The following is a 57,671-nucleotide window of genomic DNA, read 5'->3' on the forward strand; positions in this document are numbered from 1 at the left end:
ACTACTTCAACTACAACAACAACTGAAGAGCCTAAGACTACTTCAACTACAACAACAACTGAAGAGTCTACAACTACTTCAACTACAACAACGACAGAAGCGCCTACGACAACCACAACTACAACAGAAGCTCCTACTACAACCACAACAACAACGTCTACTACTACAGAAGCACCGACTACTACAACGACAACGGAAGCTCCTGCAACAACTACAACGACAACGGAAGCTCCTACAGAAGCACCTACTACTACAACAATTACAACTGAAGTTACAACTCCTCCATCATCAACTGAAAATACAACAACGGATGATAAACCAGGACTTCCAGATACTGGTGAAGGTAAAGGAACTTTGGTTACAATTATTGGTTTTGTGATTTTAATTGCTTCAATTGTACTATTAGTGATTTTACATAAATCAAAAAAAGATTAAAGCAAAATAATGTATAAAAAGGATTTACTTTAAGAGAGTAAATCCTTTTTTAAAGCTATTCTTTTAACATTTCTAATTAAAAAAATCGATAACTATAAAAAGTTATCGATTTTAAAGTACTTTAGTCTTTTTCACCAAGTTTACTGTTGATAGTCATCATAATACTTGCTATCTTTTCACCCCAGTATGGATCTGAAGCGTAAAGAACGTTCATACCAGATGATTTATTCCCAAGATAGGTTCTTCCATAGCCAATATAATTATCTCGAATCCACTTAGCTGCCCCTAAAATTCCCTTATCGACATCGTCGAAACTCTTTGCTGAATCATATGGGGTTGTATCATAGGCAGCAATACCAAAGAAATTATTTTTATCCTTGGCTATCTGACTACGTCCCCATGCACTTTCTAGAGCACTATGAGCCATTAGGTAGAGTGCATTTATCTGATAGAGATCTTCTGCTTCTTTAAAAATAGCACCCTTACCAGCTAGACGACTTCCTTGAATATTCATTAACGAATATACTTTATCTAATTCCTCAGCTGAATAATTAGTGGGTTTTCTTAAGTCTCTAAATAGAAAAGGATTTTCAAGTGTAAAGTCTTCAAAGTTAATACCATCAGCTGAATAATATTTTTTACCGATTTCCATTGATGAATTATACGGAGCAACACGAATACTTGTAGATGGTGACAACTCGTGATAGAGATATTTACCATCTGTCACATAATGAGGAATAAAGTCGCTATCAGAGCTGACGGCAACTAAATCACTTTTGTTCATATAACCTGAAAGACCTGAAATTTTAACTGGTAGGCGACCATCGATTTCTTCGGATCCGTCAATTGATACTATACTTCCTTGAGAAATATAACTGAGTTTTTCACCAGAAGCATTATATACATTGGCTGTTATTGGTTTTACTTTATAGTAGGCTGATGAATCGGAAATCCATTTTCCATTACTTAGGAAAGAATATTCTTTTCCGTTAATGGTATAGGTACCTGTTACATAAACCCCATCTTCTTTGAGGTAATACCAAGCATTATAGTGCGGATCGAAAATCCATTCATTCTTAGCCATGTATCCATATGATTTAAGATAATAGGAGCCTTGCCACTGATTTTCAGCATAAGAGCCATCAGATTTCAAATAGAACCAACTATTATACTTTTTATCAAAGAACCATTCGCTTTGAGCCATGGCGCCACTATCTTTTAAGTAGTATTTATCCTTCCATTGACTACTCAACATGACCCCATCTTTGTCAAATACATACCAAGAGCCGTTGATTTTTTCCCATTTATTACGGGTGACTTTCCCAGAATCAGAAGCATAATACCATTTCTCGTTTATTTTAGCCCAATCCTTCTCAGCCATGGCCCCGCTAGTTTTAAGAAGGTAGTCATTATAAATAGTCTCATTTAACATGCTCCCATTTTCATCAAAACGATACCAGGAACCGTTAATCTTTTCCCATTTATTACGAATAATTTTCCCAGAATCAGAAGCATAATACCACTTCTCATCCATTTTAACCCATCCTTTTTCATGCATAGCACCGCTACTTTGAAGCAGGTAGTCATTATGAATGGCTTTACTTAACATAGCACCAGTATCGTCGAAATAATACCAGGAACCGTTAATTCTTTCCCATTGATTGCGGATCATTTTTCCGGAATCAGAAGCATAATACCACTTCTCACCAATCTTTAACCATGAATCCTCAACCACAGCTCCACTTTTATTTAAGAGGTAGCCATCATAGATAGTATCACTGAACATCACACCGTTCTTGTTAAAATAGTACCAGTGGCCAGCTATTTTTTTCCAATTTGTGATTGCCTTGTTATTTTCATAATAGCGCCATTGGTCGTTTTCTTTTTGCCAACCTTCTTTGTTAACTTCTTCAACATTTGCTTTAGTTGAAGCTTTTTCTTTGTTCTCAGACGACTCTTTCTTTGATCCGTCTTGAGAAGATTCTTTTTCTGTTTTATTTAAACCTTCGTTAGCACTTTGGTTAGGATCTTTATCGCGACTGCTTGATTGCTTTTGTTCTTCTTTTCCAACGCTATTAGATACAGTTTGTTCTGAAGTTTGAGTTCTATTTGTAGCCTTGTTTTCCTCAGCAAATGCCGGTGATTTTGCTATCCCAGCCATAGAGAGAGCAATTGTACTTGCCAGCAATATTTTTTTCATGACCAATTCCTTTCAAATCCTAAACTTTTATTTAATTTTTCCCTAAATTATGTCTAAATAGGTATTTATCTTTTATATTATACAATATAATTTTAAATATAAAAGCACTATCTCAAGAAGAAAGAAAGATGTAATATTTTTAAAACATTTCAGAAATAAAAGTTCAAAAAAGTAGTCAAACAGAGACTGAATGACTACTTTTTATACCATGTTGCTAATTTAAACTAAGTTAACTTCTTGTTGACGGTCTTAGGAAAATGGAAAGAATAGCGAGTATCGTAAATCCTATTCCCACATACCAGTAAGGCTGATTCAAAGTTGTAGAACGGCCGGATAAATTGACAATTCCTCGGAATAGTGTCCCTGTTGTAATAATAGCTACTGCCGAATTCCATAAATTAAGGCTTAATCTTGAAAAATACGCAAAGGCTTTGAGCAAGATTGCTAGTATTATCCCACCTACCAAAGGTACGGCGAACAAGTAATGCATATGAACTGATGTCTCTCCAAAACTAAATGCTTCATAAATTCTGGAAAAAGCAAAGAAGAAAATCGTAATTAGTGTATAAGAGATGACAGTTTTTTTAAAACGTTTTTTGTTAGGATTAATAACCGATGTATACAATATCACTCACCGCCCTTTCTGAAATTTTATTTCCTCCAGTCGTTGGTTTATTGATAACCTGACTGTTAAAGTAAAGCGTAGATGATCCACCACCATCAAGGTTATAGGCGGTTTTTACACCGTATGATTTCATGACTTCAGCCATTTGGTACAGGGATAGGCCTTTGCTTTCAGATGTCCGTCCGTCAGAAACTACGATAATATAGTGGTTTGCATCAATAATTCCAATAGCAGTACGAGGATTCGAAGCCATAGCTTGGCCAACTTCTTCATTTGTTCCTACTGCAATCTCACCATTTTCAACCAAGGCTGGTCCAAAAGCTAAGAGATTGACAACACCATCTTTAACTAGTTGGTCAGCTGAAATTTGATCTTCGTAGATAATCTTGAAGCTACCATCTTTATAGATAGCTAAATCACCATTGCTTGAATCTTCTCGTACAGTATCACGATAGACGACACCATTACGGATAACATAACCAGTTGAGTTTGCACCGTAGTAATCTCCGTTAACCGCTAAAATAGCATTGTTGTTTTTAGCTGTTTCAGAAGTTTTTGCAGTTACGTTGGTCCCAAACGCATTTTGAGCGAAGGCTGTTTTTAGATAATATGATGAGCTTACTGTAACATCTGCAACGTAGACTTGCGTACTATTAACTGTCGATTCAGACAAATTGATGGAGATATTATCATCCTTATAACTTGAGTCTGTTACTGTTGCTGTTTTTGCTGCTTGATTTGCCGTCGCAGTATTTGGACTAGTGCTAGTTGTTGCTACTGTCGAAATAGTCTCAGCAAGAACAAAAGTCTTCAACATGGAATAAGTAAAAGAACCTGTTAGTAATAGGCCAAAAACTGAGGCGTAAGCATAGTATTTTTTCAGAAATTTCATCATACGATTTCAGCCCTTTCCTTAAAAATAAATTTCTTCTGTACCAACCATGAAACTGCAAAGAGAAGAATTCCTACGATAATCTTAGAAATTAGGAGACTAATTCCAAATACAGTAAAGAATAGACGAATAAGCAGAGTATCTAAAACAAAGAGTCCGACTGCTAGACCAAAGTATTCCATTCCTGTCTTAGCAAGACTATCTTCATTTTTAAAGACAAGTTTCTTATTTGTAGAGTAGTTAAAAACGGAGCTTGTCACACGAGCTAGTCCGTTAGATAGGAAAATCCGGAAATTTGTTGGCACTGTTGGTAAAAACAAGATTGCTAGGGCGTAAACGACATAGTCTACAACAAAGCTACTGAGAGATGATAAGGCAAATTTGAAAATATTTTTATAAATCATAAGCCCATCTTGAATAGGACGGAAGTGTGAAGCCTCATTATCATTAATATAGACAGTTTCAATGGGAACTTCTAAAATTTGATATTCTTTAGTAGCTTCAAGTAGCATATTCATTTCATATTCATAACGTTGTCCTTCGATTTCTAGCATAAAAGGAATAAGATTTGTTGTAAAGGATCGAAGTCCTGTCTGAGTATCTGCTACTTCTATCCCAGTTTGAATCTTAAAAAGTTCTTTTGTTAAGCTATTTCCGAAACGGCTACGAAGGGGAACTTTACCTGTGAATGCACGCACACCCAAGATTAGCTTGTTAGGATTTTCAGAAGCTTTGTTAGCCGCACGGAAAATATCCCAGATTTTGTGTTGCCCATCCGCATCTGCTGTTACGACAGTTCCATAAATGTTTTGCTCTCGGATATAAGAAAAGGCTGTTTTAAGTGCTTGCCCTTTACCTCGATTCACTTGGTGACGGAGCACCGTAGCATATTGTTCTGCTTTATCAAAGATATTTTGACACTTTGATGAACTACCGTCGTCGATAACTAGAATACGAAAATCACTCTTTTCGTGAATTTTTTCGATGAGTGTGATCAGTTTATTATCAGGTTGATAAGCTGGAATTACTATATAGTTCATACCGGCACTCCTTTCTTAGTGATAGTATAACTATACAGAACATCGCTTAAAGATACCTTATATCAGTTTTCTTTAAGAAAAAGTTTAAGAAACTTTAAGCTTATTATTTGATTTCTTTGATATGAGATTTCAAAAGAAATTTTAAAATTAATTATAAATATACAAAAAAGAAATAGAGAAAATTATTTTTTCGTAAAAAAGCCATCCCATCTGGGATGACTACATCAATATTCGTTAGCATTTAAACATTATTTTTCACTTTTTCTTTTTTTAAGAAGAGAAAATCCAAAAATACCCACTAAAGATCCTAAGAAACTAAAGAATGGAGTGTTTGAATTCCCTGTATTAGGTAATTGTCCTTGTTCTGGAGACACTTCTGATTGATTCGCTAAATCCTGATCCAGTTGAGGTTTTGAAATTTCTTTATGATTGGAAGATTGTTCTTCAATCGAATTTACTTTTATATCTTCCTTTTGACTTGATTGAACTGGTTTTTGAGCTGGAATAACTGGTGGGATAAACGTTGGGGCTGGAGTTACTGTGCTAGGTTCTTCCTTCACATATTCATAAACAACTTGAGTTGTTCCTTCTTTCATCAAACCGTGTTCAGGTGCAGATGTTGTTGAAACACCAACTAGATGATATGTTTGACCATTAAAAATAATAAACTCTGGACGTTCCTTATTATTTTTTGAAATATCATATGTTTTAAGAGCTCCATCCATTCCATAAATAGATGTTAGAGGAGTATCTGTATAAGTAGATTTTATCGATTGACTAGAATCTTTGATAACATAATCAACAAGAACATTTCCTTGATAAAACGCAGATACATCTTGGTCAGCCATATCTTCAAACTCTGAAGCATAATAAGAAACAACTGGATTATATTTTAAATTAAATGTTTTTACATAATTGAAGAAAGTTTCTGGATTGATATTGATATCATGTGGTATCCTGGTCCAATCACCATTATTCGGTGTGATATAAGTACTAGGGTTTGAGACTGACTTAATCAAATGACCGTTTTGTACATAACTATCGTCTATTAAGGAAGGATTTTCTAAACCACCATATGAGAATTCTCCGTTTTCATTATTAACACCTACTTGGTGATTCTTATAGTCTTGGAGGTTTTGAGAGCCTTCTTCGTAGGAACCACCACCTTCTTGACTAGATTTCCAATCCATGCGAGTGTCAATAGGTAAGTATTTAATTTTCTTTGCTTCTTCTAAAGGGAGAGTGACATTTACCCGAACTGCTTGAGTTTTAGAAAAAACTGTAAAAATGGAATAAGAAGTGATTTTTGATTCGTCAACTCCACCATAGGCACCATAACCCTTAAATCCTACGATAAAAGGTATTTTCCCTGCTTCCAGTTCCTCGTCTCTCGGAATCACAGTGGGAAATAGCCTATTCTCATCGTCAAAATTGATTAATTTCATTGGAACATTTACAGAGATAGGACTTTCTTTGGCATCCCTCGTTCCTACCAATGTAAAATCTACTTTTGCATTTGGTAAATTTGGAATTCGGATTGCAAGATCACTTACTGACTGCCCATGGTCACTCGAATGCATTGCTTGGTAAGCAACTGTATATGAGTAAGTTACATTTTTACCGTCTTCACTTGAAAATGCTGGTTGTCCTTCCACATTAACATAACCACCTTCATCAATGATGTTTCCATTTTTTTGAGTAACTGCTCTTGTACCACTTTCACTACCATTTTCAGAAACTGAAGTATTTGCAGTATTGCTAGTAGACGTCGCCTCCTCAGTAGTAGGAGTAACATTACTAGCAACTATAGAATTTCCATCCTGTTGTGCGTTCACTGACGAGGTACTACTACTAGATGAGTTTGCTTGAACTGCTGATGATGCTAGTGCTACAGGAGTACTTGTATTTACATTTTCATCAGCCTTCACAATAGTCTGTGAGTAAACATTTAACACAAAAATAGAAAAGGATGCAACACCTAATTTCGTTAACTTTTTCATTTAATAAAATCTCCTAAAATAAATACTGTATTTGTTTGGTTTAAAACAGATATTTTATCTAAAGTTTTGATTCTTGTATAAACTAAAATCAATTTTGTTACCAACTTTTACATAACTCTTTTATTTACAAACCATCTACGAAAATAAATAATAGTTATCTATCAATTTTCTCTCTTAATCTTTCAACAAAGAGATAGGCAGCTGGACAAGTTAAGGTATTTTTGATTGTGAGATTGTTGATTTGATAAATTTTCTTACGATCAGTATGTGGGAATTCTCTACAGGCTTTGGGTCGGACCTCGTAAATGGAGCAGAGGTTATCGCCACCTAAGAAAGGACAAGGCATAGATTTAAAAACCTTATCACCATCTTCATCGACTTGTAAAAATTCAGCTTCAAAGGCAGGAAGTTTCATCTTAAAATATTTGGCAATCCTTGTGATATCAGCTTCTTTAAAGTCAGGACCAAGGGTTTTACAACAATTAGCACAGGCTGTACAATCAATCTCTTCAAAAACCTCTTGGTGAATCTCAAGAGCAATTTTATCTAAATTTTTTGGTGCTTTTTTCTTCAAATTTCCTAAGAACTTACGGTGTTCCTTTTGCTTTTGCAATGCTAATTGGTGATAATATTCGATATCGATTTCTTTTGACATAGATTCTGTTTCATCCTTTTCTGAAACTAGTATACCACAACTGAACATAAATAAAAACTACCGCCAATAAGGCAATAGTTTTATAAGATTAGTTAACTTCTACTACTTCTACAGCATCTTTACCAAGTAAAATCAGATATTTTTCAATCTTATCTATCTCATAAGAACGGGATAAGGCTTCGGCGTATAACTCTAATTGGCCACGATAGCGTTCAACAAGTTGACTTGCAATCTCGTATCTGTCGGTCTTATAGTCAAAGAGAACAATTTTATCCTTATAAACTAGATAACCATCTAAAATTCCACGGACAACAAAGTCTTCCTGACTCTTAGCATCCCGTTTTAACATAGAGAAGGGTTGTTCTCGATAAAGTTTATCTTGGTTTGCAAGAATCTCTTGACCAAGAGCTGTATCAAAGAAGGATAAGATTTTGTCTAGATTAACTTTATCTTTAACAACTGAAGTTGCCTGAACTTGCTCCAAGGCTTCTGTCAAGGTTTCCAAAGTAGGTTTCTTAGAGAGATTGATTCGTTGCATGAGTTCATGGGTGGCACTACCAATCTCAGCTCCAGTGACTTTTTCTGTCTTGGAGAAGTCTGGAAGTTCAAACTGAATAATAGTTTCTTTTGGTTTAGATTGACCAGCTACTACTACACCTTCCATATCCATGACTGGTTCATAAAACTTCTTAATCTGGCTTGGGGTCTGAACACTCGGAAGATTAATCGCAGCTCTGTGGATTTCATTGTACACTTCCACTTCTTTCAGCATTTCTAAAGCTTCCTTAATGGTATCAGACTGACGGTTATCTGCCTGAGAAAGGTCTTGGAGGTGACTTTTATTTTCCAATTCTCCAATAGCTTCTTTGGTTAGGTCATCTTCACCTTCAAAGCGCACACTAAAATGCAAATCCTCTTTAGAAAAGGTTTGATAAATCGCCCAAATCCAGTCCTGGAAATTTTGAGCATCTAACCTGGTTTGACGGGTTAGGAGACCTTGCCCATTTGTCGGGTATTCTTTAGACTCCAACTTTTCTCTTGTTCCCTTTCCAACTAGATAGATTTTTTTCTCAGCACGAGTCATGGCTACATAAAGTAAACGGATTAACTCAGAATAACTTGCTAATTGGAGCTCTTCTTCGTTTTGGGTATATGTCAAGCTAGGAATGGAAAGCTTAATGGTAGATGGAACATAATCTTCTTTCGCTTCTGTAGCAACTCTAGCAACATACTTGAGACCAAGGCCATTTTTACGACTTAGGATAACCTCAGACATGGAATCTTGCTTGTTGAATTGCTGATCAATGTTGAGGATAAAGACATAAGGAAACTCAAGTCCCTTACTTTTATGAATACTCATAAGCTCTACAGCCTCCTTAGGTGGTGCTACAGCAACACTAGCAAGATCGTGCTTAGCTTCCAAAACCTGGTCAATCATAGTTATGAAACGTGATAAGCCTTTAAAATTACTCTTTTCAAACTGGTCAGCTCGTAAAGCTAAGGCGTAGAGGTTAGCCTGTCTAGATTGACCATTTGGCAAAGCACCAACATAGTCATAGTAAAAGCGGTCACTATAAATTTTCCAAATGAGATCATAAAGTGAATGCGTTTTGGAATACAAACGCCATGAATGGACGGTTTCCATGAAACATTCTAATTTTTTATGAAGTTCAGACTTAATTAAATCCTTATGAAGACTAGTTTTCGCTTGAGCATTGACTAGTTTCTCATAAAAGTTTTCTTGAACCTTATCCTCAGAATTTTGAAGAGATAGACGAGCTAATTCATCCTCATCAAAGCTAAACATTGGAGACTTCATTAAAGCAACTAAAGCGAAATCTTGAAGAGGATTATGGATGACACGAAGAGTATCCAACATCACCTGCACTTCTAAAGATTGCAAATAACTTTTTTCTGCATCGTCGGTCTTAACCGGAATACCATACTCGGATAGAGCAAGCAGAACTTGATTATTTCGACTTCTAGCAGCAGTCAAGAGAGCAATGTCCTTGAAAGGTACACCCTTATCATTATGAAGGTGTAAAATCTCCTTAATGACCATTCGCATTTCACCAGTCAGTTTCTTGGTTGCAAGTTCCTCCTCATCAGAATCTCCCTCATCATCCTTATCATATAATAGAACTTCTGCCTTGTTTTCAGGATTTGCTTGAAGATCAGTGTTTCCAAAAATAAGTTGATGCATACCGTCATAAGATATCTCTCCAACTTCCTCATCCATGAGATGCTTAAAGACGTCATTGGTAGCATTTAGTACTTCTGAACTGCTCCGGAAGTTTTCTTTGAGGAGAATTAGCTGACCTTCTTCATTATTTTTATCAAATCTATGAAATTTTTCATTGAAAATCTGTGGGTCGGCCTGTCTAAAACGATAAATGGACTGCTTAATATCTCCCACCATAAAACGGTTATTGCCGTTCGAGAGGAGTTCCAACATTCTTTCCTGGATATGGTTGGTATCTTGGTACTCATCGACCATGACTTCGTGGAAACGTTCCTGATACTCTTGACGTACCTGAGGGAAGTTTTCCAGAATCTCAATGGTATAGTGACTAATGTCCGCAAATTCAAAGGCATTCTCTTCACGCTTCCGTTGTCGATAAGCTTCAACAAAATCACTCATAAAGACTTGGAAAGTCTTTGCCAAGTCCCAAGACTCTTGATGATAATCTTCTTGGAATTTTATTAAAGTGATTTGGTCATTTAGTGCAATCAGCCTTTCAAATTTCGCTTTTCTCTCTTGATTATAAGCTTCTTTTAGAGCTTGGAGTTCAGCCTTTTTACTTAAATTTGTAAGAGCTTTACCACCCTTAGCTTTAGAAATATTTACAACTCCTTCTAAAGCTTCTTGGTATTGTTCAAAAGTAGATTCGTGAGTTAAAGAACCGATTTCATCAAGTACTTGTTGAACAGACTCTAAGTAAGCTGCTTTACCGAATTCCTTAGCTTCATTATCCAAATGATGACGGAAAAAGTTTTCTATGTCCCAGAGATTTTCCTTTATAGCTTCTGCAAGTTTTTCTTTAGCAACTGTAAAATCAGCCTTTTCGAAGCCCTTTAAGAACGATTCTTCTAGCCAAGACTGAGGATTACTAGTGGACTGTAAGAACTCATAAACCGCATAGACCTGTTTTCGCAATCCACGTGCATCCTTGCTCTTACCTGCAAAGTTCTTGACCAGCTGACTAAACTGTTCTTGTTCCTTACTTTGGTAGTGCTTTTCGAAAACTTGTCGAAAGACTTCGTTTTTCAAGATAAGTTGCTCACTTTCATTCTCAAGAATGCGGAAGTTTGGGGCGAGGTCAATCAAATAACCATGTTTAGCCAGGAACTTCTGAGTAAAAGAGTCCATAGTTCCGATAGCAGCGTTTGGTAAATCAGCTAATTGTCTTCCAAGATGCTTTTTTAGCTCCAAATCTTGTGTCTCTTGGATTTGTTGGCTGATTTTCTTTTCCAAGCGTTCTTTTAACTCGGTTGCTGCCTTAACGGTAAAGGTTGAAATAAAGAGTTGGCGAATCTCAACACCACGCGCAAGTTGGTCAAGGATTCGTTCAGCCATAACAAAGGTTTTCCCTGAGCCAGCTGATGCTGAGACCAGAATGTTTTGACCAGAACTGTAGATAGCTTGAATCTGTTCAGGGGTTCTCTTAGTTTTCTTATTAGACTGAGCTTCTGCTATTTGCAAGGCTGCAATCTCTTCTTGGGTTAAAAATTTCATCGCTCCAACTCCTCTCTAATTTTATTCATCCACGCATGCTTAACTTTCTCGCCTCTTGGTTGTTTACCATCTTCCGACTCAATCTTTTCTAAGAAACGAGCTTGCCCTAAATGGTAATTGGCTTCAAATCCTGTAATGGCTTGATATTGTTGGACATAAGGAGCAATACTTCTGCCATCTTCTGTGTAAGGATTGATAGCAAATCTACCAGATAAAATCTTCTCTGCTGCTTTCTTATAAATAAGGGCGTTATAGTCCAGCAGTAACTGGAATTCCTGATCAGACAACTGATAGGTCTTGTTTTTATTATAGAATTCACCAAGGTTTTTCATTTCTTTTTCAAGAAATAGGCCTTGGTATTTCATACTCTTAGAAGTTTCCGCTAAAGCCTTTGAAAGAGTTTTAAACTTTTGTAAGGACTGGACTGGCTCAGCCATCTCTAAATACATAGCACCGAAGAAGTCTGAATTTCCTTCTTTTTTAAGCGCTGCTAGGTAGGTCGGTAATTGCGAGTTCAGGCCGTTATAAAAGAGAGGGAAGTTAAACTGAGTCACAGAAGATTTGTAATCTACAACACCAATAGCTTCACTGCTCTTTAAGCGATCGATACGGTCCACTTTACCACGGACATAGACATTTCTGCCATTATCTAACTGTACAAAAGCTTGTTCCTTGCCACCAAAGACTGCCTCTTCTTGAATAGTTTCAATTTCAGAATTGTGACGCAAAATGTGTCCTGTAGCGCGTGCAACATCCAAGAGGACTTCCTTGGTGAATTGAGCTTCTAAACTTTCTTGATAAATAGCTTGAAACTCTCGTTCCTGACTAGTTTCAGAAATGGCTTGTTCTAAACGTCGGTCAAAAGATGTATCAGCAGGAAGTTTCATAGCTCGTTCAAAGATGCGATGCAAGAAATTCCCATGGCTTCGAGCATCAGGTCGCAAACGTAATTCTTCCTGCAATCCTAAGACATAACGAAGGAAATAACTATATTCGTTTCGATAAAACTCTGTCAATCCCGAAGTTGATAGATAAAAATCTTGATTTTTAGGATACAAGACTTCCAAAGTTTCAGTAGCTAAGGTCTTACTCTTTGGACTTGTTGGTAGTACTGGATTATCAAGACCTTGATCTTCTAATTTTCTCCCCATAACACGAGCTAAAACCTTGATAAAGGTTAAGTCTTGGTCACTTGCCTCCATCTCACCTTGCTGGTGATAAGCAACAAGACTAGACAAAAGACTGTGATAAGAACCAATATCATCCTTTGATAGGTTTCTTCGATCGATTCTCTTTTCAATCTTGGTAAAACCAAAATCCTGTAATTCTTTCAGATAAACTGACTCTTTGCTCTCATTTTCATTGAGTAAACTTGGCGCTGATAAGACTAATTGCTTCTTGGCAGAATTTACCAAAGAAAGCATGGTATAGCGATTCTTCTTAAGATTTTCATGACTAGCAATCAGTAATTGCGAACCATCTTGAGTCGTTTGGTTTAAGACCTCTCTTTCTTCGTCACTCAATAAACTTGTATTTTGAGCGATTTTTGGCAAGTGTTCTTGAGTCAAACCAATTGCATAGATGAGATCTGATGTTAAAGGTGCAATCAAATCATAACTTTGCACCAGGACAGTATCCACTGTTGCTGGAATTGTACGGTAATTTGACAATGACATCCCTGAATGAAGGAGAGCTAAGAAATCATCTAAAGCAACCTGAGTCCCCTCAAATACGGTCGCAAATTGTTCCATTACGTGGCAAAAGGCTTTCCAGACCTCTTCTTGTCTTTCTTGATCTGCCACTTCCATCGTTTCAGATAAGTTTTGCAGTTTCTTAGTCACAAAGGAATCCTTCAAAAAGTTATTCCATTTTGCAAGGATATTTTCAGCATTTTGTTTACGGCTGGATAATAAAGTTTCTAGAGGACTTAGTACACGAACACGAAGCTCATTTAATTTGACTAAGTCAAATTTTTCACGATGGTTTTTTGTAAATTCTTGTTTAAAACTAGAAAGACCATCAATGCCTAGATAGCGGAGATATTGTTCAAAACTATCGATTTCCTCTTGGCTAAGATCGGTATACAATCCAGTTCGTAGGAGATTAATCAAATCTTCTTGACGGAAATAGTACCGTTTGAGACGTCCGATGGATTCTACAAATTGAGTCAAAGGATGATGAGCCATGGACTCACTCTTACCTAGATAAAAAGGAATTTGATATTGATTAAAGATGGTTTGCAAGGACAGTTTATAAGACTCTACGTCTCCAAGTAAGATACGAAAATTCTTATAGCTAAGTTCTGACTCTTGGTGCAATTTTTGGCGAATGCTGCGAGCAACTAGCTCCAGCTCTTCTTTATGTGTCAGACAAGACCAGATTTGCAAATCTTCTCTATCCTTAGCATCCACTTCTAAGCTAATTTCAGAATAATCATAAGCACTTTCCAGTAATTTTGAGGCTTTGGCAAAAGCATCAAGGTTTTTATGTTCTTGACATGCATCTCCTGCCTTGGTCTGATATTTAGAGGATAAATGACGCAAAAACTCAACACTGGCTTGATAGAGGTTCCCTTCACTAAAAGAGCTATTATAGGCTTTCTTAGTCGCATATACGCCTATAATAATCTCAACACCCTTACGATGAAGCAAATCCACTAGATGTTCCTCTTCTGCAGAAAAACGGGTAAAACCATCAATGACTAGGGCAATCTTACTAAAATCACTACTTACATTGTTTTTTTCGATAGCATCAATCAGATAGGATAATGGACTCCCCTGTGAAACTTGACCTTGATTTAAATACGCTGTTATCTTTTCAAAAATCAAGAGCAAATCAGAACGTTTATCAGCATCTGTCAAACTTTCCAAGTCCAAAAAACTCATCTTTGCAGTTGAAATTTCATGATAAATCTCAATCAGTTGCTGGATGAATTGCGAATCTTGTTTAATAGCCCCGTAAACACGTAAATCCTTAGGATTAATCTCGGACAGACACTTATAGAAAGCCATACCAAGTCCGATATCATCAAGATTTGACCTCTCAGGAATATCATTTAAAACAAGATAACGTGCCATTTGAGCGAAGCGTGTGACTGTAATCGCAAAAGAAGCCTGCTGGCTTAAACATTCCAGCACGGCACGTTCCTTTTCAAAAGAAAGTGAGTTAGGGGCTATGTAAAAGACTCGTTTACCTTGGGCAACCAGTCCCTGAGCCTCCTTGGTCAGGATTTCTGTCAAAGAAGTCCGAATATCGGTATAAAGTAGTTTCATCGCTGCCTCGTTTGTTTTTTCATTCCCTTTTATTATACCATGATTTAACAGAAGATTCTGTCTCTGATTCTCAAAATATGCTATAATATAGGCAAAACACGAGAAAAGGAAATACTATGATTAAATTACTTGCCCTAGATATGGATGGTACTCTTCTCAACGAAGTCAAAGAAATCCCTCTAGCTCATATTGATGCTATTCATAAAGCTATCGACAAAGGCGTCAAACTGGTTCTCTGTACTGGCCGCCCTCTCTTTGGAGTTCTTCCCTACTACAAGAAACTCAGTCTTGATTTGCAAAATGAATACGTCATCGTCAACAATGGTTGTTCTACTCATCAAACAAGCGACTGGAGCCTTGTTGACTGGCGGGAACTTAGCAAATCCGATATCGAATACCTGAATGACCTTGCTGAAAAGAGTGAAGTCCAGTTGACTCTCTTTGATGAGGACCACTACTTCGTTCTTGGAGGCAAACCAAATCCTATCGTTCAATATGATGCCACACTTGTCTTTGCTGACCTGACTGAAATCTCACTTGAGGAGGCTACCAGTGGTAAATATCGTATGTTCCAGGGAATGTTTTTAGGGACAAAAGAACAGACAGATGACTTTGAACAACGATTTGCTGATGAACTTTGTCAGAGATTTAGCGGTGTTCGTTCTCAACCTTTTATCTATGAGGCAATGCCACTTGGCACGACCAAAGCTTCTGCTCTTTCTCGTTTGGCTGAGATTTTGGATATCCAAACTTCTGAAATCATGGCCATGGGTGATGCCAATAACGACATTGAGATGTTAGAGTTTGCTGGGCTGGGGATCGCTATGGGAAATGCCAGCGACCACGTCAAATCTCTCGCAGATGCTGTAACTGCCAGCAATGAAGAAGACGGAGTTGCACGTGCTATTGAGAAATATATTTTGTAAATATAAAAAAGCAACTAACAGATAACTCTGCTAATTGCTTTTTATTTTTAGAATATAGAGGTCAATGCAGTTATAATTCCTAAAATTATCCCAGGGATATTTGCTGCAACAATAGGAATATCTCTCTTTTCCTTAAAGAAACCATAGTAACACCAGAGGCAACAGTTTAGAGCTGCAACTGCTGGTTGGATAAAATTCCCCTTATGACCTGCTAGATTATCTAAAATTTGTGGAATATAAGAAACATACATCATAATGGACATAAAAGTTGCAATCCAACCCACAATTTTCATTTGTTTTTCAGACATTTATTCTCCTTTATCTGTATAACAATATTTTGTCTTCATTTTTGCCTTAAGATTTTTTCTCAATCGGGGCAACACTGGCCAAAAGTTTTTTGAGACCGACTTCTGGGAAGTTGATTTTTAATTCCTGGGTAGCTCCACTACCTGATACTTCAAGGACAGTCCCTTGACCCCATTTTTTATGAAGGGCAATATCACCGATAGACCAGTTGGTTTCACTGGAAGACGATTTACTAGTAGATGCAAATTGTCCAAATGGTAAACCACTTGATTGGATAGATGTAGGCGCAGTATTCCGTTTTCGTTCTTGAAGAGCCTGTGCCAGACTCATTCCTTGCCCAAATGTAGTGTTTCCACTTGTGTAAGAAGCTTTAAAACTTGTATTAGCTGGACGAGCCAAACCTTGATAGGTCAACAAATCTGAACTAATCTCGTTGATAAAACGGGTCGGACGATTGTAACTTGTACGCCCGAAAAGCAAGCGAGAGTTGGCGTTGGTTAGATAGAGAATTTTCTCGGCGCGCGTGATACCGACATAGGCTAGACGGCGTTCCTCTTCCAATTCATCCATGTCTTCTGCTGCACGACTAAGTGGAAAGACATTTTCTTCCATCCCAATAATAAAGACAACTGGGAACTCAAGTCCTTTGGCAGCGTGTAAGGTCATCAAGGTTACTTCTGACGTCTCCTGACTACCAGAGTCAGTATCTGCAATCAAAGCAAGATCATTCAAGAAACGACTAAGTTTATCTAGTCCTGTTTCCCCTTCTTGGCTTTCAGGGTTGTCATCGAAGTTTTTGGTAACCGATAAGAATTCCTCGATATTTTCAACCCGTGCCTTACTCTCCAATGTTGCTTGTGCATTTAGAATATCAACGTAACCAGTCTTTTCAAGGACAGCCTCAACCAACTCTGTAATTTTTAATTGGTCTAATTGCTCCCTCAAATCCAGAATCATATTGGCAAAGTCCCAAATAGACTGAGCCACTTTTCCTTTGATGCCGGATAACATGATATTGGCAGAAGCATCCAGCATAGACATTTCTTGCATATTGGCAAAGTCACGAATCTTTTCAACAGTTCCAGGTCCAATACCACGCTTGGGTTCATTGATAATACGCTCAAGACTGATGTTGTCACTTAAATTTGCGATAAGATTAAGGTAAGCAATGATATCACGAATTTCCTTACGGCTGTAGAACTTGGTTCCACCGACCATAGTATAAGGAATGTTAGACTTGAGCAGAGCCTCCTCAATAGTACGTGACTGGGCATTAGTACGGTAAAGAACTGCAAAGTCCTTGTGAAGGAAGTTATGAGCGCGACCAAGTTCATCAATGGTTTTAGCTACAAAGACGGCTTCATCCTGTTCATCATTGGCACGGTAATAGACAATTTGCTCCCCATCCGCATTTTGAGTCCAGAGATTCTTAGGACGGCGATTTTTATTGTTTTTGATGACATCGTTGGCCGCTTGAAGAATAGTTTTGGTTGAACGGTAATTTTCTTCAAGCAATACAACCTTAGCATCTGGATAATCCTTTTCATAATCAAGGATATTCTGCATATCAGCCCCACGCCAACCATAGATAGACTGGTCTGCATCCCCAACTACACAGATATTTTTGAAACGAGAAGCTAACAGTTTGACCAGTTGATACTGAGCATGGTTGGTATCTTGATACTCATCAACATGAATGTACTGAAACTTCTGCTGGTAATAAGTCAAGACATCAGGATTTTGATCAAAAAGGCGCAAGGTCAACATAATCAAGTCATCAAAGTCAACAGATTCTGACTGACGAAGTTCTTTCTGATAGGCCGTATAACACTTAGCAACAATATTTGTATACAAGTCTCCTGATTGAGAAGCATAAGCCACATCATCAATCAGGTCATTCTTAGCATTAGAAATAGTTCCTAAAATAGAGCGTTCATTCCATTTTTTAGGATCTAGATTTAACTCTTTCAAAATACGTTTCATTAGCGTTCGCTGTTCACCTGGATCGATAATGGTAAAGTTACGATTGTAGCCAATATGGTCTGCATCACGACGTAAGATTCGAACGCACATAGAGTGAAAGGTCGCAATCAAAGAATCCTGAGTAGCTGGATTTAAACCATAGGCACGTTCTTTCATTTCACGAGCAGCCTTATTGGTAAAGGTAATGGCTAAAATATTCCAGGGATTAACCATCTTTTCATCGATCAAGTAGGCAATACGGTGGGTCAAAACCCGTGTTTTCCCAGATCCAGCTCCTGCCATGATTAACAAGGGACCTTCTGTCGTTTGGACCGCCTCTGCTTGACGATCGTTCATACCGTTTAATAAAGGGTTCATTTTCTCTTCCTATTCTTCAAATCAATGTTTCTATTATAACAAAAAAGACGAAAAATAACTTTAACTGAGACAAGCTTGTTTTTTACTAAAAAAAGAACACCAAGCAGTGTTCTTCTTATTTTAATCATGAATAGACTCTAGGAGAGTCAAAAGTGCTTTCGCTGAGCGACGTCCAGCTTCTACGATAAATTCATCAAAGGAAATAGAAGCTTCGTGATTGGCATTATCACTCATTGCACGAACAACCAAGAATGGTAGGTTCAAGGCGTGGGCTGCTTGAGCGATAGCCGCTCCTTCCATTTCTACAGCCAGAACTTGAGGAAAGTGACTTTTAATTTCTGCAATTTTACCTTCACCAGCGATAAAACTATCACCTGTTGCGATTAAGCCCAAATGCCAATTCTGATTTAACTTCGATAGACTTTCTTGAATCAATTTGACAAACTGTTTGTCTGATTCAAAGTAGAGCGGTTGTTGTGCCATTTGACCATATTCATAGCCAAAGGCGGTCACATCCACATCATGATAGGCGAGTTTTTCTGCAATAACCACATCACCTACTGAAATACCTTCTGCAAGAGCACCAGCTGAACCGGTATTGATAACTGCATCCACTTGAAAATGGTCCGCTAGAACTGCCACGCTCATAGCTGACATGACTTTCCCAATCCCGCTCTCTACTAGCACAAGCTCAACGGTACCAATTTTTCCAGTATGATAGCTATTGTCTAGAACTTTTTCCTCCTTGGATTCCTCCAAATGTTGAAGCAAGTAAACAAGTTCTTCTGGCATTGCTGCAATGATTCCAATTTTCATGATATCCCCTTAAATAAATCTCATAGCTAAAACTAGCAGAATCAAGAGAAAGATAACTATAAATAAAATCTTGTTCAATTTAGAGTTAAAGACATTTCTCTTGGTATTTTCAATACGACGACTCTTATGAATGCTTGGTTCAACATCAATAGCTAGTGTATCTTGACTAAAGCCATGATCTAGGACGCGAGAATAGCCAAACTCTTGAGAGGATGTCGGTAAAATCTTAGTCTCCTCATCATCTACCAAGGGAGGACCCGAAATTTTTTCTCCACGATTCGCACGTTCAATGATTTCATCTGTTAATAAAGGCTTACCCATAGATTCTCCTTTATCTTTCTTGTAATTGCCAATACTGAATGGCCATAATAGTCTTGGCATCGCAAATATCACCAGACTGAATGAGAGACAGTGCCTCATCCATTGACACTTCAAGCAACTCCAAGGTTTCGTCTTCATCTTGAGGACGAGGATTTTCTACTTTCTCTAGATTACTAGCTATATAAAGTCTCAAACGTTCATTGCAAAAACCAATAGCTGAGTAAAAATCGTAGAGTAGTCTCAATTTCCCAGAATAGGCTGTTTCTTCTTCAAGTTCACGGAGAGCAGCTGCTTCTGGGTCAGCATTTTCACCAATTTCTAGTTTTCCAGCAGGAATTTCGTAGGAAACTTTTTCAATTGCCTTACGATATTGTTTGACTAAAACAATCTTGTTTGTTGCAGTTACAGCTAACACGCAGACTGCACCATTGTGAAAAATTAAATCACGTTGAGCCCTTCCTTTACCTTCAGGAAGCTCAACTTGGTCTTGTACTAATTGAAAAATAGGACCTTTATAAATTTCTTTACGACTGATTGTCTTTTCTTCAAATTCCATAAGAAACTCCTATTGATTATTCGGATGGTGAGGTAGTCTAAGTGCGTATTCTTCTTTATTTACCTGACGTCCACGACCAATAGCAATCGCATCAGCGGGAACATCCTTGGTAATCGTCGAACCTGCACCGACAAGACAATTATCACCAAGTTCTAGTGGCGCAATAATGGTAGAATTTGAACCAACAAAAACATTATTGCCAATGACGGTTTTGTATTTGTCTTTACCGTCATAATTGACAGTAATGGTTCCCGCACCAAAATTAACCTTGCTACCAACTTCACAATTTCCGATATAGGTCAAATGTCCCGCCTTGGTTGCTTCACCAATGGTTGAGCCCTTCACTTCCACAAAGTTTCCAATATGAACATCTTTAGCGAGGCTTGAACCTGGACGAATATGAGCGTATGGTCCTACTGTCACGCCATCGGCTACTGTACTCTCTTCAATCATGGAATTGGTGATGACAGCACTTGCCCCAATCTCACTGTCCACAATATAGGTACCATTGGTTAAGATGGTTTCAGCACCGATTTTTGTGTGGCCTTTTAGGGTAACATTGGCTTCTATCTGCACTTCAGGAGCTATTTCAACATCAACATCAATGTATGTTGCATCTGGATTGACAAAACTAACACCATTAACCATATGAGCACGATTAATACGGCGACGCATAATTCCTTCTGCCGTAGCCAGAGCTACACGATCATTTACCCCTAAGCTTTCATCAAAGTCTTTGAGGGTGTATGCGCCGACTTTTTCACCGGCTTCACGGAAAATACCAATCACATCCGTGATATAGTACTCACCTTGAGCATTATTGGTATTGATATTCTTAAGCGCTTCAAAGAGACGTTCATTATCAAAGACGTAAGTACCTGTATTAATTTCCTTAATTTGTTTTTCAAAGTCTGTTGCATCTTTTTGTTCAACAATACGTAGTACTTCTGCATTTTCATTGCGGATAATACGTCCGTAACCAAATGGATTATCTGCTTCGGCAGTTAATATGGTCGCAACATTTTTGTGGTTTACATGAAAATCAATAAGGTTTTTCAAACTATCACCTGTAATTAAAGGTGTATCGCCTGCAATGACCAAGGTGTGACCAGCTAAACCTTCTAAAATAGGCTCAGCCATCATAACTGCATGACCAGTACCCAATTGCTCGGATTGTCTTACAAAGTCAGTCTGTCCATCTAAAACTTGTTCGACCAGCTCAGCCTTATGGCCGACTACTGTTACTGTTTTCTCAGGAGTAATAGCTCCAACACTACGAAAGACATGTTCCAACATTGAAATTCCTGCAACTTTGTGCATGACTTTTGGAAGATCAGACTTCATACGAGTACCTTTACCCGCTGCTAAAATAATTGCATAATTTGCCATATCTGTCTCTTTTCTAATAGATATTCGTTTTCATTATACCATAATTTAGTTTACGATACACGAATTTGGTGAAGTCAGCACCACTCTAATTGCTGTCAATACTCAATTTAAAGTAAATATTTTGATTTTTTTCATTATTTACGATAAACTATAGAGGTATGAGAAAAAAAATTCGTCCAGCTTTTATAGTTACTATATTTGCTATCTTTATAGGGATCCTATTTCTCAATCGACCTCGGTTTGAAGAACACCCTATAAAAACTAAACAAAATCCATTACAAATAGAAACACAGGCTCTACATAATTTGGATAAGCCTGTCATAGATATATCCGGTTGGCAACGGCCATCAGAAATCAACTATGATGTTTTATCTCAAAACATCTCTGGCGCGATTGTTCGAGTTCACAGTGGAAATCAGATTACTACTGAGAATGATGCATCGTATACAAATGGAACAGATAAAGCTTATAAAAGTCATATTTCAGAGTTCCAAAAAAGAAATGTTCCCGTTGCTGTATATGCATATGTTTCTGGAAAAAATGTTGAGGAAATGGAAAAGGCTGCTGAGTCATTTTATAATTCAGCTTCACCTTACAACCCTACCTACTATTGGTTAGATGTTGAAGAAAAAACCATGTCAGATATGAACAAAGGGGTTGAAGCTTTCCGCGCGAAACTTGCATCACTAGGTGCTAAAAATATCGGCATTTATATTGGTGTGTATTTCATGAAAGAACACAGCATTAGCACTGATAAGTTTTCTGCCGTTTGGATTCCTTCTTATGGACTTGATTCAGGTTATTTTGAAAGTTCTCCTAATACAGATCTTGACTTTGATCTTCACCAATTCACTTCAAAAGGAAAATTAGTCGGTTTTGATCACCACTTAGATTTAAACATTATTTCCTTATCAAAAAATAAAGAGGAAACATTTAGAAAACTATTTTTAAAACCTTAAATTCATTAAGCAAGTCAGGATTTTCTTCCACTTGCTTATTTATTTTTCTTAGTTTGTGTTATAATTAAATGAGTATTGTATTTAAAAGAAAGGACGGAGAGAGTTTATGTTATCTTGGATTTCAAAAATCATTAAAGGAATAGTTATTGCGCTAGGCTTTATTTTACCAGGTATCTCAGGTGGTGTTCTAGCAGCTATCTTGGGTATTTACGAGCGAATGATTCGATTTCTCGCCCATCCCTTTAAAAATTTCAAAGAAGATGTATTTTATTTCTTACCAGTTGCTATCGGCATGTTACTTGGAATTGGTCTATTTTCATACCCCATTGAGTATCTCCTTGAGCATTATCAGGTTTATGTCTTATGGAGTTTTGCGGGTGCCATTATTGGTACAGTTCCAAGTCTTGTGAGGGAAGCTACACAGGATTCCGATAGAGATAAGATTGATCTAATCTGGTTTTGGGCAACTTTTATCGTTTCTGGGATTGGACTTTACGCTTTAAACTTTGTTGTTGGTTCACTTAATGCAAGTTTCATAAGTTTTATCTTAGCTGGCGTTCTTCTTGCTCTAGGTGTTTTAGTTCCGGGATTGAGCCCTTCAAACCTACTCTTGATTTTAGGTCTTTACAGTCCAATGTTGACCGGTTTTAAGAGTTTTGATTTAATAGGAACTTTTCTTCCAATTGCAATCGGTGCTGGAGCTACTCTAATTATTTTCTCAAAATTGATGGACTATGCTCTCCGTGTCTATCACTCCCGTGTCTACCACTTTATCATCGGAATTGTTCTTTCAAGTACCCTTTTGATTTTGATTCCCAATGCTGGTAATCCTGAAAGTATCAGCTACAGTGGCTTATCACTTGTGTCCTATGTCATCATCGCTTTCTTCTTTGCTCTCGGCATTTGGTTAGGTATTTGGATGAGTCAGTTGGAGGATAAATATAAATAATGGCTAAAAAAGTTAAAGTTAAAAAGACACTAGTCGAACAAATTTTGGCTAAGGCAGGTGTTGAGCATCAAGGTATTCAAATCAACGCTTTAGAGGGAGAACTTCCTTCGGATTATGATAGAAAACATATCTTTAAAACCTTAGCGCTATTTGGTGACAAAACTGGTCCAGTTATTGGGATTGTACCCATAACAGAGCACCTTTCCGAAAAGAAATTAGCAAAGATTTCTGGCAATAAAAAAGTGACTATGATACCTCAAAAGGATTTAGAAAAAACAACTGGTTATATACATGGAGCTAATAATCCTGTCGGTATCCGTCAAAAACACAACTTCCCTATTTATATTGATGAAAGATCATTGAAATTAGAAAAAATGATAGTCTCTGCTGGAGAAGTTGGTCATAGCATCATCATAGCTCCACAAGATTTAGCAGATTTTGTTAAAGCCAACTTTGCAGATATTTTGGAGGATAGCAAGTCATGAAACTTTACTTTGTCCGTCATGGCCGAACAGTTTGGAATTTAGAGGGTCGCTTTCAAGGCGCTGGTGGAGACTCACCTCTTCTACCTGAGTCTATCGATACATTAAAGGAACTAGGTCAATATCTTAAGGATATCTCATTTGATAAGATTTATTCGAGTGATTTACCAAGAGCTGTAAAATCAGCTGAAATCATCCAAAGCCAACTGACAAACCCTTGTCCCTTGGAAAGTGTTCCAGAGCTCAGAGAATGGCATCTTGGTAAACTAGAAGGGTTAAAAATTGCTACTTTAAATGCAATCTATCCGCAGCAGATTCAGGCCTTCAAAACTAACTTGGCCAAGTTTGATACCACCATGTTTGAAGCTGAATCACTCTACAGCACAACTCAACGCACTACTCAATTTATCAAATCTTTAAAGGATTCTAAGACTGAACAACTCTTACTGGTTGGTCATGGAGCTAACCTTACTGCTAGTCTTCGGACACTTTTAGGTTATAATGAAGCTCTTCTTCGAAAAAATGGAGGATTAGATAACGCGAGCTTAACAATTTTAGAAACCAACGACTTTGAAAAATTTACACTTAAGACTTGGAACGACACCTCCTATCAGAAAAAATGATAGAACTTGATTTACAGTATCAAGTTCTTTTTAGTTTTTATAGAATATCCGTGAATTTCTTGATTATTTATGATAAAATGGGAGTATCGTGAAAAAATGATTAATTATTTCAAAATTTGAATTTCATTAGGAGGAACACATGTCAACAGAACATATGGAAGAACTAAATGACCAGCAGATTATTCGTCGTGAAAAAATGGCTGCACTCCGTGAACAAGGAATTGATCCATTCGGGACACGTTTTGAACGCACTGCTAATTCTCAAGAATTAAAAGATAAATTTGCTGACCTTGATAAAGAACAATTACACGAATTGAACGAAACTGCTACTATCGCGGGTCGCTTAGTCACAAAACGTGGTAAAGGTAAGGTTGGATTTGCTCACCTTCAAGACCGTGAAGGTCAAATTCAAATCTACGTTCGTAAAGATGCTGTCGGTGAAGAAAACTACGAAATCTTTAAGAAAGCTGACCTTGGTGACTTCCTAGGTGTTGAAGGTGAAGTGATGCGTACGGATATGGGAGAGCTCTCTATCAAAGCTACACACATCACCCACTTATCTAAAGCGCTTCGTCCTCTTCCAGAGAAATTCCATGGTTTGACTGACGTTGAAACTATCTACCGCAAACGTTACCTTGATTTAATTTCTAATCGCGAAAGTTTTGAACGTTTTGTAACTCGCTCAAAAATCATCTCTGAAATTCGTCGTTATCTTGATCAAAAAGGTTTCCTAGAAGTTGAAACACCTGTACTTCACAACGAAGCCGGTGGTGCTGCTGCTCGTCCGTTCATCACACACCACAATGCCCAAAACATTGATATGGTGCTTCGTATCGCGACTGAGCTTCACCTCAAACGCCTTATCGTCGGCGGTATGGAACGTGTCTATGAGATTGGCCGTATCTTCCGTAACGAAGGAATGGATGCCACACATAACCCTGAGTTTACTTCTATCGAAGTTTACCAGGCTTATGCAGACTTCCATGATATTATGGATTTGACAGAAGGTATTATCCAACACGTTGCTAAAGCTGTTAAAGGCGATGGTCCAGTTATCTATCAGGGAACTGAAATCATGCTTAACGAACCATTTAAGCGAGTGCACATGGTGGATGCTATTAAGGAAATTACAGGTGTTGATTTCTGGAAAGATATGACTTTCGAAGAAGCTAAAGCTATCGCGGCTGAGAAGAAAGTTCCTGTTGAAAAACACTTCACTGAAGTTGGTCACATTATCAACGCCTTCTTTGAAGAATTTGTCGAAGAAACATTAATCCAACCAACTTTCGTTTATGGACATCCAGTAGCTGTATCTCCACTTGCTAAGAAAAACCCTGAAGATCCACGCTTTACAGACCGTTTCGAACTCTTCATCATGACTAAAGAATACGGTAATGCCTTTACTGAGTTGAATGACCCAATCGACCAGCTCAGCCGTTTCGAAGCACAAGCTAAAGCAAAAGAATTGGGTGATGATGAAGCAACAGGCATTGACTACGATTACATTGAAGCACTTGAATATGGTATGCCACCAACAGGTGGACTTGGAATCGGTATTGACCGTCTCTGCATGCTCCTCACTGATACGACTACTATCCGTGACGTCCTTCTTTTCCCAACTATGAAATAAAACCAAAACTCCTAGAAGTATTCTAGGAGTTTTTAGAAACTAAAAGACAACCCTAATCTTAAGGTTGTCTTTTAAAAATTCTATTAGAATAATCCTACAACTGTACCATCACTTTCAACATCCATGTTGAGCGCAGCTGGTCGTTTTGGAAGTCCAGGCATGGTCATAACGTCACCAGTAAGAGCAACGATGAAGCCTGCGCCCAATTTTGGTACCAATTCACGAATGGTAATTTCAAAGTTTTCAGGCGCACCAAGAGCATTTGGATTATCTGAGAAGCTGTATTGAGTCTTTGCCATACAGATTGGCAGTTTATCCCAACCGTTTTTCACAATTTGAGCGATTTGTGTTTGAGCCTTTTTCTCAAAATTTACTTTGCTACCACGATAGATTTCAGTGACAATCTTCTCAATCTTTTCTTGAACAGAAAGTTCATTGTCATACAAACGTTTGTAGTTAGCTGGATTTTCGTCAATTGTTTTGACGAGAGTTTCAGCTAGAGCAACTCCTCCTTCAGCTCCATCAGCCCATACGCTAGCTAATTCAACAGGAACATCGATTGAAGCACAAAGCTCTTTCAAGGCTGCGATTTCTGCTTCTGTATCGGATACAAATTCGTTAATAGCAACAACCGCTGGAATACCGAACTTACGGATATTCTCAACGTGGCGTTTCAAGTTTGCAAATCCAGCACGTACTGCTTCTACATTTTCCTCTGTCAGAGCATCTTTAGCAACTCCGCCATTCATTTTAAGGGCACGAAGAGTCGCTACAATGACTACTGCACTTGGAGCGGTTGGCAAGTTTGGAGTTTTGATATCAAGGAACTTCTCTGCACCAAGGTCTGCACCAAAACCAGCTTCTGTCACTGTGTAATCAGCTAAGTGAAGAGCTGTTGTTGTAGCTAAAACTGAGTTACATCCGTGAGCGATATTGGCAAATGGGCCACCATGTACAAAGGCAGGTGTACCATAAATCGTTTGAACCAAGTTTGGTTTGATAGCATCTTTCAAGATTAAGGCCAAGGCACCTTCAACCTGTAAATCACCAACAGTCACAGGACTACGATCATAACGGTAGCCGATGACGATATTTGCCAAACGACGTTTCAAATCATCAATGTCAGTTGCCAAGCAAAGGATAGCCATGATCTCTGAAGCAACTGTGATATCAAAACCATCTTCACGTGGAATGCCATTAAGTGGACCACCAAGGCCAACAGTTACATGACGAAGAGCTCGGTCGTTCAAGTCAACAACACGTTTCCAGAGAATACGACGTTGGTCAATTCCTAGCTCGTTTCCTTGGTGCAAGTGATTGTCAACCAAGGCAGAGAGAGCATTGTTTGCAGTTGTAATAGCGTGCATATCCCCAGTAAAGTGAAGGTTGATATCTTCCATTGGTAGTACTTGAGCATAACCACCACCAGCTGCACCACCTTTAATTCCCATGACTGGTCCAAGAGACGGTTCGCGAATAGCAATCATAGTTTTCTTACCAATCTTGTTCAAAGCATCAGCAAGACCAATGGTAATGGTTGACTTCCCTTCACCTGCTGGCGTTGGGTTGATAGCTGTAACAAGAATCAACTTACCAACTGGATTGGTTTCAACTTCACGAATTTTATCAAAGCTTAGTTTAGCCTTGTACTTTCCGTACAATTCCAAATCGTCGTAAGAAATACCAAGTTTCTCTACAACATCAACGATTGGTTTTAGCTCGATACTCTGTGCGATTTCAATATCTGTTTTCATTCAAAACTCCTCTACATCTAATGTGTTAACTCATTATATCATAAAACAAGATTTATTTATACAAAAATGAATTTATTGTTCGTATTTTTTGCCATAATTCTGTGAAATTACAAGAATTATCTATTTTTTATATGTCTTTATAGATAATAACTATAATAACTCAAAGCTAAACTAAACCGCTTTCTTTGACTTAAAAGTCTTTTTTGTGTAAAATGGTTCTATGAAAATTTTAGTAACTTCTGGTGGTACTAGCGAAGCGATTGATAGTGTTCGTTCAATAACTAACCATTCTTCTGGTAGACTGGGTAAAATTATCACAGAAACCTTACTTAAGGCTGGACATGAAGTTTGCTTGATTACCACATTTCAAGCAGTAAAGCCGGTTAATCATCCAAACTTAACCATCATCGAAATTAAAAATACTGCTGATTTACTGCAAGTGATGAAAGACAAAGTTATGAATTACCAGGTCTTAATTCACTCTATGGCAGTATCTGACTACACTCCTGTCTATATGACTGGCTTTGAGGAAGTACAAGCCAGTCAAGATTTAACTGAGTTTTTAAATAGGAAGAATCAGGAAACAAAAGTCTCATCTAAAGATGAAGTACAGGTGCTATTTCTCAAGAAAAATCCTAAAATCATTTCACTTGTCAAAGAGTGGAATCCTTCAATTCATCTGATTGGATTTAAATTATTAGTTGATGTCAGCCAAGAACACTTGATTGGGATCGCTCGGGAAAGTCTTGAAAAGAATCAAGCTAATTTAATTGTCGCAAACGACCTTACTCAGATTAGTAGAGAGCAACATAAGGCTTACTTAGTTGAAAAAAATTCCTTCCAAACTGCTACTACTAAAGAAGAAATTGCGGATTTACTCCTCGAGAAGATCCAGAGTTATGACTAAAAGAAAGGAATATTATGGCACGTATTACACTCGCTATTACCGGTTCCATTGCTGCATATAAGGCAGCTGACTTAGTTAGTTCTTTGAAAAAACAGGGGCATTCAGTAACTGTTCTTATGACCCAGGCTGCAACAGCATTCATTCAGCCATTAACCTTACAAGTACTATCACAAAATACCGTACACCTTGATGTCATGCACGAACCTTCTCCAGATCAAGTGAACCACATTCAAATCGGGAAAGAAACAGATTTATTTATCGTAGTTCCAGCAACAGCTAATACAATCGCTAAACTCGCACAAGGCATAGCTGACAATATGGTGACTGCTACTGCTCTTGCTTTGCCACACTTTGTATCTAAATTATTGGCTCCAGCTATGAACACAAAAATGTATGATCATCCAGCTACTCAAGCTAATCTAAAAACCTTAGAAAGTTACGGTTATAGTATTATTTCTCCCAAAGATTCTCTTCTAGCTTGTGGAGATATCGGTCGTGGCGCTCTCGCTGATCTTGAAACTATTTTACAACAAATAAAGGATAAACTTCATGAACAAACGCTCTAACATTGCTCCAATCGCTATCTTCTTTGCTTGTATGATTGTTATTCATCTGCTCAGTTCTATCTTGTTTAATGTCTTGCCTTTTCCTATTAAACCAACTATCGTCCACATTCCAGTCATTATTGCAAGTATTATCTATGGACCAAGGATTGGAGCAACATTAGGTTTCTTGATGGGACTGATTAGTTTAACGGTTAATACAATTACAATCCTACCCACAAGCTACCTCTTCTCACCTTTTGTACCAAATGGAAACCTATATTCAGTCATCGTCGCTATTGTACCACGTATCTTAATCGGTTTGACACCTTATTTTATCTATAAACTTCTAAGAGGCAGAGCTGGACTCATCTTCGCAGGTGCTCTTGGTTCACTCACGAATACGATTTTTGTTTTAGGCGGGATTTTCATCTTCTTTGGCAATGTCTATGATGGAAACATTCAACTTTTACTTGCAGGTGTTATTTCTTCCAATTCTATCGCAGAGTTAATCATCTCTGCTCTCTTAACCCTTATCATTGTTCCAAGACTTGAAAAAATAAAACAATAAAAACTGTATCAAAAGATACAGTTTTTCTATTTATTATTGAGCTAAACGAGCTTCTTCTAAAATCTTTTCAATTTTTGTTGTTAACAAGTCAATCGCAACTATATTTGACACCCCTTCAGGAATCACAATATCTGCATAGCGCTTTGTTGGCTCAATAAACTGATGGTACATCGGTTTCACTACACTTAAATATTGTTCAATAACACTATCCAGGCTTCTACCCCGTTCCTCCATGTCCCGTTTAATCCGGCGAATGATTCGAACATCATCATCTGTATCCACAAAAATCTTGATATCCATAAGATCACGGAGACGCTTATCTTCAAGAACTAAAATCCCTTCGACAATAAAAACATCCTGTGGTTTTTGACGATAAGTCTTTGAACTTCGTGTATGTTCTGTATAGTCATAGGTTGGAATATCTACAGGGCGTCCTGCTAGCAATTCCTTTATCTGCTCAATCATCAAATCTGTATCAAAAGCAAATGGATGGTCATAATTTGTCTTGATTCGTTCCTCAAAGGTTAAGTGAGACTGATCCTTGTAATAAGAATCATGCTCAATCATGGCAATCTTTTCATTAGGAAAATGCGATAAGATAGCTTTAGAAACGCTTGTTTTTCCTCCTCCAGATCCCCCTGTTACTCCGATAATGATTGGTCTGTTTTGCATAGTTGCCTCCGTATTTTTCCTTTGTCTATTTTACCATATTTTTTAGAAATTTTACAGAAAGAGTTTTCTATATAAAAGATCAAAAAACCTTGCAACCAAAGTTACAAGGCTTAAATTATTAATCGAAGTTAACGTATTCTTTTGATAGCTCAATAACTTCTTCCATTGTTGAACATTCAGTAAGAGCACGGTTAGCATATTCTTGCATCTTAGCTGTGTCTAATTTCTTCATCAAGCTACGAGTACGAAGTACTGAAGTAGCTGACATTGAGAACTCATCCAATCCCATTCCGACAAGAAGCGGAACAGCTGTTTGGTCACCAGCCATTTCACCACACATACCGGCCCATTTACCTTCAGCATGCGCTGCTTTGATCACGTTATTGATCAAACGAAGGATTGATGGGTTATATGGTTGGTAAAGGTATGAAACTTGTTCGTTCATACGGTCAGCAGCCATTGTGTATTGGATAAGGTCATTTGTACCAATTGAGAAGAAATCAACTTCTTTCGCGAATTGGTCTGCAAGCATCGCAGCAGCTGGGATTTCAATCATGATACCAACTTGAATATCATCAGCAACTGTAACTCCTTCAGCAAGCAATTTAGCCTTTTCTTCTTCCAAAATACCTTTAGCTGTACGGAATTCTTTCAACAAAGCAACCATTGGGAACATGATACGCAATTTACCGTGAACAGATGCACGAAGCAAAGCACGCAATTGTGTACGGAACATTTGGTTACCAGTTTCAGAGATAGAAATACGCAAAGCACGGTAACCCAAGAATGGGTTCATTTCTTTAGGTAGATCGAAGTAAGGAAGCTCTTTATCCCCACCAATATCCATTGTACGAACGACAACAGGTTTACCGTTCATACCTTCAAGAACTGCTTTGTACGCTTCATATTGGTCGTCTTCAGTTGGGAAATCTTGAGAGTCCATGTACAAGAATTCTGTACGATAAAGACCAACAGCTTCTGCACCATTATGATTAACACCTTCTACGTCTTTAGGTGTACCAATGTTGGCAGCCAACTCGAAGTGTTTACCATCAGCTGTTACTGTTTTAGCATCTTTAAGGAGAGCCCATTCAGCTTTCTGTTTCGCATAAGCTTCACCAGCTGCTTTAAATTCAGCAATTTGCTCTTCACTTGGGTTGATAACAACTTCACCAGTAATACCTGAAACTGCCAAAATGTCGCCATCTTTGACAAGTTCAGTAATGTTGTTTGTCCCCAATACAGCAGCAATTTCAAGTGTACGAGCCATGATTGCTGAGTGGCTTGTACGACCACCAATGTTTGTTACAAAAGCTTTTACGAAATTTTTGTCCAATTGAGCAGTATCAGATGGAGTCAAGTCATGTGCAATCACAATCACTTCTTCATTAATAGAAGCAGGGTTCGGTAATTTCTTACCAAGAAGGTTTGCCAAAACACGTTTTGTAACGTCGCGGATATCCGCTGCGCGCTCTTGCATGTATGGGTTATCTTCCATTCCTTCAAAAATCGTGATAAACATGTCTGTTACTTCTTTCAGACCTGCTTCAGCATTTACTTTTTTAGCACGAATTGTTTCTTTAATTTGACCAATCAATTCTGGGTCAGCAAGAACCATTAAGTGAGCGTCAAATACTTGCGCTGCCTCTTCACCAAGCGTACCTACAGCCTTCTCGCGGATAAGAGAAAGCTCGTTTTGAGAAGCTTCAAGAGCATCATCCAAACGAGCCTCTTCTGCATTTGTATCTTCGACTGTAACAGTCTCGAATGATAAATCCGGTTGAACGAGTAGATATGCTTTAGCAACTGCAACACCATCAGATGCTGCGATTCCTTTAAGCATTTCTGTCATATTCTTATGCCAATCCTTCTTTTTCCATTGTTTCTGAGATTGCAGCGATAGCATCATCAGCGTCTGCACCTTCAGCAGAGATTGTAACGTCTGCACCTTGGCCAACACCAAGACTCATAACACCCATGATTGATTTAAGGTTAACTGATTTACCTTTGTATTCAAGAGTAATATCTGAAGCAAATTTGCTAGCAGTTTGTACCAACAATGTTGCTGGACGTGCGTGAATACCTGTTTCTGCCACTACGTGGAAATCTTTAGAAGCCATAGTTTGACTCTCCTTTTGTTCTTTCTTTTTTGAGTTATATCTGATAACCCTTACAATTTGGTATTATATCACCTTCTGTGATTTTTTTCAAGTGTTTTATGGGATTTCTTCTTTTTCCTTTCAGATAACTTGCTGAAAATCTTCTATTTTATATATCAAAATACATCATGTAGTTTTTTATATTTTTAACATTTAGAAAACGCTGTTATTTATGGGTTTTATTTTTTACAAACACTATATATTGTGTTTAATTATCTCTTATCTAAAAAAATCTACAATATTTAGTTCTTCTTCGTTGACAAAGATTTTTTTTCTGATATACTTAAGAAGTAATTAAATTTTGAAAGGGGAGTTACAGAATGGTAACCGTTTATTCTAAAAATAATTGTGTTCAATGTAAAATGACCAAACGATTCTTAGATAGTAACAACATCACATATCGCGAAATCAATCTTGACGAACAACCTGAATTTATTGAACAAGTTAAAGAGCTCGGCTTTAGCGCTGCTCCTATCATCCAAACACCGACTGAAGTTTTCTCTGGGTTCCAACCAGCAAAACTCAAAAAACTTGCTTAACAATCAGGACTCAAAGCTTCTATGTCAATCTTAGAAGCCTTTCTTTTGTAATGAATTAAAGGGAATTTTATGGGATTAAAACAACTCGAGGATGTAACTTACTTCCGTCTAAATAATGAAATTAACCGTCCAGTTAATGGTCAAATTATGCTTCATAAAGATAAAGAAGCTTTGGATGCATTCTTTAAAGAAAATGTTGAGCCTAACTCAATGGTATTTGATTCTATCAGAGATAAAATTGATTACCTCATCAAACAAGACTATATCGAAACAGCATTTATCAAGAAATATCGTCCAGAATTCTTAGAAGAGCTTTATCAATTTATTAAAGATCAAAACTTCCAATTCAAGTCATTCATGGCAGCATACAAGTTTTACAATCAATATGCCTTGAAAACTAATGATGGGGAATACTATCTTGAGAGCATGGAAGACCGTGTCTTCTTTAACGCTCTTTACTTTGCTGATGGCAATGAAACTATCGCAATTGATATTGCCAATGAAATCATCCACCAACGCTACCAACCTGCTACACCATCTTTCTTAAATGCAGGGCGTGCACGTCGTGGTGAATTGGTATCCTGTTTCTTGATCCAGGTTACAGATGATATGAACTCTATCGGACGTTCTATCAACTCGGCTCTTCAACTTTCACGTATCGGTGGTGGTGTAGGGATTTCACTCAGCAACCTTCGTGAAGCTGGAGCTCCTATCAAAGGATATGAAGGTGCTGCCTCTGGTGTCGTACCAGTTATGAAACTCTTCGAAGACAGCTTCTCTTACTCAAACCAACTGGGACAACGTCAGGGTGCAGGTGTGGTCTACCTCAACGTCTTCCACCCAGACATTATTGCCTTCCTTTCTACTAAGAAAGAAAATGCCGATGAAAAAGTTCGTGTGAAGACTTTATCACTTGGTGTTGTGGTACCAGATAAATTCTACGAATTAGCACGTAAAAACGAAGAAATGTATCTCTTCAGTCCTTATTCTGTTGAAAAAGAGTATGGCGTACCTTTCAACTATATTGATATCACTGAAAAATACGATGAATTGGTGGCAAATCCAAACATCCGCAAGACAAAAATAAAGGCGCGTGATTTGGAAACAGAAATTTCTAAATTGCAACAAGAATCTGGCTATCCTTATGTAGTCAACATCGATACTGCTAACCGCGCTAATCCAGTCGATGGTAAAATCATCATGAGTAACTTGTGTTCTGAAATTCTTCAAGTCCAAGAACCGAGCTTAATCAACGATGCTCAAGAATTCCTTAAAATGGGTACTGACGTTTCATGTAACCTTGGTTCAACAAACGTGGTCAACATGATGACTTCACCTGACTTTGGTCGCTCTATTCGAGCTATGGTACGTGCTTTGACTTTCGTTACAGATAGTTCTCATATCGTTGCTGTTCCTACTATAGACCATGGAAATAGCCAAGCACACACCTTTGGTCTTGGGGCTATGGGACTTCACAGTTATCTAGCTCAACAACTAATTGAGTATGGATCACCTGAGTCTGTTGAATTTACCAGCATCTACTTTATGCTCATGAATTACTGGACTCTCGTAGAATCAAACAATATCGCACGTGAACGCGGCATTACCTTCCACAACTTTGAAAAATCAGACTATGCCAACGGGACTTATTTTGATAAGTATGTAACTGGAGAGTTTGTTCCAAAATCTGATCGTATCAAAGAACTCTTCAAAGATGTCTTTATCCCAAGTGCTGCTGATTGGGCTGAACTTCGTGATAAAGTTAAAGTGGATGGTCTTTACCACCAAAACCGCCTTGCTGTAGCACCAAACGGTTCTATCAGCTACATCAACGATGTTTCTGCTTCTATCCACCCAATCACTCAACGGATTGAAGAACGTCAAGAGAAGAAAATCGGTAAGATTTACTATCCTGCTGCAGGATTGTCAACAGACACCATTCCTTACTATACTTCTGCATACGATATGGACATGCGTAAAGTAATTGATGTTTACGCTGCCGCAACTGAGCACGTAGACCAAGGACTTTCACTCACACTCTTCATGCGCAGTGATATTCCACAAGGACTTTACGAATGGAAATCAGAAAACAAACAAACGACACGTGACCTTTCTATCCTTCGTAATTATGCCTTTAATAAGGGAATTAAATCTATCTACTACGTTCGTACCTATACAGATGACGGTGGAGAAGTTGGCGCTAACCAATGTGAAAGTTGTGTGATTTAAGAACTCACTAAACCTTATTACTGGGATTCATTATTATTTTATTGATTAACATTAAAGAAAGAGATTTGTAATGGAAACTTACTACAAAGCCATTAACTGGAATGCCATCGAAGATGTCATTGATAAATCAACTTGGGAAAAGCTGACGGAGCAATTTTGGCTCGATACTCGTATTCCTTTGTCAAACGACTTAGATGATTGGAGGAAGTTGTCTAATAAAGAAAAAGACTTAGTAGGAAAAGTCTTTGGTGGTTTAACACTTTTGGATACTATGCAGTCTGAAACTGGGGTTAATGCTCTACGTGCTGATATCCGTACTCCTCACGAAGAAGCAGTTTTTAACAACATTCAATTTATGGAATCAGTCCATGCTAAATCTTATTCTTCGATTTTCTCAACCTTGAATACTAAATCTGAAATTGAAGAAATCTTTGAGTGGACTGATACAAATCCATATCTTCAGAAAAAAGCACAAATCATTAATGAAATTTATCAAAACGGTACTCCTCTTGAAAAGAAAGTAGCCAGTGTATTTCTTGAAACATTCCTCTTTTATTCTGGTTTCTTCACTCCGCTCTATTATCTAGGAAATAACAAGTTAGCTAACGTTGCTGAGATTATCAAACTCATTATTCGTGATGAATCTGTTCATGGTACTTATATCGGTTATAAATTCCAACTAGGCTTCAATGAATTACCTCAAGATGAACAAGAAAAGTTAAAAGACTGGATGTATGACCTTCTCTACACACTTTATGAAAATGAGGAAGGATATACAGAAAGCCTTTATGATACTGTTGGTTGGACTGAAGAGGTTAAAACTTTCCTTCGTTACAACGCCAATAAAGCTCTTATGAATCTAGGACAAGATCCGCTCTTTCCTGACTCAGCAGACGATGTCAATCCAATCGTTATGAATGGTATTTCGACTGGCACATCCAACCACGACTTCTTCTCTCAAGTTGGTAACGGATATCTACTTGGTGAAGTTGAAGCAATGCAAGACGACGATTACAACTACGGTTTAGATTAATTTAAAAACAAAAGAGCATCTATGTTTTTTTAACTTAGATGTTCTTTTGTTTTTGTTTATTTTTGTTTTCATTAAGTTGCTTTAATGTTTAAAATATGATAAAATAATATTAGATTATGGGGGTGATTCAATGCTAAAAAAAGAAAAACTAGATACGATTTTAGAAATTGTAAATACAAGAGGAACAATCACAGTTAAAGAGATAATGAATCGGCTAGATATTTCGGACATGACTGCTAGACGTTATTTACAAGAGTTAGCTGATAAGGATCTACTTATTCGAGTGCACGGAGGTGCTGAAAAACTTCGTTCTACTTCACTTTTAGTAAACGAACGCTCTAACATTGAAAAACAAGGTTTACAAATCGCTGAAAAACAAGAGATTGCTAAATTTGCTGGTCACTTAGTTGAAGAAAGAGAAACTATTTTTATCGGTCCTGGAACCACTCTCGAGTTCTTTGCTCATGAACTTCCAATTGATAATATCCGTGTGGTAACAAATAGCTTACCAGTATTCATTATCTTAAATGAACGAAAATTGACAGATTTAATTTTGATTGGTGGAAATTATCGAGAAATTACTGGTGCCTTTGTTGGAACTTTAACTCTTCAGGGCATCGAGAGCCTTCAATTTTCTAAAGCCTTTGTTAGTTGCAACGGAATCAAAGATCATGCTATTGCTACTTTTAGTGAGGATGAAGGTGAGGTTCAAAAATTAGCATTAGAAAATGCAAATAAAAAGATTCTTTTAGCTGATCATAGTAAGTTCGATAAATTTGATTTTTACAACTTTTATAATATTTCTGATATCGATACTATTATTTCAGATTCAAAACTTAGCGAAGAAACCCTACAAGATTTATCCAAACAAACTAATATTATCAAACCTTAATAAAGCATTCGTTAGTCGGATGCTTTATTTTTTACTCCAAAATAATTTAATACTCTCACAAAAAATAAGCCCATCGTCTTGATAGGCTTATTATATTAGTGTTGAAATGGCATAAAATCCGAATCAAAGGAAATGTTATCCGTTTCATCTGTGTCAACAAAATTTAAAAATAGCTTTTGAAATTCTTCGAGTTCATAGTCTGAATGACAAAGCCACTCCTTACCCGTCGAGACATACCATTTCCCAAGACTTGCAAGTTGTTCCTTGGTCAAAGATGGTATATGAGAGCACTGTTCAAAGTTAATAATATAAACTTTTTCATAGAGTGATTTAATAAAATCTTTGAGCATGAAATTTCCTCACTTGAATTCTATACATAATGACTATTAGTACTATTCAATCACTTGAGTTTCAGCTAGTTTCTTGTACCAATGTGCAGATTTCTTAGGATAGCGTTCTTGTGTATCGAAATCAACATAGAAGAGTCCATAACGTTTTTCATAACCATTAGACCATGAGAAGACGTCCATCAATGACCAGATGAAGTATCCTTTGACGTTTGCTCCATCTGCAATCGCATCAGACAATACTTCCAAGTGTTGTTTCACATAATCAATACGGCCATCATCGTAAACAGTGTTGTCCACAAATTCATCTTTGTATCCAAGTCCGTTTTCAGTGATGTAGATCTTCTTGTAGTTTGGATAGTCTTTCTTGACACGCATGATTTGGTCATACAAACCTTGAGGGTAGATAATCCAGTCCCAGTCAGTACGAGGCACATAGTCCGGAGCTACACGACGACCAACACCTTTGATTTGGTATTTAGAACTTCCTTTTTCACCTTTACCGTTGTGGATGATTTCAGTTTCACCATCAAAGGCTTCCATCCAGTCACTCATGTAATAGTTAATTCCAAGGAAGTCGTTCAAATCTTTAGCTGCTTCAAGCGCTGCAAAGTCTTCGTCACGAAGATCCAAGATACCACCATTAACTGAAAGAATGTGGTTTACACCTTCCATGGTTGCATCTGAATAGTGTCCAAGGTAAGTAGCATCCAAGATAAATTTGTTGTGGATGATATCTTCCAACTCCGCAGCACGAACGTCTGCAGGATTTTTAGGATCCAATGGATACTTAGTTGGAAGGGCGTGAACAACCCCGATTTCACCTTTATAGCCTTTGTCTTTGTACAATTTCACAGCACGAGCATGAGAAACCATCATATTGTGGTGAGATTGGAAGACTTTGGCAAGGTCGTATTGAATACCTGGTGGGAATTTACCTACCAAGTATTGACCATCACCGATTGGGCCGATTTCATTGAAGGTTGTCCAGTAGTTTACTTCTGGGAATTCTTCAAAACAGAAGGCAGCATAATTTACAAAGTGTTCGATATTTTCACGATTCAAGAAGTCTCCGTTTGAGTGAAGTGCTTCAGGTGTATCAAAGTGGTGAAGAGTTACGAATGGTTCTACATGACGTTTATGGCATTCTGCAAATAACTTATGATAGAATTCTACCCCTTTTGGATTTACTTCACCATAGCCAGTTGGGAAAATACGAGACCAAGCAATAGAAATACGGATTCCATTTACACCATATTCTTCTGCTAATTTTAAGTCTACTGGATATTTATGGTAGAAATCACTCGCTGGTTCAGCAGTATACCAATAGTTATCTGCTAAATATTTATCCCATGCAACTGGTCCTTTACCATCTGTATGAGTTGCACCTTCTGCTTGATAAGCTGCTGTTGCGCCACCGAAAATAAAATCTTTTGGAAGTGTTTTTGTCATTTTTTCACCTATTTCTTGATTGGATAAAATGAAAAGCGAGCGGAGAGGAGTTAGTGAGGTACCCTTCTCCATCTCACTTCAATCAACAGTATTTATTATTATTGAAATTGTTCTTGAACAAATGCAAGAGCACCTTTACCATCACGAGTCAACTTGATGTATTGAGCTCCTTCAGTCTTAGCCAATTTGATTCCAAGTTTATCTGTTTCAGCCTTCATGTCCTCATAGTTTGAAGCTACTTGAGGAGCAAGAATAACAAGGTCAAATTCTGGCAACATTTCACGGTGAGCACCATAGCCACCAGCGGCAGCCTTCACAGGAACATTGTATTCTGCAGCAGCTTTATTCAAAGCGTTGGCAAGAAGACCACTTGTTCCTCCACCCGCACAAAGAACGAGTACGTTGGTTTCTTCTGTAATTGTATTTTGTGCTGATTCTACTCCAGCTTTTTCAAGGATAGCATCAGCTTTAGCAGTATTGAAGTTTGCGGCTACTTTTTCTTTTAATTCATCGTTGGCTTTACCAGAACGTTCTTCTTCAAGAATTTGTTCGTCATAAACTTTAAGGAATGGATAGTAGATTGCAATATCCACTACGATTAACAATGCTGCAAGAGCAAATGACAAGAACTGGAAGTTTGTACCAAGAACAATACCTAGAGGCCCAGGTGTAGTCCATGGAAGGTTGGCAGTAAATGAGTTCATGCCGAGAGTTTCGATAAAGAACTTAAAGATCCATACGTTTGCAATAGGTGCGAAGATAAATGGAATAAAGAAGATTGGGTTCAAAACAAGTGGTGCACCAAACAAGATTGGTTCATTTACACCGAAGAATGTAGGAACTACTGAAGCACGTCCGATTGCACGATTACGCTTAGACTTACACAACCACATAAACATGAATGGAACTACAAGAGTTGCTCCTGTACCACCCATAGTGACGATAAACATTTGTGTACCAGATGTAAGGATCTTATCAGCGTGCATACCTTGTTGAAGAAGGTTCAAGTTGACTTCGGCATTTGCATAAGTAATCGCTGCAATGGCAGGTTCAACGATAGATGGGCCGTGAATACCGACAAACCAGAAGAAGGCAAAAGCACCAAAGATAATAGTAATACCAAGGTATCCATCAGCTGCAGAGAATAATGGAGCAAAGAATTTACCGATTGATTCTGCCACACTTGCACCAACAAAATGACGTGCTAATAAGTCAAGAGCATAAAGAGAAACAACTGAAAGCGTAAACGGAATAACGTCTTTAAAGACTTGTGAGATATTCGGTGGAACTTCGTCAGGCATGCGAATAGTAACGTTGTTCTTCACACAAACCTTATAGATAGCTACAGTTACAAAAGCTGCCAGGAAGGCTGAAAGCAACCCTTTTGTTCCAAGGAAACCAGTTGCAAAGCCACCCTCGATTGGGTCAGCTGCTAACATCAGCAAACCAACAATAGCCGCCAATAGCGTTGACATATAGTTGATTTGGTTGGTTTTCTCCATACTACGATTGACGGAGTCTGTTAAAGATTTAGCAGTGGTACCAGCTACCAAGACTGCTAGAATCCCCATAGAGTAGCTGTAAGGTTTCATCAAAAGTGCTACTACTTCATCAGACCATTTAAAGCCCCAAGAGTTTGGAACAAAAGCAATCAAGATAAAAATACTTGAGAAGAGAATGACTGGCATTCCTGCGATAAATCCATCACGAATAGCACGAAGATAGATATTTCGAGATAGTTTTTCAAAGAAAGGCTTTCCTTTCTCGATATAGGCAATTAACTTATTCATTATTTAGCTCCTCTTTTATAAAGTTCAATTAAATGATGCACCAAATCTTTTAGCAAGATTGTTGTCATCAGGTGATCTTGTCCGTGCATCATTGTGATGCTGTATGGAATTTCTTCCCCTGCAGCTTCTTGAGCAAGCATAGATGTTTGCGCTTTGTGAGCTTCCGCAATGCAACCTGCTGCTTCTTCAACAAGAGCTTCTGCTTTAGCAAAATCGCTAGCTTCAGCAGCCTTCAAAGCTTCTAATAATTTTGAACGAGCATCACCTGCATAGGCAACGATTTCAAAACCTAACAATGTTACTTCTTCTCTATTCATGATAGAATTCTCCTTATATATTTTTTAGTAAAGCGTTATGACAATAAACGTTGGATGTGTAGAACAAGATAAACTCGTTCACTCTTGTAGAGGTCAAGACCAGTTTCCTGAGCAATGACCTCATAAATTTTGCTACCAATCTCGAATGATTCTGGATAGGTATTCTTTATATGTTCTTCCATATCGAGCAAGGATTGATTATCATCGCGACTACGATCCAGATAATCCAAGAAATAATTTAGATGAATCATAAAGCGGTCGTAGAAATTATTATTTTCAGGTGTTCGCTGGATTTTATAACTCTTCAAAACGCTTTCGACCCTCTTTAAAATTTCCTTTCTCTTATCAATCGACTCAACAACTTCGACTTCACTCTCACCTTCGGCATTGATGAAATGATAAGCGATACGAATGATTTCGTCTTCAGGAAAATTTTCTGTCAGTTTTTGACGATAAATTTCAAAAGCTTCTTGTGCAATTTGAAAAGCGATAGGATATTTGGCAGAAATGTCAGGCAAGTTACTATCCTTATAGCGTCCTTGGCTAATAGCCTGATAAGAACAATAGATATGGTCTGTCAGAGTGACGTATAGATACTCTTGGACAGGATATTGATATTTTTTAGAAAGATTATCAATAATCTCATAAGTGACTGTAATAAAATCAAGCGGTACATCCTTTAGAAGAGCCATAAAGTTTTCTCGCGACTCTTCTGTTTTCATCCGAAAAACTTTTTCAACCTGATCCTCAGAAATCAAATCTCCTTTCTTCTTACCGAACGAAATACCCTTACCAATTACGATCAACTCCTCTCCCTTGCTATTCCGCACGAGAGAAACATTGTTATTCATTGGATTTAATATCCGATACATGGCAACCTCCTTGCCCTATTATTTAAGTTTTGTGAGCATAAAAAATGATCACAAATGAACTCAAAAAATATACATCTGAGTCATCTGTGATCATGCCTAATATTACTTAGTAACACTCACTTTGTATTAACTTGTGATTTAAGTATAGCACAAGATTTTTATTTTGTAAACCTTTACATACAACTTTTTTTTAAAGTTTTTTAGCTAGGTTTTAGGACATAAAAGGGGGGAAATTTAGACACGTTCAGTCCATGAAGTAGCTGTTGTTTGAAGTACTTTATTGAGTTCATCAATGTTTTCAAATCCAGTTGTACGAAGCCATTCGCGAGCTGCTACTTCACCTTCTTTGATATAAGGTTCAACTGAACCCGCCCAAGTAGCACGACCACAAAGTACACCGTTGAAACGAGCACCTGAATCATGAGCAAAGACAAGTGTTTCTTGGAATAATTTAGCTGATACACCTGCACTCAAGTAGATGTATGGCAAGTTAGTAGCTTCGTCTTGAGCTTTGAAGAATGCTGCTGCTTCTTCACGGCTGTAAACAACTTCTCCATCACCAAATCCTTCAACATATTTCACGTTTACTGGAACTTCAACTTTCAATACATCAATGTTGAAACGTGGATCAGAGAATACTTTCATAGCTTCGATAACTTTACGAGGTTTTACTTTCGCATATTCTACAGAACCAGCATCTGCAATTTTTTCATCGTAAGCCAAAATTTCCAAGAAGAAAGGAATATCTTCAGCAACACATTCAGAACCAACACGTTCGATGTATGCTTGTTTTTGTTGGTTCAACTCATCTGAACTATCTACATCATAGTAAAGCAAGAATTTAACTGCATCAGCACCTTGTTCTTTGATACGTTTTGCAGACCAAACATCCAAGCAGTCAGGCAAACGTTTTGTGCTTGAAGTATCATATCCTGTTTTTTCATAAGCAAGGAGAAGACCAGCTTCTTTATCCAAAGCTTTAGTTGCAGGAAGTCCGTATTCAGGGTCAAGAAGCATAGATGAAGCATATTTTGTCAATTCATCAGCTACCAAGACTTTCAATTCTTCCATTTGTGCAACTGTTGGTGCTTCATCTTGGTATTGAGCCATCAAACGTTTCAAAGCTCCACGTTGGTCAAAAGCAAGAGCTGAAATAATACCATTTTTGTCAGAAAGTTTTTCTAAATATGCACGTTTTTGTGTTGATAAAACCATTTTATACCTCTTTTACTGTTAATTGATTAAATAGTGTTTGATAATTGGACATGTTTACATGACCAGTCATTTTTTCTTGAGCATTTAGCATTCCAAGAACATTAGCTTTTTTAAGCAAATCTTGGTCAGATTCTTTGTGGAACAAACCTGAAGAAATCCCTGCAACTGTAGAATCTCCTGACCCAACAGGATTAACCACTTGAATTTTTGGAATATCTACTTTATAGAAAGTATCTCCATGTTTTGCAAAGGCTCCATTCGCACCTAACGATACGATAATCCATTCAATTCCTTCAAATAAAGGTTCTTGAAGAACTGCCTTTAACTCTTCCAAATCTTCAGAAATCTCTCTTCCAAGGAGTTGAGATAACTCTTCATTATTTGGTTTGATGACTGTTGGCTTGTGATCTGATTCCAAAACTGCTTGAAGTGCAGCACCTGAGCAGTCGAGAACTACCGGTTTACCTGCTTGATTCGCTAGATGAACAAGATTAGCATAATAATCTACTGTAAGACCAGCTGGTAGACTTCCTGAAATTGCAACAACATCAACAAGGTTCAACAATTCTTTAAAATGTCCAAGGAAACCTTGACCTTCTTTTTCTTGAATTTTTGGACCTTTTTCAAGGATTTCTGTTTGATTGTCTCCGTGGAGAATAGCAATACAGTTTCTCGTTTCACCAGCAATTGTATAGAAATGTTTTTTGACATCTCCACCAATATTTTCTAGCAAATATTCTCCGAGTTTACCACCAACTAGACCAGTTGCGGCAACAGGATCACCAAACTCTGACAAAACGCGTGTTACATTGAGTCCTTTACCACCAGCGGTTTTCGTAACATCAACAACACGATTGACTGTATCAATTTTCAACTCATCCAAAGGATATGAAATGTCAATGGATGGGTTCATTGTGACTGTTAAAATCATAGGTCACCTCTTAGTCGTGATATTCACCGCGATCCCATTTTTCAAGGAATTCTGTAAAGAAGTTAGCATCTGTTTGATGAGCATTATGAGTTTCAACATGCTCGATTTTAGCAATCAATTTTTTGTTTTCTTCAGTTGGTTTGTATTCTGCGTGGATGAAAGCTTCAATAATATCGCACATCAACAATTCACCAGTGATTTTACCACCGAAACCAATAACGTTTGCATTCAATTGTTCTTTCGCATAAAGAGCTGTAGTCATATCACGTACCAAAGCTGAACGGATACCAGGAACTTTATTAACAGCGTTATTGATACCAACACCAGTACCACAGATACAAACACCAAGATCAGCTTGTCCGCTTGTTACAGCTTCCCCAACTTTTTTACCAAAGATTGGGTAGTGAGTACGTGTATGGTCGTAAGTACCGAAGTCGATAACTTCATAACCTTTTGATTTCAAAAATTCTGAAACCGCCATTTTTTCATCTGTTACAATATGGTCACATCCGATTGCAATTCTCATTTTTCTGTTACCTTCCTTTTTAATACTCTAATTAACACATTTTGTTCAACATATCAACACGGATTTGGTGACGACCACCATCGTATTTACCGTTAACAAATCCTTTAGCAATATTTTTAGCCAATTCATCACCAACGATTTCAGCACCCATAGTAATCATGCGTGAGTTATTGTGTCCACGAGTCATATAAGCTGAACGTTCGTCAGAAACTTCCGCTGCAACCATTCCTTTAAGTTTAGTAGCTACCATAAATGGACCAGCACCATAGGCATCAATAACAATACCAAGATTTTGTTCTTCTTTGTTTACTTCTGCAGCAACAGCAAGAGTCACATCAACAAAGTCTTGACCTTCAGCTGTTACATCCACAACGTGGAAGTTTTCTTTTTCCAAGAAGTCTTTTACAACTTCTTTCAATCTTAAACCTGCAGCATCTGCACCGATAACAATAGACATATTGTATACTCCTTTTTATATAATAGACCAGTAACAATTGCTTGGTGCTGGATATCAAAATCACCTTAACCAAGTAGTTACTAGTAGTTTTGTTGACTGTTTAATGTAAGAATGAACTTTTCATTCACCCTTAATAACTTCTCCTTAGAGAAAGTTAAAGAATTATTTGTAAAACAAACACAAATTTTTCTTTATAAACATAATATACTACTATTGTTTAAAAAAGTCAACATTTTATGTTTGTTTTTGTTTATTTTTATAGAATTTCAATATCAAAACCAATTTGATCATCTTGACCTGGTTTTAAAATACGAACATCCTTTTTATCCTCTAAGTGGTCACCTTCTTCCAAAGAAGTAGATAACCCTGACCATGGTTCCAATGCAATGAAAGGACCTTTATTAAGTGTTGACCAAACGATTAAGTATGAAAATTCACTAAAATCTAACTTCAATCCTTTTTCGTGCTTACGCGATTTCAAGTATACGATTCGTGAATTTAATTTATCTAGAGTAACAGCGTCATGACTAAATAAATCATAACTCAAGTCGAGCTCTTTTTGATTATCTAACCATGGACTTCTATCTTGAAAATCGAGTAGCCCTGTTTCAGGGAAGGAACGTGGAACTGTGCAAGATTCGACCTTGTCAAATTCTAAGTAATAATCTTCGTATGCTTCGTCGGTTAGCAACGGACAGTTAAAACCTGGATGTCCTCCGATAAAGTATGGCATTTCCTTAGCAGTTTCTTTATTTGTCACATGATACTGAGTTCGAATTTTTTTACCTGTCACAGTATAAGTGATTTCAAGACGGAAATGATAAGGATAATTTTGATACATTCCTTCATCATCTTCAATCGCAAATGTCACAGAATCATTTGTTTGACTGACTAATTCAAATTCCTTTTTGCGAACTAAACCATGACGTGGAATTTTCCCAGTTAATTCCTTTTGATCATCTGATAAATACAAGTATTGGTCATCTCTAATGGAACCACAAATCGGGAAAAGAACAGGTGCCTGTCCACTCCAATAAGTTGGATCTCCTTGCCACAAATATTCAACTCCATCCTTGTCTTTTATGGAAGATAGTGCTCCACCAAAAGTTTGAAATTGAACAGTTAACTCATCTGATTTTATTTCAATTGTCATGTATACCTCCTTTTTGAATATTTAGAAAAAACTAGGCCGCCCACTCCACCTTTCGGAAATTGACAACCTAGTTTATTCAATTTACAGTTTATTGGAGTGAGTTATTTTGCTTTTGCTGCATATTCTTCGTTACGTTTAATCATTTGTTTTCTGTACCATGCAAAGATACCGATATAGAAAACAAGGAAGACTACTGCACCAAGAATCGCTTTAACATCACCTGTTGTTGCATTACCAATAGTCCAACCAAGAAGTTTTTCGATTGGTCCTTCAAGTGTTGAGTGAGTAATCAATTGAGTTTGATCTACACCTGCTGGGAATGCACCTACACCTTTAGCAAGTTCTGTTGCGAATGGTGCAATAAGTGTACCTGAAAGAAGGAAGAGTGGCAATAAGAGTGTTCCGAAGATAATCATACGGAGCAATTTACCACGTGTAACTACCAAGAGAGCTGGAGTTACACCCATAGCGATGATACCTGCAAGTGGTAAAATACCATTACCTACGTGAGAAAGAAGCACAGCTTCTACCAACATGATTGGAGCAAGTACGTTTGCACAAGCCCAGATTTCAGCACGACCAGCAATGAAAGGCCAGTCAAGACCAATGTTGAATTTACGTCCTTCAAGACGTTTAGTAGCAACGTTTGTAATACCTTGTGAAAGTGGTTCTACGGCTGCGATGAACCATGAACCGATAAGTGAGAAGAGCTCCAAGCAGACACCTGCAGTCAAACCAAGAGACAACCAGCCTTTAACAACTAATTCCCATGACCCTGCATCTTCTGTTCCTGGAACTGGATGTGGAGTACCCATCAATCCAATGACAATACCAAGAATGAAACCGATAAAGAATTTAGATCCCCAGAAACCGATTTTCTTGTTCAATTTTGCAGCATCAAAGTCGTATTTATCAAGACCCGGCATAACTTTATCAAAAATCTTGTCCAAAACCATGATAACTGGGTTCATCATATAGTTCATGTGAGTTGATGTCATTGGAGATGAACTTGGTGCATTAAGCAAATCATCAAATGTTGGTTTCATCAAGTCAGAGTTAATAATTTTCATAACACCAACAAGAACAACTGCTGCAGTTGCGATGAAGAGTGATACTCCTTGACTTACACCGTGGTTATCAGCATACCATTTAATCAAAAGACCTGTGATAGATAAGTGCCAAATATCAAAGATATCGACATCCAATGTATCAGTTTTCTTCATTGCTAGCATAATAACGTTAACAATTAACATGACAAGCAAGAAGTATAGAGTCCAAGCAGAACCCCAAGTGATTGTAGCAAGTGGTGCCCAACCTACGTCAGTGATATTCAGTTGAAGTCCTGTGTTTTCAACGAATTTTTTAAGTGATTCTGAGAATGCACCATTTAACATACCGATGATAGCACCGATACCAGTAAGAGCGATGGCAAGTTTAATACCACCTTCAAGAGCTTTGGAGAATTTAACTCCGAACAATAGGGCCAAAACTGTCAAAATGATTAACATGATGATAGGGCCACCCATAGCCAAAATTGGTTTGAAGAAATCATTGGCTAATTGAATAATGACATCCATAATAGAACCTCCCTTTTTTTATAGTTTTATGAATGTATACAATAAAATAAATATTAGCTTAATCCGCGCTCTTTAATAGCAGCTTCAATGCTGTCATAAACAGGTGCACTCATAGCCGGAATACGGAATAAGATTGGACCAGCTTCAATAACTGGAATATCTGGTTCAAAACCTAAGTCAGTTGCAGCAATTGGAGTGAATAAGTCATAACCTTTGATAAGCTCTTCATTGACATCTTTTACCATTACCGCATCACAATGAACATCATAACCACGATTTGAAAGTTCTTCTTCAAGAGCACTCTTAATTTGGTGGCTTGAGTTAACACCTGCACCACAGGCAGCGAGAATTTTAATCATTTGGATTTCCTCCATTTTTTTATATACGTTTTAAGCAGTTGCCTCTGTTATATATTGAAACAGAGCTTCTGGTTCTGTAATCTTAGCCAAATCTTCGAGATGACCAGGCCCAGTAAAGAAGTCCATTAACTGAGCAAGAATATTTGTTTGGCTTGAACTTGAATTATTAATGATGAAAAAGAGTAATGATACTTCAACTTCCTTGTCAGGAGCAATCATATTATGAAATGTAACTGGTTTTGGTAAACGAACTACCACTACTTTTTCAGCTAAATTGTGAACTGTGTCCGTGTGAGGAATAGCTACATTAGGAAGATCTTTCCCTAAAAATTCCATATCTAGACCAGTCGGAAATGATTTTTCACGTTCAATTAAGGCCGATCGGTAGGTATCCGTAACAATTTTTCGTTCTTCCAATAAGGAAGCAACCTGATCAAAGAGTTGTTCTTGATTATCCGCTTCTAAGCAAAATACTAAGTCTTTGTCAAAGAAATGATCTAATCCCATAACATTCTCCTTCCATATTTAACTTTTATGTTCTAAGTATAACACTATATGAAATCGTTGTCAAGTTTTTTATTATCGTTTTCTGTTTGGTTTTCAATGTTTTTTGTTTGGTTAGAGGATTATTATGAGTGTATGAAACATCTTTCATATAAAATACGACAAAAAAGCAGGATAGCTATCCTGCTTTTATTTTAATCTTTTTTAACAGTCCAACTTTGCTCAATCAACGGAAGCATATCCTTTAATACTTCAGGTGTTCCCTCTAATGAGACGTATCTGAACTTACCATCGTCTGACTTAAAGATCCAGATAACTAAATATTTTCCATTTTTAGCAATACAGTTTACGACATAGGCATCATAGCCACCAATTTTTGACTTAGATCCCCATACTTTTGAGAAATCTTTACTCTGTTTTCTTGTTTGATAAATGCTTGTCGAAACTTGAACAGCATCAAGAGCAGCGTATTCACTTTCACTAACACCTAGGTGCTCTGGTTTAAGGGTATTTAAGGTAACGATATTGACATCAGTTCCATCACAATACTGAATATCATCACCGCCCTCAATTTCCGTGAAATGAATCCAAGATTTTGGAACCTTTACATAGCCATATGCATCCGATCCGATTACTTGTGTATCTTTAATGGTTGATTCAGCTACCGTTGTTGAATCTTGAACTGTAGTAGTTTCCTGAACTGTTGTTGCTTCTTTTTTAGTTTTTAAAGTATTACAAGCAGCGAGGAAAAGACAACACACCAAAAGCGTGGTCAAACTAATTCGTTTTTTCATAACTGTTCTCCTTTTGCATTTTTTTATGTATGTACAGAGAGATATAAAATAATAACTTAATGTAGAAAAATACTATTCTTCATCCATGCTCAAAACGCTAAGGAAGGCTTCTTGCGGGACTTCTACAGAACCGATAGCTTTCATACGTTTCTTACCAGCTTTTTGTTTTTCGAGGAGTTTACGTTTACGCGAAACATCTCCTCCGTAACATTTGGCAAGGACGTTCTTTCGAAGAGCTTTAATATCAGTACGTGCGACAATTTTTTGACCAATTGCTGCTTGGATAGGGACTTCAAATTGTTGACGTGGAATGATTTTCTTTAGCTTATCCACGATGAGTTTCCCACGTTCGTAGGCAAAATCTTTGTGAACGATAAAGCTGAGAGCATCAACCTTGTCACCATTCAAAAGAATATCCATTTTCACAAGTTTAGATGGACGATATTCTGATAATTCGTAGTCAAAGCTCGCATAGCCACGTGTCGAAGACTTGAGCTTATCAAAGAAGTCAAAGACAATTTCAGCTAATGGAATTTGATAGATAACATTGACACGATTTTCATCAATATAATCCATGGTTACAAAATCACCACGTTTACGCTGAGCCAGTTCCATAACTGCTCCCACAAATTCCTGTGGTACCATTATTTGAGCTTTAACATAGGGCTCTTCAATGGTTGCAATCTTAGTTGGGTCTGGAAATTCAGATGGGTTAGAAACATCCATAAACTCACCGTCTGTTTGGTTTACCTTGTAGATAACAGATGGTGCAGTCATGATGAGGTCGATATTGAACTCGCGCTCTAAGCGTTCCTGAATAACATCCATATGAAGAAGTCCAAGGAAGCCACAACGAAAACCAAATCCAAGAGCTTGAGAGGTTTCCGGTTCAAACTGCAAACTAGCGTCATTGAGTTGTAATTTTTCAAGAGCTTCACGGAGATCATTATATTTGTTAGACTCAATTGGATAGAGACCTGCGAAAACCATTGGGTTCATCTGTTTGTAACCATGTAATGGTTCATCAGCTGGATTAGAAGCCAAAGTTACAGTATCACCAACACGTGTATCCTGAACAGTCTTGATTGATGCAGCAATATAACCGACATCACCAGTTGCCAAGAAATCACGACCTACTGCTTTTGGAGTAAAAATCCCAACTTCAGTAACATCAAAGGTCTTGCCATTACTCATGAGCTGAATCTTATCACCTGGTTTGACAACTCCGTCCATGACACGAACTTGTAAGATAACACCTCGATAAGCATCGTATACGGAGTCAAAGATCAAAGCCTTAAGAGGAGCTGTTACATCACCAGTTGGCGCCGGAACCTTTTCAACGATTTGTTCAAGAATCTCTTCGATACCAATACCAGCTTTAGCTGATGCTAATACTGCCTCACTAGCATCTAGTCCAATAACATCCTCAATCTCTGCACGAACGTGCTCTGGATCTGCTGCTGGTAGGTCAATTTTATTAATAACTGGAAGAATTTCCAAATCATTATCCAAGGCAAGATAGACATTTGCAAGCGTTTGAGCCTCAATCCCTTGGGCAGCATCGACAACCAAAATCGCACCTTCACAAGCTGCTAGTGATCGTGATACTTCATAGGTAAAGTCAACGTGTCCAGGTGTGTCAATCAAGTGAAAAATATAAGTCTCACCATCTTTTGCTGTGTAATTCAATTCGATAGCGTTTAGTTTAATGGTAATCCCGCGTTCACGCTCCAAGTCCATGCTGTCTAATAATTGATCTTGCATTTCACGACTAGAGACTGTTTCCGTCTTTTCTAAAATACGATCAGCTAGAGTTGACTTCCCATGGTCGATGTGAGCGATAATAGAGAAATTTCGAATCTTCTCCTGTCGTTTTTTTAATTCTTCTAAGTTCATGCTTCTCTTCCTTTCAGGGTATCTATTATTATAAGTTGTTTTAAACATTTTGACAAGATAATACCCTGCTAGGAGTATTAATCTTCAGCAACAAAGCCATCATTTTCAATGAAATAGTGCTCAGTCATTCCTTGGTCTGCAAAGATAATACCATGAAGAACACCACCAAAGACAGCTCCTCCATCCATACCGACTTTTCCATCTTTTGTAATCCACAAATCAGAAGTGCCTGGTTCTTGATCTAACAACCCATATACGGGTGTGTGTCCAAATACAATGGTCTTACCAGTATGATTTTCTGCTTCATGGAATGGTTTTCGTAACCAAACTTTTTTATAATCGGTTGTGTCATGCCAATCATCAAGCGTCAAGTCAACACCTGCATGAACAAAGATATACTTATCCGTTTCAATCACAAAAGGCATTTGGCGAATAAATTCAACTAAATCTGCTGCTTCTGTTTTTACTCGTTCAGCATCCTTTATAGCATCTACTGGTGCATCTAGGGGACGCCCTAAAATAGAGTTAATTGTAGTATCACCACCATTTCGGCGATAATGGTCGTAACTTTCCTCTGGATTATCAAGCCATGTTAAAAACATATACTCATGATTTCCGGAGATACAAGTAGCTCCTTTATGATCTACCAAGTCTTTGACTATTTCTAACACACGTCGGCTATTTTCACCTCTATCGATTAAATCCCCTAAAAAGAGTAACGGTGTCTGACCATCCCAAGTTTTGAGGAGGTCTTCTAACATACCTGCTTTTCCGTGCACATCTCCAATAACGTAGTAATTTGACATTTAATTTACCTTGCCTTTCAATAATTCTCTTGCTTGTGATAAGGCAGCTTCTGTTACATCATCACCAGCCAACATCTTGGCTACTTCTTGTATGCGTTCTTCAATGGTTAATAGTCGAACAGTTGAAACGGTCGAATGAGTGTCACTAATCTTCTCAATGAAGAACTGATAATCAGCAATAGCGATGACTTGTGGAAGATGCGAAATGGCCAAAACTTGACCATGTTGCCCAATCTTATATATCTTTTGTGCGATGGCTTGAGCCACTCGACCAGAAACACCCGTATCTACCTCATCAAATACGATACTCGTTTTGCCTTCTCTTCGAGAAAAGGCTGATTTAATAGCCAACATCAAACGAGATAACTCACCACCAGAAGCTACTTTTACTAATGGTTTAAAGTCTTCCCCAGGGTTGGTTGAAATATAAAATTCAACTGCTTCATTCCCTTCACGACTAAATTTACCTTTGGTAAATTGAACCTGAAAACGCGCCTTATCCATGTAGAGGTCTTTTAGTTCTTGCTGAATTTCATTTTCTAATTGTTGGGCTAGCTTGTGACGAGCAGAGGAAAGCTGGCCTGCTAAATCAACAAGACTTACTTCCAATTTTTTGAGTTCTGCTTCCATATCTTCTGAAGATAAATTATTACCAGTCAGAAGATTGTATTCTTCAGTTATTTTAGCCAAATATAGCAAAACATCGTCGACACTTCCACCATACTTACGAGTGATAGCATGAATGAGATCTAAACGACTTTCAATTTGCATTAAGCGATTCCCATCGAAATCGAGATCTTCAATAATATCCTCTAAACGCTTCGTGACATCCTCTAAAACATAATAAGATTCAGATAGAGATGTAGAGATTTCACGGTACTCTGGGTCATACTCTTCTAGGCTTTCCATATCATTCATAGCAGAACGAACATTTGCCAGACTAGAAAACTCTTCATTATCCAACATCGCATAAGCATTGGTTAGCGTGTCCGCTATATTTTTATAATTTAGAAGTTTATCTCTTTCTTGAGTTAGTTTGATATCTTCTGATGGTTGTAAGGCTGCTGACTCAATTTCAGCCATCTGAAATTCAAGCATTTCAATACGAGCCTTGTGTTCCTCTTGATTTTTTTTAATCTCAAAAAGTTGCTTACGCATTAGTCGGTAAGCATCAAAATGTTCTTGATAACCTTGCTTGAGTTCCAAAAAATCTGCATTTCCAAACTCATCTAACATTTGAATATGCAATTGTGGACGCATTAACTCTTCTTGGTCGTGCTGACCATGAATATCAACTAGGTGCTGTCCTATTGAGCGTAGAACAGAAAGATTGACCATCTGTCCATTGATTCGACTAACACTTCGCCCGTTTTGTAAAATTTCACGACGGATAATAATCTCATCGCCTAACTCAAGACCTTGCTCATCAAAAATCTCTTGTAAAGCTCGACTATTTTCAATTGAGAAAAGACCTTCAATTTCTGCCTTGGCCGCACCATGGCGAATGACATCAGTAGTAGCTCTGGCTCCTAACATCATGTTCATAGCATCAATGATGATAGACTTCCCAGCACCAGTTTCACCTGTTAGAACGGTCATTCCTTTTTCAAAATTAAGGGAAATAGCCTCGATGATAGCAAAGTTTTTAATTGAAATTTCAAGTAACATAAGGTTCTACCACTTTTTAACTTGTTCAACAATTTCTATAGCTGCTTCTTCAGTTCGCGCAACAATTAAAATCGAATTATCATCTGCTAAACAGCTAAAAATTTTATCTGCAAATGTTTGGGTTAATTGACTTTTAACAAAAATTGAATTTCCAGGAATGACATCTAAATTGATGAGATTTCCCATTCTCTCAAAACTTTCGATATTGTCCTCAGCTAAACGTAAACTTTTAACCACTGACTTCGGTAATTCGTAGACATAAGTGTTGTCTTTCAATGGGATTTTTACAATTCCTAATTCTTTGATATCCCGTGAAACGGTTGCTTGTGTAGCAGTAATCCCCGCTTTTTTTAAGTATTCAACAATTTCTTCCTGTGTTCCGATTTGATAATCTGAAACAAAGCGTCTAATTTTTTCAAGTCTTTCTTTTTTATTCATCTTTAAATTCTCTATGTGCCTTTTCTACAATTTCTTCTATATTGCCAGATATACAGCTACTGGCCTCTTCTTCCTTCCGCAAATAGGCTAAAAATTCAATATTCCCGTGTCCACCTTGGATGGGAGAGAAATCCAATCCTAAAACTGAGAATCCTTCATCAACTGCCATTTTAGTAACTGATTCTAAAACATGTTGGTGAACTTTGGCATCTCTGATAATTCCATTTTTACCAATCTGTTCTCGGCCTGCTTCAAATTGAGGTTTGATGAGAGCTACTACCTGACCTTTATCTGCTAAAACACGATGCAAGGCTGGTAATATTAAACTCAAGGAAATAAAACTCACATCGATACTTGCAAAACTAGGCTCTTCTTCAAAGTCAGTTTTTTCAGCATATCGAAAGTTAAACTGTTCCATGCTAACAACCCGTGAATCTTGACGCAATTTCCAAGCAAGCTGATTGGTACCGACATCAACAGCATAGACTAGCTTAGCAGCGTTTTGAAGCATGACATCCGTAAATCCTCCTGTAGAGGCACCAATATCGATAGTTGTTTTGCCTTCAACTGATATGTCGAAGTTTTCCAAGGCTTTCTCAAGTTTCAAACCTCCACGGCTCACATACTTCAGTTTTTCCCCCTTGAGTTTTAATTCAGTATCATCCGGAATCTTTTCTCCTGGTTTATCAAAACGCTCACCATTCAGAACTGCAATCACTAATCCAGCCATTACGCCACGCTTAGCCTGTTCTCTTGTTTCAAATAAACCTTGTTTATAGGCAAGTACATCTACTCTTTCCTTAGCCATTCACTCTCAAACTTTCTACTATTTTTACAATTGGTTCTTTATCAAAGTCGACTAATTGGCTAATCTCGTCTAATTTTTCATTAGCCTGATCCAAAGTTTGGTTACAAAAAACTTTTGCCTCATCCAATCCTAACAAAGCAGGATAGGTTGATTTCTCAGCTTGCAAATCTTTTTGTGGTGTTTTACCAATTTCCTCAAAACTAGCAGTAACATCAAGGATATCATCTCTCACTTGAAAAGCAAGCCCAATCAGCTCTCCAACTGTTTTTAGTTTTGCTTGTAATTCTGGTGCTAATTCTGCAATGATTGCAGCTGCTTGGAAAGGATAGGCTAGCAACTTCCCAGTTTTATTAGCATGAATAGTCTGAAGCTCATCTAAAGACAAACACTGATGTTCGCCCTCCATATCTAAAACTTGACCAGCTACCATGCCCATACTTCCAGATGCAAGTGATAAGTTCGCTATCAAATCTACTTTGGTTTGACTTGGTAAATCTGCCTGCGCTATTAAGGCATAAGGATCTAAAAAGAGGGCATCACCGGACAAAATAGCTAAATCTTCTCCAAAGACTTTATGATTGGTCAAACGTCCTCGGCGATAATCGTCATTATCCATAGATGGCAAATCATCATGAATCAAGCTTCCTGTGTGAATCATCTCAAGCGCTGCTGCAACCTTAGCATGAGCTGGTGTAATGGGCACCTGCAGAGATTCTAACACTTCTAAAAGAAGATAAGGACGAATGCGTTTTCCCCCTGCATGAACTGAATAAAGAACAGCTTCTCTCAAACTTGATGAAACTTGTTTGTCGCCATAAAATTTCTCTATTGCAGACTCAACCAGAGTTAGTTTTTCCTGCTTGTTCATTCTAGTTCACTTTCTGTACCATCTTCTTGCATAACTTTAACCAAGGTCTTTTCAGCTTTATCAAGAGTTTCTTGTAACTCTTTTGATAAGAGCATTCCCTTTTGAAATGCAGTGATTGCTTCTTCAAGAGCAATGTCTCCATTTTCTAAACTTTGGACAATGGTTTCCAGTTCTGCTAGGTTTTCCTCAAATTTCTTTTGCTTTGACATCTTTTACCTCTAATTTTACTTGACCATCTCGCATAAGGAGAGTTAACTGGTCTTTTTTCTTTAGAATTTGTACAGAATCTACTACAGTATCTTCTTTTTTTACAATCGCATATCCACGAGCTACAATACGACCAGTGTCCAACATCATCAGTGCTTCTGACAATCGTTTCACTTCAGCGACCTTGGCATCGTAAACCACTGCCATCTGACTACGGAGTAACTTTTCCAATTGTAGCAGGCGGTCCTGGTAACGTTGAATCTTATTAATTGGTGATAACTGTTCTAAACGATGAACTTGTTCCAAGACCTTTTGTTGTTGCCTTACAAGTTCTGTATTTACACTTTGTTTAAGACGAAGTTGCAACTGATCCAATCGTTGTAAATAGCTATCATACAAACGCTCTGGTTGCCTGAAGATGACAGATTGACTTAGCACTTTTAAGGCTTTTTCTTTTTTTGATAAAGTATTTTGTACGGCCGTAGCCATCCGTTTTTCTTGATTTTTTAGATAAGTCAGAAGGTCAAACTTACTAACAGGTGTTGCTAATTCGGCTGCAGCTGTTGGTGTTGCCGCTCTCTTGTCCGCTACAAAGTCTGCCAAAGTTACATCCGTTTCGTGCCCTACGCTTGAAATAACGGGTAAGCGTGATTCGAAAATAGCACGAACAACAATCTCTTCGTTAAAAGCCCAAAGATCTTCGATGGAGCCACCACCTCGACCGATGATCAGAACATCTAAATCTTCTCGTTCATTTGCTCTTGCAATATTACGAGCAATTTCCTCTGCAGCACCGTCTCCTTGAACTTTTGTGGGATAAAGGATAATCTCCACACCTGGAAAGCGTCTGCCCACAGTAGTAATAATATCTTGAATAACAGCTCCACTACGACTGGTTACTACACCAATGCGTTTTGAAAACTGCGGAATTGCTTGTTTAAAACGATCTTGAAACAGCCCTTCTTCCGAAAGTTTCTTTTTCAGTTGTTCAAACTGAATAGCAAGCGCACCGACACCATCTGGTTCAGCCTTTTCAATGATAATGGAATAACTACCACTCGGTTCATAGACTTGGACACGGCCGACCACATTGACCTTCATACCTTCTTCCAAATCAAAACCAAGTTTCTGATAGATACCTGACCAAATGGTTGCTTGGATAACAGCACGATCATCTTTTAGAGAAAAGTATTGGTGAGTTGGACGCTTCCGGAAGTTAGAAACCTGACCAGTTAA

At 37.7% G+C, this 57,671-nt stretch carries 54 protein-coding genes (1 of these 54 running past the window's edge); 14 read left to right on the forward strand and 40 right to left on the reverse strand.

Annotated features, from left to right (window positions below; translation table 11 throughout):
- Nucleotides 1-435 (forward strand): LPXTG cell wall anchor domain-containing protein (locus HMPREF3237_RS09090; protein WP_257365051.1); only part of this gene is annotated, 435 nt, incomplete at its 5' end.
- A 121-nt stretch (nucleotides 436-556) separates the two neighbouring features.
- Here the strand turns inward: HMPREF3237_RS09090 and HMPREF3237_RS04790 are convergent.
- From HMPREF3237_RS04790 to rexB, 8 genes are all read right to left on the reverse strand, one after another.
- Nucleotides 557-2,635 carry a glucosaminidase domain-containing protein gene (locus HMPREF3237_RS04790; protein WP_070889016.1) on the reverse strand — a complete coding sequence of 693 codons (2,079 nt, stop codon included), beginning with the start codon at nucleotides 2,633-2,635 and terminating at the stop codon, nucleotides 557-559.
- Nucleotides 2,636-2,864: 229 nt separating this feature from the next.
- Entirely contained in the window at nucleotides 2,865-3,266 is a 402-nt protein-coding gene (locus tag HMPREF3237_RS09095) for a hypothetical protein (RefSeq protein ID WP_083327675.1), read from the reverse strand.
- Nucleotides 3,241-4,152: a phosphodiester glycosidase family protein gene (locus tag HMPREF3237_RS04795; protein ID WP_070889066.1), complete on the reverse strand. Its 912-nt coding sequence runs from the start codon at nucleotides 4,150-4,152 to the stop codon at nucleotides 3,241-3,243. Before HMPREF3237_RS04795 ends, HMPREF3237_RS09095 begins: the two co-directional genes overlap by 26 nt.
- Nucleotides 4,152-5,192, reverse strand: a complete 1,041-nt coding sequence (locus HMPREF3237_RS04800; protein WP_070889017.1) for a bifunctional glycosyltransferase family 2/GtrA family protein — start codon at nucleotides 5,190-5,192, stop codon at nucleotides 4,152-4,154. The genes HMPREF3237_RS04795 and HMPREF3237_RS04800 overlap by 1 nt, the downstream gene beginning before the upstream one ends.
- Nucleotides 5,193-5,440: 248 nt before the next feature.
- Nucleotides 5,441-7,192 carry an LPXTG cell wall anchor domain-containing protein gene (locus tag HMPREF3237_RS04805; protein WP_070889018.1) on the reverse strand — a complete coding sequence of 584 codons (1,752 nt, stop codon included), beginning with the start codon at nucleotides 7,190-7,192 and terminating at the stop codon, nucleotides 5,441-5,443.
- Nucleotides 7,193-7,346: 154 nt separating this feature from the next.
- Nucleotides 7,347-7,847, reverse strand: coding sequence for a YkgJ family cysteine cluster protein (locus HMPREF3237_RS04810; protein ID WP_070889019.1), 501 nt, complete (start codon nucleotides 7,845-7,847; stop codon nucleotides 7,347-7,349).
- A gap of 88 nt (nucleotides 7,848-7,935) precedes the next feature.
- The gene (addA, locus tag HMPREF3237_RS04815) at nucleotides 7,936-11,583 is read right to left on the reverse strand and encodes a helicase-exonuclease AddAB subunit AddA (RefSeq protein WP_070889020.1); all 3,648 of its coding nucleotides are present in this window, start codon (nucleotides 11,581-11,583) and stop codon (nucleotides 7,936-7,938) included.
- Complete coding sequence (rexB, locus tag HMPREF3237_RS04820; RefSeq protein WP_070889021.1) at nucleotides 11,580-14,855, reverse strand: ATP-dependent nuclease subunit B; 3,276 nt, start codon at nucleotides 14,853-14,855, stop codon at nucleotides 11,580-11,582. Before rexB ends, addA begins: the two co-directional genes overlap by 4 nt.
- A 116-nt stretch (nucleotides 14,856-14,971) precedes the next feature.
- Here rexB and HMPREF3237_RS04825 point away from each other — a divergent pair, with 116 nt between their 5' ends.
- On the forward strand, nucleotides 14,972-15,781 hold the full coding sequence (locus HMPREF3237_RS04825) for a Cof-type HAD-IIB family hydrolase (protein ID WP_070889022.1): 810 nt from the start codon (nucleotides 14,972-14,974) through the stop codon (nucleotides 15,779-15,781).
- 47 nt (nucleotides 15,782-15,828) lie between these two features.
- Here the strand turns inward: HMPREF3237_RS04825 and HMPREF3237_RS04830 are convergent, their stop codons facing one another.
- The 6 genes from HMPREF3237_RS04830 to glmU form a co-directional block, all read right to left on the reverse strand.
- Complete coding sequence (locus tag HMPREF3237_RS04830) at nucleotides 15,829-16,089, reverse strand: SemiSWEET family transporter (protein ID WP_006145583.1); 261 nt, start codon at nucleotides 16,087-16,089, stop codon at nucleotides 15,829-15,831.
- 46 nt (nucleotides 16,090-16,135) lie between these two features.
- Nucleotides 16,136-18,427: a DNA helicase PcrA gene (gene pcrA / locus HMPREF3237_RS04835; protein ID WP_070889023.1), complete on the reverse strand. Its 2,292-nt coding sequence runs from the start codon at nucleotides 18,425-18,427 to the stop codon at nucleotides 16,136-16,138.
- 120 nt (nucleotides 18,428-18,547) lie between these two features.
- The gene (locus HMPREF3237_RS04840; protein WP_070889024.1) at nucleotides 18,548-19,243 is read right to left on the reverse strand and encodes a 5'-methylthioadenosine/adenosylhomocysteine nucleosidase; all 696 of its coding nucleotides are present in this window, start codon (nucleotides 19,241-19,243) and stop codon (nucleotides 18,548-18,550) included.
- 9 nt (nucleotides 19,244-19,252) lie between these two features.
- A complete protein-coding gene (gene macP, locus HMPREF3237_RS04845; protein ID WP_070889025.1) occupies nucleotides 19,253-19,564 on the reverse strand; it encodes a cell wall synthase accessory phosphoprotein MacP in 312 nt (103 codons plus the stop codon).
- Nucleotides 19,565-19,574: 10 nt separating this feature from the next.
- Nucleotides 19,575-20,120, reverse strand: coding sequence for an NUDIX hydrolase (locus tag HMPREF3237_RS04850; RefSeq protein ID WP_070889026.1), 546 nt, complete (start codon nucleotides 20,118-20,120; stop codon nucleotides 19,575-19,577).
- A gap of 9 nt (nucleotides 20,121-20,129) precedes the next feature.
- The gene (gene glmU, locus HMPREF3237_RS04855) at nucleotides 20,130-21,509 is read right to left on the reverse strand and encodes a bifunctional UDP-N-acetylglucosamine diphosphorylase/glucosamine-1-phosphate N-acetyltransferase GlmU (protein WP_006145588.1); all 1,380 of its coding nucleotides are present in this window, start codon (nucleotides 21,507-21,509) and stop codon (nucleotides 20,130-20,132) included.
- A gap of 158 nt (nucleotides 21,510-21,667) precedes the next feature.
- On the opposite strand from glmU, the gene HMPREF3237_RS04860 reads away from it, so the two are divergent.
- The 5 genes from HMPREF3237_RS04860 to lysS all read left to right on the forward strand — a co-directional run bounded on the left by HMPREF3237_RS04860 (nucleotide 21,668) and on the right by lysS (nucleotide 26,152).
- Nucleotides 21,668-22,468, forward strand: coding sequence for a glycoside hydrolase family 25 protein (locus HMPREF3237_RS04860; protein ID WP_006145589.1), 801 nt, complete (start codon nucleotides 21,668-21,670; stop codon nucleotides 22,466-22,468).
- Nucleotides 22,469-22,574: 106 nt separating this feature from the next.
- Nucleotides 22,575-23,417, forward strand: coding sequence for a DUF368 domain-containing protein (locus HMPREF3237_RS04865; RefSeq protein WP_006145590.1), 843 nt, complete (start codon nucleotides 22,575-22,577; stop codon nucleotides 23,415-23,417).
- Nucleotides 23,417-23,902 (forward strand): aminoacyl-tRNA deacylase, encoded by a 486-nt coding sequence (locus tag HMPREF3237_RS04870; protein ID WP_006145591.1) that lies wholly within the window; start codon nucleotides 23,417-23,419, stop codon nucleotides 23,900-23,902. The genes HMPREF3237_RS04865 and HMPREF3237_RS04870 overlap by 1 nt, the downstream gene beginning before the upstream one ends.
- A complete protein-coding gene (locus HMPREF3237_RS04875; protein WP_070889027.1) occupies nucleotides 23,899-24,522 on the forward strand; it encodes a histidine phosphatase family protein in 624 nt (207 codons plus the stop codon). Before HMPREF3237_RS04870 ends, HMPREF3237_RS04875 begins: the two co-directional genes overlap by 4 nt.
- A gap of 139 nt (nucleotides 24,523-24,661) precedes the next feature.
- A complete protein-coding gene (lysS, locus tag HMPREF3237_RS04880) occupies nucleotides 24,662-26,152 on the forward strand; it encodes a lysine--tRNA ligase (protein WP_070889028.1) in 1,491 nt (496 codons plus the stop codon).
- 83 nt (nucleotides 26,153-26,235) lie between these two features.
- On the opposite strand, the gene HMPREF3237_RS04885 is transcribed toward lysS, so the two are convergent.
- The gene (locus HMPREF3237_RS04885; RefSeq protein WP_070889029.1) at nucleotides 26,236-27,906 is read right to left on the reverse strand and encodes a formate--tetrahydrofolate ligase; all 1,671 of its coding nucleotides are present in this window, start codon (nucleotides 27,904-27,906) and stop codon (nucleotides 26,236-26,238) included.
- A 220-nt stretch (nucleotides 27,907-28,126) separates the two neighbouring features.
- Between HMPREF3237_RS04885 and coaB the strand changes: the two genes are divergently transcribed.
- The 3 genes from coaB to HMPREF3237_RS04900 are packed head-to-tail and all read left to right on the forward strand — an operon-like array spanning nucleotide 28,127 to nucleotide 29,926.
- Nucleotides 28,127-28,813, forward strand: a complete 687-nt coding sequence (gene coaB / locus HMPREF3237_RS04890; protein WP_006145595.1) for a phosphopantothenate--cysteine ligase — start codon at nucleotides 28,127-28,129, stop codon at nucleotides 28,811-28,813.
- 14 nt (nucleotides 28,814-28,827) lie between these two features.
- Nucleotides 28,828-29,379 (forward strand): phosphopantothenoylcysteine decarboxylase, encoded by a 552-nt coding sequence (gene coaC / locus HMPREF3237_RS04895; RefSeq protein ID WP_006145596.1) that lies wholly within the window; start codon nucleotides 28,828-28,830, stop codon nucleotides 29,377-29,379.
- Nucleotides 29,363-29,926 (forward strand): ECF transporter S component, encoded by a 564-nt coding sequence (locus tag HMPREF3237_RS04900; protein WP_006145597.1) that lies wholly within the window; start codon nucleotides 29,363-29,365, stop codon nucleotides 29,924-29,926. Before coaC ends, HMPREF3237_RS04900 begins: the two co-directional genes overlap by 17 nt.
- 33 nt (nucleotides 29,927-29,959) lie before the next feature.
- Here the strand turns inward: HMPREF3237_RS04900 and udk are convergent, their stop codons facing one another.
- From udk to HMPREF3237_RS04915, 3 genes are all read right to left on the reverse strand, one after another.
- A complete protein-coding gene (udk, locus tag HMPREF3237_RS04905; RefSeq protein ID WP_006145598.1) occupies nucleotides 29,960-30,598 on the reverse strand; it encodes a uridine kinase in 639 nt (212 codons plus the stop codon).
- A 118-nt stretch (nucleotides 30,599-30,716) separates the two neighbouring features.
- Entirely contained in the window at nucleotides 30,717-32,450 is a 1,734-nt protein-coding gene (ptsP, locus tag HMPREF3237_RS04910; RefSeq protein WP_006145599.1) for a phosphoenolpyruvate--protein phosphotransferase, read from the reverse strand.
- A 4-nt stretch (nucleotides 32,451-32,454) separates the two neighbouring features.
- Nucleotides 32,455-32,718, reverse strand: a complete 264-nt coding sequence (locus tag HMPREF3237_RS04915; protein WP_000146947.1) for a phosphocarrier protein HPr — start codon at nucleotides 32,716-32,718, stop codon at nucleotides 32,455-32,457.
- A 359-nt stretch (nucleotides 32,719-33,077) separates the two neighbouring features.
- Here HMPREF3237_RS04915 and nrdH point away from each other — a divergent pair, with 359 nt between their 5' ends.
- The 4 genes from nrdH (at nucleotide 33,078) to HMPREF3237_RS04935 (ending at nucleotide 37,450) form a co-directional block, all read left to right on the forward strand.
- On the forward strand, nucleotides 33,078-33,296 hold the full coding sequence (gene nrdH / locus HMPREF3237_RS04920; RefSeq protein ID WP_016465794.1) for a glutaredoxin-like protein NrdH: 219 nt from the start codon (nucleotides 33,078-33,080) through the stop codon (nucleotides 33,294-33,296).
- A gap of 69 nt (nucleotides 33,297-33,365) precedes the next feature.
- Entirely contained in the window at nucleotides 33,366-35,525 is a 2,160-nt protein-coding gene (gene nrdE / locus HMPREF3237_RS04925) for a class 1b ribonucleoside-diphosphate reductase subunit alpha (protein ID WP_070889030.1), read from the forward strand.
- 70 nt (nucleotides 35,526-35,595) lie between these two features.
- On the forward strand, nucleotides 35,596-36,558 hold the full coding sequence (gene nrdF, locus HMPREF3237_RS04930) for a class 1b ribonucleoside-diphosphate reductase subunit beta (RefSeq protein WP_006145605.1): 963 nt from the start codon (nucleotides 35,596-35,598) through the stop codon (nucleotides 36,556-36,558).
- A 130-nt stretch (nucleotides 36,559-36,688) separates the two neighbouring features.
- Nucleotides 36,689-37,450: a DeoR/GlpR family DNA-binding transcription regulator gene (locus HMPREF3237_RS04935; protein WP_006145606.1), complete on the forward strand. Its 762-nt coding sequence runs from the start codon at nucleotides 36,689-36,691 to the stop codon at nucleotides 37,448-37,450.
- A gap of 95 nt (nucleotides 37,451-37,545) precedes the next feature.
- On the opposite strand, the gene HMPREF3237_RS04940 is transcribed toward HMPREF3237_RS04935, so the two are convergent.
- The 22 genes from HMPREF3237_RS04940 to xseA form a co-directional block, all read right to left on the reverse strand.
- Nucleotides 37,546-37,800 (reverse strand): DUF3884 family protein, encoded by a 255-nt coding sequence (locus tag HMPREF3237_RS04940; RefSeq protein WP_070889031.1) that lies wholly within the window; start codon nucleotides 37,798-37,800, stop codon nucleotides 37,546-37,548.
- A gap of 42 nt (nucleotides 37,801-37,842) precedes the next feature.
- A complete protein-coding gene (lacG, locus tag HMPREF3237_RS04945) occupies nucleotides 37,843-39,249 on the reverse strand; it encodes a 6-phospho-beta-galactosidase (protein WP_070889032.1) in 1,407 nt (468 codons plus the stop codon).
- 98 nt (nucleotides 39,250-39,347) lie between these two features.
- Entirely contained in the window at nucleotides 39,348-41,039 is a 1,692-nt protein-coding gene (locus tag HMPREF3237_RS04950) for a lactose-specific PTS transporter subunit EIIC (RefSeq protein WP_070889033.1), read from the reverse strand.
- Nucleotides 41,039-41,356: a PTS lactose/cellobiose transporter subunit IIA gene (locus HMPREF3237_RS04955; protein ID WP_049527213.1), complete on the reverse strand. Its 318-nt coding sequence runs from the start codon at nucleotides 41,354-41,356 to the stop codon at nucleotides 41,039-41,041. The genes HMPREF3237_RS04950 and HMPREF3237_RS04955 overlap by 1 nt, the downstream gene beginning before the upstream one ends.
- 35 nt (nucleotides 41,357-41,391) lie before the next feature.
- Nucleotides 41,392-42,228, reverse strand: a complete 837-nt coding sequence (locus HMPREF3237_RS04960) for a PRD domain-containing protein (RefSeq protein ID WP_070889034.1) — start codon at nucleotides 42,226-42,228, stop codon at nucleotides 41,392-41,394.
- A gap of 234 nt (nucleotides 42,229-42,462) precedes the next feature.
- Complete coding sequence (lacD, locus tag HMPREF3237_RS04965) at nucleotides 42,463-43,443, reverse strand: tagatose-bisphosphate aldolase (RefSeq protein WP_070889035.1); 981 nt, start codon at nucleotides 43,441-43,443, stop codon at nucleotides 42,463-42,465.
- A 1-nt stretch (nucleotide 43,444) separates the two neighbouring features.
- The gene (locus HMPREF3237_RS04970) at nucleotides 43,445-44,374 is read right to left on the reverse strand and encodes a tagatose-6-phosphate kinase (RefSeq protein ID WP_070889036.1); all 930 of its coding nucleotides are present in this window, start codon (nucleotides 44,372-44,374) and stop codon (nucleotides 43,445-43,447) included.
- A 10-nt stretch (nucleotides 44,375-44,384) separates the two neighbouring features.
- Nucleotides 44,385-44,900 carry a galactose-6-phosphate isomerase subunit LacB gene (gene lacB / locus HMPREF3237_RS04975; protein ID WP_006145614.1) on the reverse strand — a complete coding sequence of 172 codons (516 nt, stop codon included), beginning with the start codon at nucleotides 44,898-44,900 and terminating at the stop codon, nucleotides 44,385-44,387.
- A 31-nt stretch (nucleotides 44,901-44,931) separates the two neighbouring features.
- Nucleotides 44,932-45,357, reverse strand: a complete 426-nt coding sequence (gene lacA / locus HMPREF3237_RS04980; protein WP_006145615.1) for a galactose-6-phosphate isomerase subunit LacA — start codon at nucleotides 45,355-45,357, stop codon at nucleotides 44,932-44,934.
- Nucleotides 45,358-45,613: 256 nt separating this feature from the next.
- Nucleotides 45,614-46,510 (reverse strand): aldose 1-epimerase family protein, encoded by an 897-nt coding sequence (locus tag HMPREF3237_RS08825; protein WP_083327676.1) that lies wholly within the window; start codon nucleotides 46,508-46,510, stop codon nucleotides 45,614-45,616.
- A gap of 101 nt (nucleotides 46,511-46,611) precedes the next feature.
- Nucleotides 46,612-48,087 carry a PTS galactitol transporter subunit IIC gene (locus HMPREF3237_RS04990; protein ID WP_006145617.1) on the reverse strand — a complete coding sequence of 492 codons (1,476 nt, stop codon included), beginning with the start codon at nucleotides 48,085-48,087 and terminating at the stop codon, nucleotides 46,612-46,614.
- A gap of 53 nt (nucleotides 48,088-48,140) precedes the next feature.
- Complete coding sequence (locus HMPREF3237_RS04995) at nucleotides 48,141-48,446, reverse strand: PTS sugar transporter subunit IIB (protein WP_070889037.1); 306 nt, start codon at nucleotides 48,444-48,446, stop codon at nucleotides 48,141-48,143.
- A 30-nt stretch (nucleotides 48,447-48,476) separates the two neighbouring features.
- Nucleotides 48,477-48,953 carry a PTS sugar transporter subunit IIA gene (locus HMPREF3237_RS05000; RefSeq protein ID WP_006145619.1) on the reverse strand — a complete coding sequence of 159 codons (477 nt, stop codon included), beginning with the start codon at nucleotides 48,951-48,953 and terminating at the stop codon, nucleotides 48,477-48,479.
- A gap of 191 nt (nucleotides 48,954-49,144) precedes the next feature.
- On the reverse strand, nucleotides 49,145-49,744 hold the full coding sequence (locus HMPREF3237_RS05005; RefSeq protein WP_006145620.1) for a hypothetical protein: 600 nt from the start codon (nucleotides 49,742-49,744) through the stop codon (nucleotides 49,145-49,147).
- Between the two features lie 72 nt (nucleotides 49,745-49,816).
- Nucleotides 49,817-51,640, reverse strand: coding sequence for a translation elongation factor 4 (gene lepA / locus HMPREF3237_RS05010; protein WP_070889038.1), 1,824 nt, complete (start codon nucleotides 51,638-51,640; stop codon nucleotides 49,817-49,819).
- A gap of 77 nt (nucleotides 51,641-51,717) precedes the next feature.
- A complete protein-coding gene (locus HMPREF3237_RS05015; RefSeq protein ID WP_006145622.1) occupies nucleotides 51,718-52,446 on the reverse strand; it encodes a metallophosphoesterase in 729 nt (242 codons plus the stop codon).
- Complete coding sequence (gene recN, locus HMPREF3237_RS05020) at nucleotides 52,447-54,114, reverse strand: DNA repair protein RecN (protein ID WP_006145623.1); 1,668 nt, start codon at nucleotides 54,112-54,114, stop codon at nucleotides 52,447-52,449.
- Nucleotides 54,115-54,120: 6 nt separating this feature from the next.
- Nucleotides 54,121-54,552, reverse strand: a complete 432-nt coding sequence (locus HMPREF3237_RS05025; protein ID WP_006145624.1) for an arginine repressor — start codon at nucleotides 54,550-54,552, stop codon at nucleotides 54,121-54,123.
- Nucleotides 54,545-55,360 (reverse strand): TlyA family RNA methyltransferase, encoded by an 816-nt coding sequence (locus HMPREF3237_RS05030; protein WP_070889039.1) that lies wholly within the window; start codon nucleotides 55,358-55,360, stop codon nucleotides 54,545-54,547. Before HMPREF3237_RS05030 ends, HMPREF3237_RS05025 begins: the two co-directional genes overlap by 8 nt.
- A complete protein-coding gene (locus HMPREF3237_RS05035; RefSeq protein ID WP_070889040.1) occupies nucleotides 55,353-56,228 on the reverse strand; it encodes a polyprenyl synthetase family protein in 876 nt (291 codons plus the stop codon). The genes HMPREF3237_RS05030 and HMPREF3237_RS05035 overlap by 8 nt, the downstream gene beginning before the upstream one ends.
- Nucleotides 56,225-56,437, reverse strand: coding sequence for an exodeoxyribonuclease VII small subunit (locus HMPREF3237_RS05040; RefSeq protein ID WP_070889041.1), 213 nt, complete (start codon nucleotides 56,435-56,437; stop codon nucleotides 56,225-56,227). The genes HMPREF3237_RS05035 and HMPREF3237_RS05040 overlap by 4 nt, the downstream gene beginning before the upstream one ends.
- Nucleotides 56,415-57,671: the 3' portion of an exodeoxyribonuclease VII large subunit gene (xseA, locus tag HMPREF3237_RS05045; RefSeq protein WP_070889042.1), read on the reverse strand. 84 nt of this gene lie beyond the right edge of the window; 1,257 of the gene's 1,341 nt are visible here — the last part of the coding sequence; its start codon lies off the right edge, out of view — the gene reads right to left on this strand; the stop codon is at nucleotides 56,415-56,417. Before xseA ends, HMPREF3237_RS05040 begins: the two co-directional genes overlap by 23 nt.

This window comes from Streptococcus sp. HMSC34B10 (assembly GCF_001839505.1).
Lineage (GTDB): Bacteria > Bacillota > Bacilli > Lactobacillales > Streptococcaceae > Streptococcus > Streptococcus peroris.

What these genes read in the sequence shown, in the direction of transcription:
- HMPREF3237_RS04790 (WP_070889016.1), bottom strand. Translation starts at nt 2,635, where the DNA reads ATGAAAAAAATATTGCTGGCAAGTACAATTGCTCTCTCTATGGCTGGG.
- HMPREF3237_RS04795 (WP_070889066.1), bottom strand. Translation starts at nt 4,152, where the DNA reads ATGAAATTTCTGAAAAAATACTATGCTTACGCCTCAGTTTTTGGCCTA.
- HMPREF3237_RS04800 (WP_070889017.1), bottom strand. Translation starts at nt 5,192, where the DNA reads ATGAACTATATAGTAATTCCAGCTTATCAACCTGATAATAAACTGATC.
- HMPREF3237_RS04805 (WP_070889018.1), bottom strand. Translation starts at nt 7,192, where the DNA reads ATGAAAAAGTTAACGAAATTAGGTGTTGCATCCTTTTCTATTTTTGTG.
- HMPREF3237_RS04810 (WP_070889019.1), bottom strand. Translation starts at nt 7,847, where the DNA reads ATGTCAAAAGAAATCGATATCGAATATTATCACCAATTAGCATTGCAA.
- addA (WP_070889020.1), bottom strand. Translation starts at nt 11,583, where the DNA reads ATGAAATTTTTAACCCAAGAAGAGATTGCAGCCTTGCAAATAGCAGAA.
- rexB (WP_070889021.1), bottom strand. Translation starts at nt 14,855, where the DNA reads ATGAAACTACTTTATACCGATATTCGGACTTCTTTGACAGAAATCCTG.
- HMPREF3237_RS04825 (WP_070889022.1), top strand. Translation starts at nt 14,972, where the DNA reads ATGATTAAATTACTTGCCCTAGATATGGATGGTACTCTTCTCAACGAA.
- HMPREF3237_RS04830 (WP_006145583.1), bottom strand. Translation starts at nt 16,089, where the DNA reads ATGTCTGAAAAACAAATGAAAATTGTGGGTTGGATTGCAACTTTTATG.
- pcrA (WP_070889023.1), bottom strand. Translation starts at nt 18,427, where the DNA reads ATGAACCCTTTATTAAACGGTATGAACGATCGTCAAGCAGAGGCGGTC.
- HMPREF3237_RS04840 (WP_070889024.1), bottom strand. Translation starts at nt 19,243, where the DNA reads ATGAAAATTGGAATCATTGCAGCAATGCCAGAAGAACTTGTTTACTTG.
- macP (WP_070889025.1), bottom strand. Translation starts at nt 19,564, where the DNA reads ATGGGTAAGCCTTTATTAACAGATGAAATCATTGAACGTGCGAATCGT.
- HMPREF3237_RS04850 (WP_070889026.1), bottom strand. Translation starts at nt 20,120, where the DNA reads ATGGAATTTGAAGAAAAGACAATCAGTCGTAAAGAAATTTATAAAGGT.
- glmU (WP_006145588.1), bottom strand. Translation starts at nt 21,509, where the DNA reads ATGGCAAATTATGCAATTATTTTAGCAGCGGGTAAAGGTACTCGTATG.
- HMPREF3237_RS04860 (WP_006145589.1), top strand. Translation starts at nt 21,668, where the DNA reads ATGAGAAAAAAAATTCGTCCAGCTTTTATAGTTACTATATTTGCTATC.
- HMPREF3237_RS04865 (WP_006145590.1), top strand. Translation starts at nt 22,575, where the DNA reads ATGTTATCTTGGATTTCAAAAATCATTAAAGGAATAGTTATTGCGCTA.
- HMPREF3237_RS04870 (WP_006145591.1), top strand. Translation starts at nt 23,417, where the DNA reads ATGGCTAAAAAAGTTAAAGTTAAAAAGACACTAGTCGAACAAATTTTG.
- HMPREF3237_RS04875 (WP_070889027.1), top strand. Translation starts at nt 23,899, where the DNA reads ATGAAACTTTACTTTGTCCGTCATGGCCGAACAGTTTGGAATTTAGAG.
- lysS (WP_070889028.1), top strand. Translation starts at nt 24,662, where the DNA reads ATGTCAACAGAACATATGGAAGAACTAAATGACCAGCAGATTATTCGT.
- HMPREF3237_RS04885 (WP_070889029.1), bottom strand. Translation starts at nt 27,906, where the DNA reads ATGAAAACAGATATTGAAATCGCACAGAGTATCGAGCTAAAACCAATC.
- coaB (WP_006145595.1), top strand. Translation starts at nt 28,127, where the DNA reads ATGAAAATTTTAGTAACTTCTGGTGGTACTAGCGAAGCGATTGATAGT.
- coaC (WP_006145596.1), top strand. Translation starts at nt 28,828, where the DNA reads ATGGCACGTATTACACTCGCTATTACCGGTTCCATTGCTGCATATAAG.
- HMPREF3237_RS04900 (WP_006145597.1), top strand. Translation starts at nt 29,363, where the DNA reads ATGAACAAACGCTCTAACATTGCTCCAATCGCTATCTTCTTTGCTTGT.
- udk (WP_006145598.1), bottom strand. Translation starts at nt 30,598, where the DNA reads ATGCAAAACAGACCAATCATTATCGGAGTAACAGGGGGATCTGGAGGA.
- ptsP (WP_006145599.1), bottom strand. Translation starts at nt 32,450, where the DNA reads ATGACAGAAATGCTTAAAGGAATCGCAGCATCTGATGGTGTTGCAGTT.
- HMPREF3237_RS04915 (WP_000146947.1), bottom strand. Translation starts at nt 32,718, where the DNA reads ATGGCTTCTAAAGATTTCCACGTAGTGGCAGAAACAGGTATTCACGCA.
- nrdH (WP_016465794.1), top strand. Translation starts at nt 33,078, where the DNA reads ATGGTAACCGTTTATTCTAAAAATAATTGTGTTCAATGTAAAATGACC.
- nrdE (WP_070889030.1), top strand. Translation starts at nt 33,366, where the DNA reads ATGGGATTAAAACAACTCGAGGATGTAACTTACTTCCGTCTAAATAAT.
- nrdF (WP_006145605.1), top strand. Translation starts at nt 35,596, where the DNA reads ATGGAAACTTACTACAAAGCCATTAACTGGAATGCCATCGAAGATGTC.
- HMPREF3237_RS04935 (WP_006145606.1), top strand. Translation starts at nt 36,689, where the DNA reads ATGCTAAAAAAAGAAAAACTAGATACGATTTTAGAAATTGTAAATACA.
- HMPREF3237_RS04940 (WP_070889031.1), bottom strand. Translation starts at nt 37,800, where the DNA reads ATGCTCAAAGATTTTATTAAATCACTCTATGAAAAAGTTTATATTATT.
- lacG (WP_070889032.1), bottom strand. Translation starts at nt 39,249, where the DNA reads ATGACAAAAACACTTCCAAAAGATTTTATTTTCGGTGGCGCAACAGCA.
- HMPREF3237_RS04950 (WP_070889033.1), bottom strand. Translation starts at nt 41,039, where the DNA reads ATGAATAAGTTAATTGCCTATATCGAGAAAGGAAAGCCTTTCTTTGAA.
- HMPREF3237_RS04955 (WP_049527213.1), bottom strand. Translation starts at nt 41,356, where the DNA reads ATGAATAGAGAAGAAGTAACATTGTTAGGTTTTGAAATCGTTGCCTAT.
- HMPREF3237_RS04960 (WP_070889034.1), bottom strand. Translation starts at nt 42,228, where the DNA reads ATGTATCGGATATTAAATCCAATGAATAACAATGTTTCTCTCGTGCGG.
- lacD (WP_070889035.1), bottom strand. Translation starts at nt 43,443, where the DNA reads ATGGTTTTATCAACACAAAAACGTGCATATTTAGAAAAACTTTCTGAC.
- HMPREF3237_RS04970 (WP_070889036.1), bottom strand. Translation starts at nt 44,374, where the DNA reads ATGATTTTAACAGTCACAATGAACCCATCCATTGACATTTCATATCCT.
- lacB (WP_006145614.1), bottom strand. Translation starts at nt 44,900, where the DNA reads ATGAGAATTGCAATCGGATGTGACCATATTGTAACAGATGAAAAAATG.
- lacA (WP_006145615.1), bottom strand. Translation starts at nt 45,357, where the DNA reads ATGTCTATTGTTATCGGTGCAGATGCTGCAGGTTTAAGATTGAAAGAA.
- HMPREF3237_RS08825 (WP_083327676.1), bottom strand. Translation starts at nt 46,510, where the DNA reads ATGACAATTGAAATAAAATCAGATGAGTTAACTGTTCAATTTCAAACT.
- HMPREF3237_RS04990 (WP_006145617.1), bottom strand. Translation starts at nt 48,087, where the DNA reads ATGGATGTCATTATTCAATTAGCCAATGATTTCTTCAAACCAATTTTG.
- HMPREF3237_RS04995 (WP_070889037.1), bottom strand. Translation starts at nt 48,446, where the DNA reads ATGATTAAAATTCTCGCTGCCTGTGGTGCAGGTGTTAACTCAAGCCAC.
- HMPREF3237_RS05000 (WP_006145619.1), bottom strand. Translation starts at nt 48,953, where the DNA reads ATGGGATTAGATCATTTCTTTGACAAAGACTTAGTATTTTGCTTAGAA.
- HMPREF3237_RS05005 (WP_006145620.1), bottom strand. Translation starts at nt 49,744, where the DNA reads ATGAAAAAACGAATTAGTTTGACCACGCTTTTGGTGTGTTGTCTTTTC.
- lepA (WP_070889038.1), bottom strand. Translation starts at nt 51,640, where the DNA reads ATGAACTTAGAAGAATTAAAAAAACGACAGGAGAAGATTCGAAATTTC.
- HMPREF3237_RS05015 (WP_006145622.1), bottom strand. Translation starts at nt 52,446, where the DNA reads ATGTCAAATTACTACGTTATTGGAGATGTGCACGGAAAAGCAGGTATG.
- recN (WP_006145623.1), bottom strand. Translation starts at nt 54,114, where the DNA reads ATGTTACTTGAAATTTCAATTAAAAACTTTGCTATCATCGAGGCTATT.
- HMPREF3237_RS05025 (WP_006145624.1), bottom strand. Translation starts at nt 54,552, where the DNA reads ATGAATAAAAAAGAAAGACTTGAAAAAATTAGACGCTTTGTTTCAGAT.
- HMPREF3237_RS05030 (WP_070889039.1), bottom strand. Translation starts at nt 55,360, where the DNA reads ATGGCTAAGGAAAGAGTAGATGTACTTGCCTATAAACAAGGTTTATTT.
- HMPREF3237_RS05035 (WP_070889040.1), bottom strand. Translation starts at nt 56,228, where the DNA reads ATGAACAAGCAGGAAAAACTAACTCTGGTTGAGTCTGCAATAGAGAAA.
- HMPREF3237_RS05040 (WP_070889041.1), bottom strand. Translation starts at nt 56,437, where the DNA reads ATGTCAAAGCAAAAGAAATTTGAGGAAAACCTAGCAGAACTGGAAACC.